Source organism: Rhodanobacter sp. sgz306013, from assembly GCF_057031145.1.
Map to the genome: position 1 here is coordinate 1 of NZ_JBXCIJ010000004.1, position 55,416 is coordinate 55,416.

At 69.6% G+C, this 55,416-nt stretch carries 55 protein-coding genes and 1 rRNA gene (1 of these 56 only partly in view); 46 read left to right on the forward strand and 10 right to left on the reverse strand.

All coding sequences use genetic code 11. From position 1 onward, the window contains the following. Positions 1–179 precede the first annotated feature (179 nt). Positions 180–293: ribosomal RNA gene (rrf, locus tag AC2EWF_RS13070) — 5S ribosomal RNA — on the forward strand. A gap of 311 nt (positions 294–604) precedes the next feature. Here the strand turns inward: rrf and AC2EWF_RS13075 are convergent. The 5 genes from AC2EWF_RS13075 to AC2EWF_RS13095 all read right to left on the reverse strand — a co-directional run bounded on the left by AC2EWF_RS13075 (position 605) and on the right by AC2EWF_RS13095 (position 4,849). Next, positions 605–1,870 (reverse strand): EAL and HDOD domain-containing protein, encoded by a 1,266-nt coding sequence (locus tag AC2EWF_RS13075; RefSeq protein ID WP_483639821.1) that lies wholly within the window; start codon positions 1,868–1,870, stop codon positions 605–607. A 99-nt stretch (positions 1,871–1,969) separates the two neighbouring features. Next, positions 1,970–2,416: a flagella synthesis protein FlgN gene (locus tag AC2EWF_RS13080; RefSeq protein WP_483639822.1), complete on the reverse strand. Its 447-nt coding sequence runs from the start codon at positions 2,414–2,416 to the stop codon at positions 1,970–1,972. Beyond that, on the reverse strand, positions 2,413–2,736 hold the full coding sequence (flgM, locus tag AC2EWF_RS13085; RefSeq protein ID WP_483639823.1) for a flagellar biosynthesis anti-sigma factor FlgM: 324 nt from the start codon (positions 2,734–2,736) through the stop codon (positions 2,413–2,415). The genes AC2EWF_RS13080 and flgM overlap by 4 nt, the downstream gene beginning before the upstream one ends. Before the next feature lie 98 nt (positions 2,737–2,834). Further along, positions 2,835–3,548, reverse strand: a complete 714-nt coding sequence (gene flgA, locus AC2EWF_RS13090) for a flagellar basal body P-ring formation chaperone FlgA (RefSeq protein ID WP_483639824.1) — start codon at positions 3,546–3,548, stop codon at positions 2,835–2,837. Further along, positions 3,545–4,849: a methyl-accepting chemotaxis protein gene (locus tag AC2EWF_RS13095; RefSeq protein ID WP_483639825.1), complete on the reverse strand. Its 1,305-nt coding sequence runs from the start codon at positions 4,847–4,849 to the stop codon at positions 3,545–3,547. The genes flgA and AC2EWF_RS13095 overlap by 4 nt, the downstream gene beginning before the upstream one ends. Before the next feature lie 192 nt (positions 4,850–5,041). Between AC2EWF_RS13095 and AC2EWF_RS13100 the strand changes: the two genes are divergently transcribed. The 13 genes from AC2EWF_RS13100 (at position 5,042) to AC2EWF_RS13160 (ending at position 17,312) form a co-directional block, all read left to right on the forward strand. Continuing rightward, entirely contained in the window at positions 5,042–5,974 is a 933-nt protein-coding gene (locus AC2EWF_RS13100; protein WP_483639826.1) for a chemotaxis protein, read from the forward strand. Positions 5,975–6,130: 156 nt separating this feature from the next. After that, on the forward strand, positions 6,131–6,538 hold the full coding sequence (flgB, locus tag AC2EWF_RS13105; RefSeq protein WP_483639827.1) for a flagellar basal body rod protein FlgB: 408 nt from the start codon (positions 6,131–6,133) through the stop codon (positions 6,536–6,538). Next, positions 6,538–6,966: a flagellar basal body rod protein FlgC gene (gene flgC, locus AC2EWF_RS13110; protein ID WP_483639828.1), complete on the forward strand. Its 429-nt coding sequence runs from the start codon at positions 6,538–6,540 to the stop codon at positions 6,964–6,966. The genes flgB and flgC overlap by 1 nt, the downstream gene beginning before the upstream one ends. An 11-nt stretch (positions 6,967–6,977) precedes the next feature. Next, the gene (locus AC2EWF_RS13115; protein ID WP_483639829.1) at positions 6,978–7,658 is read left to right on the forward strand and encodes a flagellar hook assembly protein FlgD; all 681 of its coding nucleotides are present in this window, start codon (positions 6,978–6,980) and stop codon (positions 7,656–7,658) included. A gap of 36 nt (positions 7,659–7,694) precedes the next feature. Then, positions 7,695–8,915: a flagellar hook protein FlgE gene (gene flgE / locus AC2EWF_RS13120; RefSeq protein WP_483639830.1), complete on the forward strand. Its 1,221-nt coding sequence runs from the start codon at positions 7,695–7,697 to the stop codon at positions 8,913–8,915. 22 nt (positions 8,916–8,937) lie between these two features. Continuing rightward, entirely contained in the window at positions 8,938–9,678 is a 741-nt protein-coding gene (gene flgF / locus AC2EWF_RS13125; protein WP_483639831.1) for a flagellar basal-body rod protein FlgF, read from the forward strand. A 27-nt stretch (positions 9,679–9,705) separates the two neighbouring features. After that, positions 9,706–10,491 carry a flagellar basal-body rod protein FlgG gene (gene flgG, locus AC2EWF_RS13130; RefSeq protein ID WP_483639832.1) on the forward strand — a complete coding sequence of 262 codons (786 nt, stop codon included), beginning with the start codon at positions 9,706–9,708 and terminating at the stop codon, positions 10,489–10,491. Between the two features lie 11 nt (positions 10,492–10,502). Further along, entirely contained in the window at positions 10,503–11,165 is a 663-nt protein-coding gene (gene flgH / locus AC2EWF_RS13135) for a flagellar basal body L-ring protein FlgH (RefSeq protein ID WP_483639833.1), read from the forward strand. Positions 11,166–11,191: 26 nt separating this feature from the next. After that, positions 11,192–12,373: a flagellar basal body P-ring protein FlgI gene (locus tag AC2EWF_RS13140; protein ID WP_483640430.1), complete on the forward strand. Its 1,182-nt coding sequence runs from the start codon at positions 11,192–11,194 to the stop codon at positions 12,371–12,373. Positions 12,374–12,375: 2 nt separating this feature from the next. Continuing rightward, positions 12,376–13,416, forward strand: coding sequence for a flagellar assembly peptidoglycan hydrolase FlgJ (gene flgJ / locus AC2EWF_RS13145; protein ID WP_483639834.1), 1,041 nt, complete (start codon positions 12,376–12,378; stop codon positions 13,414–13,416). A 22-nt stretch (positions 13,417–13,438) separates the two neighbouring features. Further along, entirely contained in the window at positions 13,439–15,331 is a 1,893-nt protein-coding gene (gene flgK / locus AC2EWF_RS13150) for a flagellar hook-associated protein FlgK (protein WP_483639835.1), read from the forward strand. 13 nt (positions 15,332–15,344) lie between these two features. Then, positions 15,345–16,562 carry a flagellar hook-associated protein FlgL gene (flgL, locus tag AC2EWF_RS13155; protein WP_483639836.1) on the forward strand — a complete coding sequence of 406 codons (1,218 nt, stop codon included), beginning with the start codon at positions 15,345–15,347 and terminating at the stop codon, positions 16,560–16,562. A gap of 45 nt (positions 16,563–16,607) precedes the next feature. Further along, the gene (locus AC2EWF_RS13160; RefSeq protein WP_483639837.1) at positions 16,608–17,312 is read left to right on the forward strand and encodes an acetyltransferase; all 705 of its coding nucleotides are present in this window, start codon (positions 16,608–16,610) and stop codon (positions 17,310–17,312) included. 14 nt (positions 17,313–17,326) lie between these two features. Here AC2EWF_RS13160 and AC2EWF_RS13165 read toward each other — a convergent pair whose 3' ends face one another. Together AC2EWF_RS13165 and AC2EWF_RS13170 are read right to left on the reverse strand one after the other, a co-directional pair. Next, positions 17,327–20,824, reverse strand: coding sequence for a glycosyltransferase (locus tag AC2EWF_RS13165; protein ID WP_483639838.1), 3,498 nt, complete (start codon positions 20,822–20,824; stop codon positions 17,327–17,329). A 22-nt stretch (positions 20,825–20,846) separates the two neighbouring features. Further along, complete coding sequence (locus AC2EWF_RS13170; RefSeq protein WP_483639839.1) at positions 20,847–21,998, reverse strand: DegT/DnrJ/EryC1/StrS family aminotransferase; 1,152 nt, start codon at positions 21,996–21,998, stop codon at positions 20,847–20,849. A gap of 332 nt (positions 21,999–22,330) precedes the next feature. Between AC2EWF_RS13170 and AC2EWF_RS13175 the strand changes: the two genes are divergently transcribed. The 32 genes from AC2EWF_RS13175 to AC2EWF_RS13330 all read left to right on the forward strand — a co-directional run bounded on the left by AC2EWF_RS13175 (position 22,331) and on the right by AC2EWF_RS13330 (position 52,801). Further along, on the forward strand, positions 22,331–23,521 hold the full coding sequence (locus AC2EWF_RS13175) for a flagellin N-terminal helical domain-containing protein (protein WP_483639840.1): 1,191 nt from the start codon (positions 22,331–22,333) through the stop codon (positions 23,519–23,521). Positions 23,522–23,706: 185 nt separating this feature from the next. Then, a complete protein-coding gene (gene fliD, locus AC2EWF_RS13180; protein ID WP_483639841.1) occupies positions 23,707–25,149 on the forward strand; it encodes a flagellar filament capping protein FliD in 1,443 nt (480 codons plus the stop codon). Positions 25,150–25,162: 13 nt separating this feature from the next. Continuing rightward, the gene (fliS, locus tag AC2EWF_RS13185) at positions 25,163–25,585 is read left to right on the forward strand and encodes a flagellar export chaperone FliS (RefSeq protein ID WP_483639842.1); all 423 of its coding nucleotides are present in this window, start codon (positions 25,163–25,165) and stop codon (positions 25,583–25,585) included. Continuing rightward, entirely contained in the window at positions 25,582–25,878 is a 297-nt protein-coding gene (locus AC2EWF_RS13190) for a flagellar protein FliT (protein WP_483639843.1), read from the forward strand. Before fliS ends, AC2EWF_RS13190 begins: the two co-directional genes overlap by 4 nt. Before the next feature lie 314 nt (positions 25,879–26,192). Continuing rightward, positions 26,193–26,747: a PilZ domain-containing protein gene (locus tag AC2EWF_RS13195; RefSeq protein WP_483639844.1), complete on the forward strand. Its 555-nt coding sequence runs from the start codon at positions 26,193–26,195 to the stop codon at positions 26,745–26,747. A gap of 348 nt (positions 26,748–27,095) precedes the next feature. Further along, complete coding sequence (locus AC2EWF_RS13200) at positions 27,096–28,526, forward strand: sigma-54 dependent transcriptional regulator (protein ID WP_483639845.1); 1,431 nt, start codon at positions 27,096–27,098, stop codon at positions 28,524–28,526. 178 nt (positions 28,527–28,704) lie between these two features. Next, on the forward strand, positions 28,705–29,031 hold the full coding sequence (gene fliE / locus AC2EWF_RS13205) for a flagellar hook-basal body complex protein FliE (protein WP_483639846.1): 327 nt from the start codon (positions 28,705–28,707) through the stop codon (positions 29,029–29,031). A 46-nt stretch (positions 29,032–29,077) separates the two neighbouring features. Beyond that, positions 29,078–30,790, forward strand: a complete 1,713-nt coding sequence (gene fliF, locus AC2EWF_RS13210; RefSeq protein WP_483639847.1) for a flagellar basal-body MS-ring/collar protein FliF — start codon at positions 29,078–29,080, stop codon at positions 30,788–30,790. Further along, a complete protein-coding gene (gene fliG / locus AC2EWF_RS13215) occupies positions 30,780–31,796 on the forward strand; it encodes a flagellar motor switch protein FliG (RefSeq protein WP_483639848.1) in 1,017 nt (338 codons plus the stop codon). The genes fliF and fliG overlap by 11 nt, the downstream gene beginning before the upstream one ends. Continuing rightward, positions 31,796–32,425: a FliH/SctL family protein gene (locus AC2EWF_RS13220; RefSeq protein ID WP_483639849.1), complete on the forward strand. Its 630-nt coding sequence runs from the start codon at positions 31,796–31,798 to the stop codon at positions 32,423–32,425. The genes fliG and AC2EWF_RS13220 overlap by 1 nt, the downstream gene beginning before the upstream one ends. Next, a complete protein-coding gene (fliI, locus tag AC2EWF_RS13225; RefSeq protein WP_483639850.1) occupies positions 32,422–33,789 on the forward strand; it encodes a flagellar protein export ATPase FliI in 1,368 nt (455 codons plus the stop codon). The genes AC2EWF_RS13220 and fliI overlap by 4 nt, the downstream gene beginning before the upstream one ends. Next, entirely contained in the window at positions 33,786–34,211 is a 426-nt protein-coding gene (fliJ, locus tag AC2EWF_RS13230; protein ID WP_483639851.1) for a flagellar export protein FliJ, read from the forward strand. Before fliI ends, fliJ begins: the two co-directional genes overlap by 4 nt. A 34-nt stretch (positions 34,212–34,245) precedes the next feature. Next, positions 34,246–35,475 (forward strand): flagellar hook-length control protein FliK, encoded by a 1,230-nt coding sequence (locus AC2EWF_RS13235; RefSeq protein WP_483639852.1) that lies wholly within the window; start codon positions 34,246–34,248, stop codon positions 35,473–35,475. 429 nt (positions 35,476–35,904) lie between these two features. Continuing rightward, positions 35,905–36,387, forward strand: coding sequence for a flagellar basal body-associated FliL family protein (locus AC2EWF_RS13240; protein ID WP_483639853.1), 483 nt, complete (start codon positions 35,905–35,907; stop codon positions 36,385–36,387). Positions 36,388–36,400: 13 nt separating this feature from the next. After that, on the forward strand, positions 36,401–37,417 hold the full coding sequence (gene fliM, locus AC2EWF_RS13245; RefSeq protein ID WP_483639854.1) for a flagellar motor switch protein FliM: 1,017 nt from the start codon (positions 36,401–36,403) through the stop codon (positions 37,415–37,417). Then, positions 37,414–37,761 (forward strand): flagellar motor switch protein FliN, encoded by a 348-nt coding sequence (gene fliN, locus AC2EWF_RS13250; RefSeq protein WP_483639855.1) that lies wholly within the window; start codon positions 37,414–37,416, stop codon positions 37,759–37,761. The genes fliM and fliN overlap by 4 nt, the downstream gene beginning before the upstream one ends. Before the next feature lie 8 nt (positions 37,762–37,769). Continuing rightward, on the forward strand, positions 37,770–38,180 hold the full coding sequence (gene fliO, locus AC2EWF_RS13255; protein ID WP_483639856.1) for a flagellar biosynthetic protein FliO: 411 nt from the start codon (positions 37,770–37,772) through the stop codon (positions 38,178–38,180). After that, complete coding sequence (fliP, locus tag AC2EWF_RS13260) at positions 38,177–39,013, forward strand: flagellar type III secretion system pore protein FliP (RefSeq protein ID WP_483639857.1); 837 nt, start codon at positions 38,177–38,179, stop codon at positions 39,011–39,013. Before fliO ends, fliP begins: the two co-directional genes overlap by 4 nt. 742 nt (positions 39,014–39,755) lie before the next feature. After that, positions 39,756–40,025, forward strand: coding sequence for a flagellar biosynthesis protein FliQ (gene fliQ / locus AC2EWF_RS13265; protein ID WP_483639858.1), 270 nt, complete (start codon positions 39,756–39,758; stop codon positions 40,023–40,025). Then, positions 40,025–40,795: a flagellar biosynthetic protein FliR gene (gene fliR / locus AC2EWF_RS13270; protein ID WP_483639859.1), complete on the forward strand. Its 771-nt coding sequence runs from the start codon at positions 40,025–40,027 to the stop codon at positions 40,793–40,795. Before fliQ ends, fliR begins: the two co-directional genes overlap by 1 nt. Positions 40,796–40,798: 3 nt before the next feature. Then, positions 40,799–41,932: a flagellar biosynthesis protein FlhB gene (gene flhB / locus AC2EWF_RS13275; protein WP_483639860.1), complete on the forward strand. Its 1,134-nt coding sequence runs from the start codon at positions 40,799–40,801 to the stop codon at positions 41,930–41,932. A 54-nt stretch (positions 41,933–41,986) separates the two neighbouring features. After that, on the forward strand, positions 41,987–44,077 hold the full coding sequence (flhA, locus tag AC2EWF_RS13280) for a flagellar biosynthesis protein FlhA (RefSeq protein ID WP_483639861.1): 2,091 nt from the start codon (positions 41,987–41,989) through the stop codon (positions 44,075–44,077). Between the two features lie 127 nt (positions 44,078–44,204). Further along, positions 44,205–45,533 (forward strand): flagellar biosynthesis GTPase FlhF, encoded by a 1,329-nt coding sequence (gene flhF, locus AC2EWF_RS13285; protein WP_483639862.1) that lies wholly within the window; start codon positions 44,205–44,207, stop codon positions 45,531–45,533. A gap of 14 nt (positions 45,534–45,547) precedes the next feature. Next, positions 45,548–46,483, forward strand: a complete 936-nt coding sequence (locus AC2EWF_RS13290; protein ID WP_483640431.1) for a MinD/ParA family ATP-binding protein — start codon at positions 45,548–45,550, stop codon at positions 46,481–46,483. After that, positions 46,480–47,208 carry an RNA polymerase sigma factor FliA gene (locus AC2EWF_RS13295; protein ID WP_483639863.1) on the forward strand — a complete coding sequence of 243 codons (729 nt, stop codon included), beginning with the start codon at positions 46,480–46,482 and terminating at the stop codon, positions 47,206–47,208. The genes AC2EWF_RS13290 and AC2EWF_RS13295 overlap by 4 nt, the downstream gene beginning before the upstream one ends. Positions 47,209–47,268: 60 nt before the next feature. After that, positions 47,269–47,676, forward strand: coding sequence for a chemotaxis response regulator CheY (gene cheY / locus AC2EWF_RS13300; RefSeq protein WP_483639864.1), 408 nt, complete (start codon positions 47,269–47,271; stop codon positions 47,674–47,676). Beyond that, positions 47,673–48,314 carry a protein phosphatase CheZ gene (locus tag AC2EWF_RS13305; protein ID WP_483639865.1) on the forward strand — a complete coding sequence of 214 codons (642 nt, stop codon included), beginning with the start codon at positions 47,673–47,675 and terminating at the stop codon, positions 48,312–48,314. The genes cheY and AC2EWF_RS13305 overlap by 4 nt, the downstream gene beginning before the upstream one ends. 13 nt (positions 48,315–48,327) lie before the next feature. Further along, the gene (locus AC2EWF_RS13310) at positions 48,328–50,199 is read left to right on the forward strand and encodes a chemotaxis protein CheA (protein ID WP_483639866.1); all 1,872 of its coding nucleotides are present in this window, start codon (positions 48,328–48,330) and stop codon (positions 50,197–50,199) included. Positions 50,200–50,204: 5 nt separating this feature from the next. After that, entirely contained in the window at positions 50,205–50,945 is a 741-nt protein-coding gene (locus tag AC2EWF_RS13315) for a flagellar motor protein (RefSeq protein ID WP_483639867.1), read from the forward strand. Further along, positions 50,942–51,988: a flagellar motor protein MotD gene (gene motD / locus AC2EWF_RS13320; protein WP_483639868.1), complete on the forward strand. Its 1,047-nt coding sequence runs from the start codon at positions 50,942–50,944 to the stop codon at positions 51,986–51,988. Before AC2EWF_RS13315 ends, motD begins: the two co-directional genes overlap by 4 nt. Beyond that, on the forward strand, positions 51,985–52,461 hold the full coding sequence (locus AC2EWF_RS13325; RefSeq protein ID WP_483639869.1) for a chemotaxis protein CheW: 477 nt from the start codon (positions 51,985–51,987) through the stop codon (positions 52,459–52,461). The genes motD and AC2EWF_RS13325 overlap by 4 nt, the downstream gene beginning before the upstream one ends. Then, positions 52,451–52,801: a DUF2802 domain-containing protein gene (locus AC2EWF_RS13330; protein WP_483639870.1), complete on the forward strand. Its 351-nt coding sequence runs from the start codon at positions 52,451–52,453 to the stop codon at positions 52,799–52,801. The genes AC2EWF_RS13325 and AC2EWF_RS13330 overlap by 11 nt, the downstream gene beginning before the upstream one ends. A 544-nt stretch (positions 52,802–53,345) precedes the next feature. Here AC2EWF_RS13330 and AC2EWF_RS13335 read toward each other — a convergent pair. The 3 genes from AC2EWF_RS13335 to fliK all read right to left on the reverse strand — a co-directional run. Next, entirely contained in the window at positions 53,346–53,891 is a 546-nt protein-coding gene (locus tag AC2EWF_RS13335; RefSeq protein ID WP_483639871.1) for a hypothetical protein, read from the reverse strand. A gap of 823 nt (positions 53,892–54,714) precedes the next feature. Then, positions 54,715–54,972, reverse strand: a complete 258-nt coding sequence (locus AC2EWF_RS13340) for a flagellar biosynthesis protein (RefSeq protein ID WP_483639872.1) — start codon at positions 54,970–54,972, stop codon at positions 54,715–54,717. After that, positions 54,969–55,416, reverse strand: partial view of a flagellar hook-length control protein FliK gene (fliK, locus tag AC2EWF_RS13345; protein ID WP_483639873.1) — the 3' end only. It continues 698 nt past the right edge of the window; 448 of the gene's 1,146 nt are visible here — the last part of the coding sequence; its start codon lies off the right edge, out of view — the gene reads right to left on this strand; its stop codon occupies positions 54,969–54,971. Before fliK ends, AC2EWF_RS13340 begins: the two co-directional genes overlap by 4 nt.

Consider the following 55,416-nt stretch of genomic DNA (forward strand, 5'->3'; position numbering starts at 1 on the left):
ATAACCCCAAGTGGCCTTCGCCACGTGCCGGTCGATAGAACCCGGACGCTTGTCACTCGTTTGCCTTTGTTTGACGCGAAGTCCTTTTCGCGAAGAGCCCAACCCGCCATCCCTGGCGGACTCTTTAAAAAGGCTTCCAACCCTTGAAGCTGGCGCGCTCGCGCTGCTTCAGCCCCTTCCCTGGCGGCCATAGCGCTGTGGTCCCACCCGATCCCATCCCGAACTCGGAAGTGAAACGCAGCCGCGCCGATGGTAGTGTGCATCTCGCATGCAAGAGTAGGTCACCGCCAGGGGCTTTATCCCTCGAACGCCCTCACCGATCCCGGTGAGGGCGTTTGTTTTTGCCCGATATCCCTCCGCTCCACCTCCCTGCACCCTCCCTCCCAGACAGGCGCCCCGCCGTCATGCCGGGGCTGCCGTGCACGGGCGACTGGATCGAATAAGCGGTATTGGCGCGCCAGAGGGCACACCCGGAGATTCGGCAAGTTGACGTGAAGCCGGCGCCGCTCACGTGCCATGCGAGTGCATGGCCATTCGACGCGCCATCGACCGCCGCGGCGATCGGTGGACGCGCGGCCGCCTGTCGTGCGCCTGACGATCGGGCTTACTGCACGCTTTTATCGTTGGCGCTGGCGTAGACCTGATCCGCCCACTGGGTGGCGTTGAGGTAGATCGTGGCCAGCCGCTGGATGCGCTGCGGAGGCACCTGCGCGCTGGTCAGCTCGTTCGCTTCCCAGGCGAGGATCTGCTGCAGGATCGTGCCGAACGGGCCGCCACGGCCGGTCAGCGCATCGCTGATCTCGGGCGCCAGCCGCAGCTGCGGCAACAGGAACTCCATCGGGGCGCACATCAAGGTATCCAGCAGCGAGAACAGGCCGACGGTGAACGCCATCTCGGCGCTCCCGTGGGGCATGCCCTGGGCCAGTTCCTCGCACATGTGGGCGCGGATCAGGGCGGCGCGCAACAGCTCCGGCGGGCGATCGTCCATGCTGCACATCGCCATGGTGTCGACCCAGTTGCGCATGCGGGTGACGCCGAAGAAGATCGCGGCCTGCTGCACGGATTTCAGCTGCCGCGGCAAGGCAAAGTAGGCTGAATTGACGCAGCTCAGCAGCTTGTAGCTGAGCACGGCGTCATCGCGGACGATGTTGCCCAGCTCGACCGGACCCGGGTTGCTCTCGTGCAGCACGCCCAGCAGTCGCAGCATGCTCAGGCGGTTGGCGGTCAGCACGGGGACGGCCATCGGCTGCGGTACCAGCAGGTGGCGTCCCTGCACCGCCTCTATCGGCAGCGCCAGGCAACGCTCGTAGGTGGGATGGTCGTTGACGTGGCCGGCGACCACGTGCAGTCCGCGTGCGTGCAGGTGAGCGGCGCGCTGCGCCAGCACTTCCGGCGCCAGCTGGCTGGCGTCGAGCCGGACCAGTTGCACCATATGCAGCAGCGCTTCGAACGGCAGGCCGTGGTCGAGATCCTGATCCCCCACGTCCAGCATGAACTGGCAGCCGCGCTGCGCCATCAGCTGCAGGCGCTTCATCAGCGCCGCGTCGTCGGCCACGTGCGGCTGCAGCACCACGCCCAGGCGCGGCTGGTGCAGCAGCACGTCGGCGTCTTCCGGCAGCAGCTCGGCCGGCAAGTTGAGGAACGCGCGGTTACCGCGCACCAGGCGGGTCAGCGCGCCATCGGTGATCATCCCCAGCACGCTGTGCAGCAGGGTCGTTTCGTCTCCGTTCTCGCGATGGAACAGGATCTCGTAGGCAAACAGCTCGCGCTCGCGGTTGAGCAGGGGGACGCGCAGCACCGGCAGCGGCAGGGGGATGCCCTCGTAGAGCGAGGACTTGCTGGCGGTGGCGGGAGAAGGCGATGGGCTCATGATCGATCCGGCGTCGCGTTTGTCGATGAAGCGGGCCGCAAGCGGCGGCCCGCTGAAGTTGCCGCCGTGGGTGCGGACGGCAGAATGCTCAACTCGGCCTCAGGCTGCCGCCAGCGGGCGCGAACGTGCGCCGGCGTGCAGTTCGCCGCTGCGGTCGTAAAGCCCGCTGTCGCTGTCCGTCCCGGTCAGCACCGCAAGCGCCTGGCGCACCAGCTGCAAGCGCTGGCCGACGATGCCGCCGTTGCGCTGGTTGAGCCGATGGCAATGCTGCAGCGAGTCCACGATCGCGGCCCAGGCCGGATCCGGCGCCGCCGGGACCTGCGGCTGCTCGCGCGCCAGCAGGCGACGCTCCGCGTCCAGCTGTTCCAGCTGCTGCATCAGCACCTGCTTGTGCGCACCGGCCCGGTCGAGCGTGTCGAGATCGCCGGCGTCCAGCGCCGCACGCTCGACTTCGAGCACCTGCGCGAGCTGCTCCAGCCCCTGTCGCATCTCGCCCTGCACGGCGGCGAGGGCCTCGGCGAACTCCTGCCGCAGCGGCGGGTTCATGCCTTGCCCGTGCCGCCGAGCTGCCGTTCCATGGCGACCATGCGGTCGGCGATGCGGCCGGCGTCAACCTTGTAGCTGCCGTCGGCCAGCGCCTGGCGTATGCGCTCCACCCGCTGCGAGTCGACCGGGGTGGCGTCGGTACGCGCGGCCTGCTGCAGCGCCTTGGCCGAGTCGGTCAGCCTGAGCTGGTCGTCGGCCTTGGCGGCCGGAGCACCGGTTCCCGTGGCGCTGGCCGAAGATTCCGGCGCGGCGCCGCTGCCCGGCTGGCTGGTGGCCTGCGGGAGTTTCGACAAGCCGTTGTTGGAAATGGTCGTGTTCATGCGTCCGTTCTCGCAGAGTGGCCCTGTGGGTGTTGCATCGGCACGATGTGCGGAAACTTTAGGGGCACGGAATGGGGTATGGAAGGCATCGTGTGGTTTCAGGGCAGGGCCAGCACCACGCCGGGGGCACGGACCATCGCATCGACCACCTTGCCCGAGCTTTCGTTGCGCACCCGCAGACGGGCGCCGTTGTCGCCACTGCCCAGCGCGACGCCGTCGGCACGCACCACGATGTCGCCCAGCCGGGCCACCATCTGCACGCGATCGCCCGCACGCACCATGCGCCGGCCGCCCAGTGCGGCGGGAGTGAGCACGCTGCCCTCGGGCAAGGCGCGCGCGAGGGTGCGTCCGGCCACCTGGTCGAGGTTGTCGAGGTAGCCGTAGCCGAGCCGGGTCACGTCGCGTTCCTCGGCCTGCACGTCCCCCGGTCGCAGGCCGTCGCCGCGCAGCAGCGGCCGCCTGGTCACCAGCACCGGGCGGAACAGCTGCAGCTGCACCTGCACCCGCACGGTCCAGCCGCCGTCCTGCGGGCAATGTACGGGCACGCTCAGGCGCGGTGCAGGGCGGATGGCGTCGGCCAGCACGGCGCGCAGTGGCAGCATGCAGGGAGTCAGCCGCAGACGCGGGTCGAGCGACAAGGCCTGGGCCACGACACGGCTGCCCGGCAGGTCGAAACGGGCGTGCACGGCCTGCTCGGCGGCGGCGCGCACGGAGCCGGGCGACGGCGTTGCGGCGAGGCTGATGCCAGGCCACGCCACGCCGAGCCACGCCAAGGCGAGGAAGCGGCCGATGCTGGCGCGGCGAACGCTCACGCGTCCGCCAGCAGGCTGTCGAGCTGCCCCAGCAGGGCGTCGCGGGCGGATTCGAGTCGCTGCGACAGCGCCGCGGCCTGCTCGGCCTCGCCGTCGCACAGCAGCGTGATGAAGCGGCTGCCCTGCTCGCACAGTTGTGCGCCGGCATCGGCGAGGCCGGCGCTGGCCGGGTGCGCCGGTTGCAGCGCGCCCAGCCGCTCGACGCTGCGGCGGATCGCATGGGTATCGAACCAGCGACGGTCCAGGGCCGCGGGTTCGTGCAGGGCCAGTTCGGCCGCCTGGCGCAGGTTGAGGGAGGCCTCGCGCACGGTCAGGCTGAGGCTGCCCGGATCGTTGCCGCTGAGGCCCTCCAGCCAGTCCAGGCCCAGCCGGTGGGCGAGCAGCGCGGCACGCTGCAGCGCATCGGACTGGCGCCGCGCCTCGCCGGCGCGGCGTTGCAAGGCCCCGAGCGCGGCCTGCACGCTGGTGGCGCGCGCATGCTGGGCGTCGTGATTCTGCTGCAGCCGGTGCACGAGCTCGCCCGCCGCTTGCAGCGCCTGGGTGCCCGCCTCAAGGACAACGCCGGCCTGGGCCGCGCCAGCCTGGGCGCGCTCCAGCTGTTGCAGGCTGTGCTGCACGTCGCCGTCCAGTTGCGTGGAGAATTCGCCGATCGAGCCGGTGACGCCCTCGATCTCGGCGGTGGTGAGGGCCGTCTTTTCCGCCAGCTGCTTGACCTCGTCGGCCACCACGGCGAAGCCACGGCCGGCCTCCCCGGCGCGGGCGGCCTCGATCGCGGCGTTCAGCGCCACGAGGTTGGTCTGGTGGGCGATCTCCTGCACGGTAGCAGTCAGCTTGCGGATCTGTTCCACCTGTTCGGCCAGCTTGCTCTGGTTGCGGTTCATCGCCGCCAGCGCGCTGCGCAACAGGCGCAACTGGCCGTCGAGTTCGCTGACGTTGCCGCTGCCGGCCCCGCTGGCCTGGCCGGCCCGCTGCACTTCGGCGCCCACCTGCTGCAGGGCCGTCGAGATACCGGCGCTGCCGTCCGTCAAACGGTCGACGCTGCCGCGGCCGTCGGCGGCAGCCTGGTCCAGCGCCGCCTGCTCGCGCGCGAGCTGTTGCACCGCGGCCAGCACCAGGCCCTCCTGCTCCACCGCCTGCAGCGCCACCGCCGCCGGCGGCCGGCTGGCGGCGCGCGCCAGCAGCGGCGCCAGCACCTGCGTGGTGCGCGGGTGCTGGCGTCGCAGCGCGGCCAGCCGCGTCTCGTCGCCGGCGACGGCGGCTTCCACCAGGAGGGCAAGGTGCCGATTCCAGATCAGGCTCATGGGACGAACATCACCTTTGTCGTGTGTGCGGCGGGGCGCGCAGGGAACTGCATCGTCCAAAACCGTCGGGGCTTGAGGAAGCAATCCGCGTGCCACCAGTCGCACCGGCGCTCGCGCTCAAGCCCGGGCGGGCGCGGTCGATAGCGAGCGCGTACGGCCGCCAAGGCGGCGGGTGATTCGCGAGGAGTCCGCATGGGTGGCACGCTGCTGGAAAAGGTGGAACAACATACCCGGCTGGCCGGCCACAACCGCGTGGCGATGTTGCTGTTCCGGCTCGGCGACGTGCAGCTGTTCGGCATCAACGTCTTCAAAGTGCGCGAGGTGATGCGCCGGCCGCCGCTGGAACGCATGCCGGGGGTGCATGCGCTGCTCGCCGGCAGTTGCGACTACCGCGGGCAGACCATCCCGGTGATCGACCTGGCTGCCGCGCTCGGCTATCCGCCGCTGCGCGACGAGGAATCCGCGCACTTGATGGTCACCGAGTTCAGCCGCTCGGTGCAGGGCTTCCTCGTCGCCGACCTGCAACGCATGGTGCAGTGCGACGGCGACAAGTTGGAGGCGCCGTCCGCCACCCTGGGTTTCGGCGCGCGGGTCAACGCAGTGACCCGCGTCGACGGCGCCCTGCTGGCGGTGGTGGACGTGGAGCAGGTGCTGGCCGGCATCGACGCGGCGCCGGCCGAGCTGTCCCTGCAGATGCAGCGCCTCGCCGGGGCGCACACGCTGGCACCGCGGCGGGTGATGGTGGTGGACGATTCGCTGATCGCCCGCCGCCGCCTGGTCGACCTGTTCAAACAGATGAACATCGAATGCGTGGTGGCGCAGGATGGCGGCGAGGCGCTCGAGCGCCTGCATGAACTGGCGGCCTCCGATCCGGCGGAGGGCGTGAAGCTGGTGATCTCCGACATCGAGATGCCGCGACTGGACGGCTATGCACTGACCCGCGCGATCCGCGAGGCGCCGGCGCTGTGCCGGCTGAAGGTGGTGCTGCACAGCTCGCTCAGCGGCATCTTCAACGAGGCGATGGTGAAGGAAGTCAAGGCCGACCGCTTCGTCGCCAAGTTCCAGCCGGATCTGCTGGCGCAGGCCGTGCTGGAACTCCTGCCGGCGGAAGCGCTGGCCGACTGACGCGCGCAAGACGCGTCAACAAACCGACTCCCGGCCGGCGTCGCTCGCGCGACGCTGCTTCGCGAACCCCGCCAGGCCAACCGTGGCAAGGGTTCCGGCACGGTGGCATGCAACTTGCCTCCAGCTCCCTGCGGCCACCGCACGCGGAGCAAACCGATGAGTCCCATCCCGCAAAACCTGTTCGGCATCCATAGCCAGGCGCTGGATCTGTGGCAGCGCCGTGCCGACGTGCTGGCCAACAACCTGGCCAACGCCGACACGCCCGGCTACCTCGCGCGCGACATCGATTTCCGCAAGGCGCTGTCCGCGGCCGGCGGCGACGGCAACCTACCGCTGCAGGCGCCCACCGCGGGACAGATAGGCGCCGGATCGAGCGCCGCACCGGCCGCGGCGGCACTGGAATACCGCGTGCCGACCCAGCCCAGCATGGACGGCAACACCGTCGATGCCCAGGTCGAGCAGGCCGATTTTGCCGCCAACAGCGTGCACTACCAGGCGAGTCTTTCTTTCATCACCGCGCAGATCCACATGCTGCGCACCGCCATCTCCGGAGGGCAGAGCTGATGTCGCTCTATTCCATCTTCAACGTGGCCGGCTCCGGCATGGCCGCGCAGTCGCTGCGGCTCAACACCGTGGCCAGCAACCTCGCCAACGCCGAGAGTGTGTCGGGCACGCCCGAAGGCGCCTACCGTGCGCGCGAGCCGTTGTTCGCCGCCGTACACGCGCAGCAGCAATCAACGGGCGGCAGCGATGCCGGCGCTGCGCAGGGCGTGCAGGTGCTCGGCATCACCGAGAGCCAGGCGGCGATCCCGCAGCGCTACGAGCCGGGCAACCCGCTGGCCAATGCGGACGGCTACGTCTATGCCAGCAACGTCAACCCGGTGGACGAGCTGGTCAACATGATCTCGGCGTCGCGTTCGTACCAGAACAACGTCGAGGTGATGAACAGCGCCAAGCAACTGATGCTCAAGACCCTGACCCTCGGCCAGTGAGCCCCGCCGCCATGACTACCAGCGTGAACACCACCACCAACGCCGCGGGCAATGCCGCCGGTGCCGCGGGCGCGGCCACCGCCGCGCTCGGCAACTCCATGAACCAGGCGGATTTCCTGAAGCTGCTCACCACGCAAATGCAGTCGCAGGACCCGACCAACCCGATGGACAACTCGCAATTCGTCTCGCAGCTGGCGCAGTTCAGCCAGCTGGCCTCGATGCAGGACCTCAATACCAGCGTCAACAGCCTTTCCGGCCAGATCACCAGTTCGCTGCAGTCCTCGCAGGTGCTCGGCTCGGTCGGCCTGGTGGGGCGCCACGTGCTGGTGCCGTCGGCCAGCCTCAGCTATGCCGGCAGCGCGATGGACGGCGCGGTGGGCGTCACCGGCGCCACCGCCAACGTGCAGGTCGTCATCAAGGACGGTGCTGGCAAGACGGTGCGCACGCTCGACCTCGGCACCCAGGCCGCCGGTCTGGCGCGCTTCAACTGGGACGGCATGAACGACGCCGGCGCGCCCGTACCGCCGGGCGACTACAGCGTGACCGCCGCCGACGTCAGCGGCAATGCGCTCTCCACCTATGTCGACGGCACGGTCAGCGGCGTTGGCTACGGCGGCAGCAGCGTGGGTACCTACGTGCAGGTGAGCGGCGTGGGCGGCGTGCCGCTCAGCGCGATCGCGCAGATCAACTGATCGCCCACAACAACCCTTCCAGCGAGGAACGAACCCATGGCTCTCAACCAGGCCCTCAGCGGCATCAATGCCGCGCAGTCCGATCTCAACGTGATCGCCAACAACATCGCGAACGCCAACACCAGCGGCTTCAAGGGCTCGCGGGCGGAGTTCGCGGACATCTACGCGGTGACCGGCATCAATCTCAGCGCCACCGCTGTGGGCAGCGGCACGCGCCTGACCAGCGTGGCGCAGCAGTTCGCCCAAGGCGACATCAAGACCACCGGCAACAGCCTCGACCTGGCGATCAGCGGCAACGGCTTCTTCGTGGTCAACACCGGCAACGGCTACGCCTACACGCGCGCCGGCGCGTTTCACCAGGACTCGGCCGGCAACGTGGTCACCCAGGACAACAACAAGCTGCAGGTCTACCCCTACAGCACCGCCAGCAACAGCTTCGACACCAGCACGCTTGCCAACCTGAACCTGGTTACCGCGCAGAGCTCGGCCAAGCCGACCACTACCGCGACGGTGTCGTCCAACTTGCCAGCCGACGCCACCGTGCCCACGCTGGCCTTCGACCCCACCAACCCGGCCACCTTCAACCAGTCCACCACCTTCACCGTGTACGACAGCCTAGGTTCCTCGCACCAGGCCACCGCCTACTACGTGAAGACCGGCACCAACGCCTGGAACGTGGATCTGTACGTCGACGGCAACAACGCCGGCACGCAGCCGCTGACCTTCGACAGCAGCGGCGCGCTGACCACGCCGGCCAGCGGCATCACCACCTTCAACCCGGTGAACTACGGCAACGGCGCCAACGCGCAGACGCTGTCGATCAACTTCGGCAAGACCACCCAGTACGGCACCGGCTATGCCGCGGGCACGATAAGCCAGGACGGCTACACGGCCGGCGCCTTGTCGTCGATCGACATCGACAGCGCGGGCATCGTCACCGCCAACTACTCCAACGGCCAGAGCAGCAAGATCGGCCAGCTGGCGATGGCGAACTTCCAGAACCTGCAGGGCCTGCGCCAGCTCGGCAGCGCCAGCTGGATGTCCAGCACCGATTCCGGCACCGCGGTGATGGGCACCGCCGCCAGCGGCCAGTACGGCACCATCCAGTCCGGCGCGCTGGAGGAGTCCAACACCTCCGACACCACCCAGCAGCTGGTCGACATGATCCAGGCGCAGCGCAACTACCAGGCGAACGCCCAGGTGCTGTCCACCGACAACACGCTGGCCAATACGCTGTTCACCGCCGTGTCGCGTTAAGCATCAGCCGGGGTAATACGCCATGGACCGTTCCGTCTATCTCGCCATGACCGGGGCCACGCAGATCATGCGGGCCCAGGACGTGGTCAGCCACAACCTCGCCAACGCCAGCACCACCGGCTTCAAGAGCGAGCTGGACGCCTTCGGCAGCCTGGCGGTGCAGGGGCCGGGCAGCCCCAGCCGGATCAATGCGGTGGCGCAGAGCCTCGGCCGCGACGACAGCCAGGGCGCGCTGCAGCAGACCGGGCGCGCGCTGGACGTGGCGGTGCGCGGCCCGGGCTGGATCGCGGTGCAGGCACCGGACGGCAGCGAGGCCTATACCCGCGCCGGCAACCTGCAGCTCACCGCAGACGGCACGCTTACCGACGCCGCCGGCAATCCGGTGCTCGGCAACGGCGGCCCGATCAGCATCCCCGACAGCGCGCAGATCGTCATCGGCAACGACGGCACGATCTCCAGCGTGCCACTGGGGCAGGGCCCGAACACGGTCACCCAGATCGACCGCATCAAGCTGGTCAACCCCGATCCCGCGCAGCTTTCCAAGGGCGCGGACGGCCTGCTGCACCTGGCCGGCGGCGGCAGCGCCGACGCCGATCCCGGCGTGCAGCTGGCGTCGCAGGCCCTGGAGGCCAGCAACGTCAATCCCTCGACCGAGCTGGTGCGGATGATCGGGCTGTCGCGCCAGTACGAGATGCAGGTGCGCTCGATCAAGACCGCCGAAGACAACGCCGACGCCAGCCTCAAGCTGCTGCAGGCGAACTGAACACCACATCGCTAGCGGAGCCACTCCATGTTCTCCTCCCTCTGGATCGCCAAGACCGGCCTCGACGCGCAGCAGACGCGCCTCGACGCCATCTCCAACAACCTGGCCAATGCCAGCACCACCGGCTTCAAGGCCTCGCGCCCGGCGTTCCAGGACCTGATGTACCAGAACCTGGGCCAGCCCGGCGCGCAGACCACCGAGCAGACGCAGTCGCCCTCGGGCCTGCTGATGGGCACCGGCGTGCGGGTGGTGGCGAACGAGAAGCTGTTCACCCAGGGGGCGATCAGCCAGACCGGCAACTCGCTGGACGTGGCGATCCAGGGCCGCGGTTTCCTGCAGGTGAGCATGCCCGACGGCACCACCGCCTATACCCGCGACGGCTCGCTGCACACCGACGCCAACGGCCAGATTGTCACCGCCGACGGTTATCCGATCGAGCCGGCGGTCACCCTGCCGCAGGGCGTGCAGAGCATCACCATCGGCAACGACGGCACCATCAGCGCCACCGTGCCGGGGCAGGCCGCGCCGGTGCAGGTGGGCTCGCTGCAACTGGCCGATTTCGTCAATCCCGCGGGCCTGCAGTCGATGGGCCAGAACCTGTACCTGGAAACCGCATCCAGCGGCACCCCGCAGACCGGCCAGGCCGGCCTCAACGGCATGGGCACCCTGCTGCAGGGTTCGCTGGAGTCCTCCAACGTCAACGTGGTGGAGGCGATGGTGGACATGATCCAGACCCAGCGCACCTACGAGATGAACTCCAAGGCGATCAGCGCCGCGGACACCATGCTGCAGACCATCACCAACAAGACCTGAGGCCAGCCGTGATGTTCGACCGTCGCCTTCCCATAGCAATCTGCGCCCTGGCGCTGCTGGCGGGCTGCGCCATGCCGCAGCAGCGCGACGACGCGCAGTGGGCCGCCACCGCGCCGGTGGCGCCTGCCGCCGCGCCGGTGGCCGACGGCGCCATCTACCACGACGCACAGGGCATGGAGCTGTTCGCCGACCCGCGCGCGCACCGCACCGGCGACATCCTCACCATCGTGCTGGTGGAGAACACGCAGGCCGTGAAGAAGGCCAACACCAGCACCAGCAAGACCAACAAGGACAGCATCGGCGCACCCTCGCTGCTCGGCCACACATTCAACAAGGCCGCCGTCGGCATCGACAGCGGCCACAGCTTCGACGGCGGCGGCTCCAGCAGCCAGAGCAACCAGCTCACCGGCAACATCACGGTCACCGTGGCGCAGCGGCTGGGCAACGGCAACCTGATGGTGCGCGGCGAGAAGCTGCTCACCATCAACCAGGGCCAGGAACTGATCCGGATCACCGGCATCGTGCGTCCGCAGGACATCGGCCAGGACAACACCGTGCCGTCCACCCGCGTCGCCGACGCCAGGATCGGCTATACCGGCCGCGGCAGCCTCGCCGACGCCAACACCCAGGGCTGGCTGTCGCGCTTCTTCAACTCCAGGTGGATGCCCTTTTGAAAATGAATGTCCAGATGGCCACGAAGATGACGCTTGCGCCGAAGTCCGACATTGCGAACCCGGCCACCGCGTTCGCCCCGTCCGCTGCCCGGCAGGGGAGGGTTGGGGTGGGGTGCTTCGCAGCGTTGCTCGTGCTTTGCCTCGCTTTCGCATTCCCCGTCCACGCCGACAAGATCCGCGACCTCGCCTCGGTCGGCGGCGTGCGTTCCAACCAGCTGATCGGCTATGGCCTGGTGGTGGGCCTGGACGGTTCGGGCGACCAGACCACGCAGGCGCCGTTCACCACGCAGAGCCTGGAGAACATGCTGCAGCAGTTCGGCATCAACGTGCCGGCGAACGTGCGCCCGCAGCTGAAGAACGCCGCCGCGGTGACGATCACCGCCGAGCTGCCGCCGTTCGCCAAGCCGGGCCAGACCATCGACGTCACCGTGGCCTCGATCGGCAACGCCAAGAGCATCCGCGGCGGCGAGCTGCTGATGTCGCCGCTGCGTGGCGCCGACGGCAACGTCTACGCGGTGGCGCAGGGCAGCGTGGTGGTGGGAGGCATCAGCGCGTCGGGCAAGAGCGGCTCCAGCGTGCAGAAGAACATCTCCGCCAGTGGGCGCATCCCAAACGGTGCCACGGTGGAGCGCAGCGTGGCGTCGGCGTTCGCCTCCAGCGACGACCTGCGGCTGAACCTCAATACGCCGGACTTCACCACCGTGTCGCGCATCGTGGGCACGATCAACCGCACCTACGGCGCGGGCACCGCGCGTGCAGTGGACGGTGGCACGGTGGACGTGCGCGTGCCGCAGGATCCCACCCAGAAGGTGGCCTGGCTGGGCACGATCCAGGACCTGGACGTGACGCCCGGCGCACCGCCCGCACGCGTGGTGGTGAATTCGCGCACCGGCACGGTGGTGATCGGCTCGGACGTGCGCGTCTCGGCGGCGGCGGTGGCGCATGGCGCAATCGAGGTGACCATCGGCGAGCAGCCGCTGGTCAGCCAGCCCGCCCCGTTCAGCAACGGCCAGACCACGGTGGTGCCTTCCAGCAACGTGCAGGTCAGCGAGCAGGGCGGGCACATGTTCAAGTTCGGCCCGGGCGTGAGCCTGGACACCATCGTGCGCGCGGTGAACCAGGTCGGCGCGTCACCCAGCGACCTGATCTCGATCCTGCAGGCGCTGAAGCAGGCCGGAGCGCTGCATGCCGACCTCGTCGTGATCTAGCAATGGCCGACGCTCCGCTGTCCGCCAACGCCTCGCTGAGCACCTGGACCGAGCTGTCCGGGTTCGACCAGCTGCGCGCGCAGGCGCAGCGCGATGGCAAGGCGGCGCTGCCCGCGGTGGCGAAGCAGTTCGAGGCGCTGTTCACCCAGATGATGCTGAAGTCCATGCGCGAGGCCAGCGACAGCTTCGGCAACGCACTGGGCGACAGCGACGCCGGCAAGGCCTACCGCGACCTGTTCGACCAGCAGCTGTCGGTGAGCCTGGCGCAGGGCGGCAAGGGACTCGGTATCGCGCAGATGTTGATCCGCCAGTTGGGCGGTACGGCCACGCCGACGCCGGACGGCACGGGTGCCTCGATCGGCACGCTAGCCGGCACCGGCGCGCCGACGGCGACCAGTGCCGCCGGCAGCGCGGACGACTCCGACGGCATCGGCGATCCCACCAAACTACCGGCCACGCCCGACCAGTTCCAGCGCCGCCTCGCCAACGTGGTGGAGGCCGGGCGCGAGATAGGCCGCAGCGCGATGAAGTGGCTGCCGCAGGACGCGCAGGAATTCGTGCGGGCGCTGGCGCCGTACGCCGAGGCCGCGGCGCAGAAGCTTGGCCTGTCGGTGCGCACGGTGCTGGCGCAGGCCGCGCTGGAAACGCAGTGGGGCAAGCACATGCCGCGCAATGCCGACGGCTCCACCAGCTTCAACCTGTTCGGCATCAAGGCCGGCGGCAGCTGGGACGGGCGCAAGGTGAGCGTGCCCACGCTGGAGTACGAAGGTGGCGTGGCGGTGCGCCGGCATGCGCAGTTCCGCGCCTACGATTCGCCGGCGCAGTCGTTCAAGGATTACGCCAACCTGATCGCCTCCAACCCCCGCTATGCCGCCGCGCGCGGGCATGGCGACGACGTGCGCGGCTTCGCCAACGCGCTGGTGCGCGGCGGCTACGCCACCGACCCGACCTATGCCGCGAAGATCAGCGCGGTGGCGAGCAGCCCGCAGATGCGCGCGGCGCTGGCCGCGCTCAAGAATCCGGCCGCCGTGCCGAACGAATAAGCGACACCAGGAATCCCGATCCATGTCCAGCCTGCTCAACATCGGCGTTTCCGGCCTGAATGCCGCCCAGCTCGGCCTGAAAGTCACCGGCAACAACATCGCGAACGCCGGCACCGACGGCTACAGCCGCCAGAACACCGTACAGGTGGACCAGGTGGGCCAGAACAACGGCCGCTACACCATGGGCACCGGCGTGGACGTGATCGCAGTGCAGCGCGCCTACAGCCAGTACCTCACCCAGACGCTGTGGAGCACCAACAGCGCGTTGCAGGGCGCCACCACCACCAACGACCTCGCCACCACACTGAACGGCCTGCTGAAGAACAGCGGCAACCTGCAAGGTGCGCTGGACAGCTTCTACGGCGGTTTCAACGCCGTGGCGAACGCCCCGGGCGATCCTTCCGCGCGCCAGGCGCTGCTGGGCAACGCGTCCGCACTGGCGATGGCCTTCAACACTTTCGGCCAGCAGCTCGACCAGCAGCGCACGCAGATCAACACCCAGGTCGCCGACGCCGTCGGCAGCGTCAACTCGCTGGTCAAGCAGATCGCCGCGCTCAACACCAGCATCAGCCAGGCCGGCAACACCCAGCCGAACGATCTGCTCGACCAGCGCGACGGACTGGTCAAGCAGCTGGCCGGCATCACCGGCGTCTCGGTCGCCGCGCAGCCCGACGGTACGCTGAGCGTCTACAGCACTTCTGGCCAGGCACTGGTCAGCGGCAGCTATGCCTACGGCTTCCAGGTTGGCAGCGACGCCTACGACGCCGGCAGCACCAGCGTGCTCGACGCCAGCGGCCACGACATCAGCTCGCGCCTTTCCGGCGGCACGCTGGGCGCCTTGTTGTCGTATCGGCGCAACACGCTGGACCCGGCGCAGAACCAGCTGGGCCGCGCCGCACTGGCGCTGGCGCAAAGCGTCAACGCGCAGCAGGCCAAGGGCCTGGACCTCAACGGCAACCAGGGCGGCCCCTTGTTCAGCGTGCCCGCCCCGACCGTGGCTGGCGCGAGCAGCAACCAGGGCAGCGCCACGGTGGGCGCCAGCGTCAGCGACCTCGGCGCACTCACCAACGACAACTACGTGCTCACCTACACCGGCAGCGCCAGCGCGCCCTCGGTCAACGGCTGGGCGCTGGCCACCACCAGCGGCCGCCCGGTGGCGATGACCGCAAACGCCAACGGCACGCTGTCGGCCGAAGGCCTCACTTTCAGCGTGTCCGCGGGTGCCCAGGTCGGCGACAGCTTCCAGATCCGGCCTACCCGCGACGCGGCCAGCGGCCTCGCGCTGGCCACCAGCGACCCCTCCGCGATCGCGGCAGCGGCGGCGTTGAAGGGCACGGCCGCCGCCGCCAACAGCGGCGGCGCCACGGTGAGCGCGGTGGCCGTGACCGACAGCGCCAACGCGAACCTGTTCGCCGGCGCCACGGTGACGTTCGGCGCCGGCGGCAGCTACACCGTCACCGACGGCGCGGGCAACAGCACCGCCGGCACCTACACCAGCGGCACGCCCATCCAGTTCGACGGCTGGAGCCTCAGCCTCGCCGGCGCACCCGCCAGCGGCGACAGCTTCAGCGTGGCGAAGAACAGCGGCGGCCTGAACGACAACGGCAACGCGCTGAACCTCGCCGGGCTCGCCGACGCCGGCGTGCTCGACGGCGGCCGCACCTCGGCGGTCGGCGCCTATGCCAACCTGACCAACCAGGTCGGCCTTGCCGGCAGCATGGCGGCCAACGACCTCACCACCCAGACCGGCCTCTACAACCAGGCCGCCAGCGCCCAGCAGAGCTCCGCCGGCGTCAACCTGGACGAGGAAGCGGCCGGCCTGATCAAGTACCAGCAGGCCTACCAGGCCTCCGCGCAGGTGATCGCCACGGCGCAGACTTTGTTCACCAGCCTGATTACAGCCATCCACGGCTAGCGGGAGCCTGTCCATGATCCGCCTCTCCACCAGCTGGATGTACCAGCAGTCGCTGACCACCATGCTCGACCAGCAGGGCTCGCTGGCCGCCACGCAGAACCAGGTGAGCAGCGGCCAGCGCATCAACCTCGCTTCCGACGATCCGGCCGGCGCCACGCAGGTAGTGTCGCTCAACCACATCCTGGCCAGCACCGCGCAGTACTCCGCGAACATCGACGGTGCCAACGCGCGGCTCTCCACCGAGAGCAACACGCTCAGCTCCTTCAACTCGCTGCTCGACCAGGCGCGCTCGATGGCGCTGCAGGGCATCAACGGCACCTTGTCGTCTTCCGATCGCCAGGACATGGCCACCCAGCTCACGCAGATCCGCGCGCAGCTGGTGCAGCTGGCCAATACCACAGACGCCAGCGGCAACGCGCTGTTCGCCGGCACCAGCACCACCACCACGCCGTTCGTGCTCAACAGCGACGGCTCGGTGAGCTACACCGGCAACAGCGACAACCAGCTGACGGCCATCGGCAACGGCCTGCGCATCCCCAACAGCGACGAGGGCGCAAGTCTGTTCATGAACATCCCGGCCGGCAACGGCTCCTTCGTGGCCAGCGCGGCGGCCGGCAACAGCGGCAGCCTGCTGGTGGGCGCCACCAGCGTCACCGACAGCAGCGCCTGGAAGGCGGCTACCGCGTCCGGCCCGGTGGACTACCAGATCAGTTTCGACGCTGCCGGCAACTGGACCGCCACCGACGCCAATCACGGCAATGCGGTGGTCGGTACCGGCAGTTACCAGGACGGCAGCAGCATCAGTTTCAACGGCATGACCGTCGCGTTGAGCGGTACGCCCGCCGCCGGCGACACGATGAGCGTGAAGTCCGGCCAGACCCAGGACGTGTTCGGCACATTGACCAACATGATCAACGCGCTGAACGACGGCAGCCAGAACAACACGCAGCTCAGCAACACGATGAGCCGGCAGATCGAATCGGTCGACCGTGCGCAGGACCGGGTCTCCAGCACCCAGACCGACGTGGGCGGCCGCCTCAACCGCCTCACCCAGCAGAAGAGCACCTACAGCGACCTCACCCTGACCTACCAGACCACCCTGTCCGGTGTGCAGGACACCGACATGGCCAGCGCCATCAGCAAGCTGATGCTGCAGTCCACCGCGCTGCAGGCCTCGCAACAGACGTTCGCGAAGGTTCAGGGAATGAGCCTGTTCGATTACCTGAAGTGATGCGCTGGCCGCGGCAGTCCGCGCCACCACAGCCTTCCGCGGCCCATGTACATCCACGGCGGAGCCATGAATCCTCCCAATCCCTTTCATCATTCGCCGCCGGAGTTCCGGCGGCTGCGCATCTTCGGTGCCGGCGGCTCGGGCCGGGAGATCGCGTGGCTGGCCGAGCAGGCGTGGGGGGAGCGGGTGGAAGTGCAATTCGTGGTGGATCACCCGCGCTATCTGGCCGGCCCGGTCAACGGCATCCCGGTCGTGCTGCTGGCGGAGCTCGAGCCCGGTGACGACGCGCGTTTCGTCGTTGCGCTTGGCGACCCGGAACAGCGCCAGCGCGCGGTCGCAGCATGCCTAGCCGCCGGGCACCGGCCGGCTACCCTGATTCATCCGCGCGCAGAGATGTCGCGCTTCGTCGACCTCGGCGCGGGCACAGTCGTGTGCGCGAAGTGCTCGATTACCTGCAACGTTTCGGTCGGCACGCACGTGCAGGTCAATCTGGCCTGCTCAGTGGCGCACGACGTGGTGCTCGGCGACTACACGACCCTGTTGCCGGGAGCCAGGGTATCCGGCCATGTGCACGTCGGGCGCGGCGTGTTCATCGGCACGAACGCCTGCATCATCAATGGCCAGCCCGGCAAGCCGCTGCGCATCGGCGACGGCGCGGTGATCGCGGCTGGCGCCTGCGTCACCAAGGATGTTCCGGCGCACGCGTTGGTCGCCGGCGTGCCTGCCGTGGTGAAGGGCAGGCGGCGCTGACGAGGACTGCCCGCTCAGCCGGGCAGCCAGGCGTCGCGCCAGGAAACCAGGTTGTCCCCGCTGAGCATCCAGCCGCGGTGCACCGCTTCGCGCAGCGCATCGCCCATGCGTGCCGCCGCATCGAGGTCGCTGGTGTGCATGCGGATTGCGTCCACCCATTCCTTGTAGCGGTTGCGCACGCGCGTCACCGGCAGGTCGCCGCGATAACAGACGATGTCGCTGCACACCACCGGGAAGCCGCACGCGCCGTATTCCAGCAGGCGCAGGTTGCTCTTGCAGGCGTTGAACAGGTTGTCCTCCAGCGGCGCCAGCGCGAGGTCGAGGTCCAACGCGGCCAGGGCCGCAGGGTACTTGTCGATCGCCACGCCGTCGTGGAACTCGTGCACGCAGGGGCGCAGCTTTTCCGGGCACATGCCGAAGAACACCCACTCGACCTCGCCGGCCAGCTCGCGCACCACGTCGGCGATCAGTTCCAGGTCGCCGCGATGGCTGCTGCCGCCGGCCCAGCCCACACGTGGCTTGGCGCCTTTGCGGCGCCGGCCGGCCAGCCCGCCCCACCAGTCCGTGGGCAGGCGGTTGGGCACGATACGGATGTCCTCGTGCATGTCGGCGAACTGTTCGGCCAGCGGTGCGGTGGACACCACGAAGCGGTCGGTGAGCGCCACCGCCTTGCGCAGCGATTTCAGGACATCCCTGGGCACGCCGTCGCGGTGCACGCTCTTCAGCGGCAGGTTGGGCAGATAGTCGTCCAGTTCGTAGACTTTGAAGGCCCGGCTGAAGTCGCGGTAGTTCCGCATGGTCTCGATCTGGGCGTCGGTGAGCTGTCGCTGCAGCACGATGGCGGCAGGTGCGAAGCGCTCCATCGCGACCGGCTGCAGGTGCATCGGCGTGACCATGCCTTCGGCCAGCCCCTCCCGTTGCATGGCGTGGAACGGCTGCCGGATGCGGTAGTGGCCGCAGCCATTGCCGTCGGCGGCGACGCAGAACAGGCGCGGCAGCAGCGGCTGCTCGAAGGGTTGCCAGGCCAGCGGCCGGGACTGGTCCAGCTCGAAGCCGTTGCCGGCCAGGCTGAGGTTGCGGTTGTAGGCCGGGTCGCGCGCCAGCAACGGCAACCACTTGCGGTACATCGCCTGCTGTTCGCCCTTGAAGCGCGCGGCTTTGGCCTCCTGCGCGGTGGTGTCCACCTTGTTCTGGCTGACGCTGCCTTCGTGCATCAGGCGTGCGTAGGGCGTCCACACTGCGAGGTAGCCGGCCTGGCGCACCTTCAGGCACAGGTCGACGTCGTTGTAGGAGACCTTGAAGTCTTGCTCGTCCAGGCCGCCGACGTCCCGGTACACCGAGGTGCGGATCATCAGGCAGGCCGCGGTGACCGCAGTATAGTTCTGGTCCACCTGCAGGCGGTGCATGTAGCCGGGCGCGTCCATCGGCTCGCCGATGAAGGGGTGGTCGGCCGGCCCGCGCAGGCCTAGCACCACACCGGCGTGCTGGATGCGTCCGTCAGGGTAGTGCAGCTTGGCGCCGACGATGGCCACTTCGGGCCGCTGCGCGTGGTTGAGCAGGGCCTCGATCCAGTCCTCGTGCAGCACCGCGGTGTCGTTGTTGAGCAGGACCAGGTATTCGCCGCGCGCCTGCGCCGCGGCGAAATTGTTGATCGCGGAGTAGTTGAACGGGTGCGGCCAGCGCAGCACGCGCAGCTGCGGGTTGTTCAGCCGCTCGATGCCGTCCAGGTAGGCGCAGGCGGCGGGGTCCTTGCTGTCGTTGTCCACGATCAGCAGCTCGTAGTTCGTGTAGCGGGTCTTGGCGAGCAGGCTGTCGATCAGGCCGTTGAGCATCGGCAGCTGGTCGCGGGTGGGCACGATGATCGAGACCGGCGGCCGGCGCTCGCACAGATAGCGCACGCGGGTGACGCCGGCGAAGGCGCCGGGAAGCAGCTCGTGCGCAATACCCAGCCGGTCGAGATGGGCGCCGACGATCGCGGCCGCCTGCTCGCGTACCGCAGGTGAAGCCAGCCATTGCGCGAAGGGCAGGCGCGCGTGGTACAGCACTTCGGCCAGGTGCCCCACGGATTGCAGGCCGCGCCGCTCGATGCTGCGGAACACGAAGTCGTAGTGGGCGAGCGGCCCGTGACGCGCATCCAGTCCGCCCAGGTCGAGCAGCGCCGCCTTCCGCAGGGCCAGGGTACGGCCCAGGTAGGGGTAGCTGCGCAACATGTCGAGGTTCAGGTCGGGCTTGAAGATCGGTTGCTCATAGCCGCCGTCGCCGCGTGCGTCCTCGTCGACATAGCAGCAGGTCTGCTCGGGGTGGGCGACGGCGTTCTCGCCCAGCAGCAACAAGGCGTGCGGCGCCAGTTCGTCGCCGGCGAAAAGCGGGAGGATCCAGTCCGCGTCGCTGGCGCGGGCCAGCGCGTTGAGCTGCGCCAAGCCGTTGCCGCCGGCATCGCCCGAAAGCACGGTGACCTGCAGGTCGCGATGCTGCTGGGCGGCCAGGCTGTCCAGGCTGGCTTGCACGTCGGCGGGGCTGCCGTCCGTGTCGATCACGAATGCCTGCACGCGGCAGCCTGCCGCGCGGTCCCGTGCCAGGGCCGCCTGCCCGGAGGACAGCTGTTGCGAATCCAGCCAGTGGCGGTACTGCTGTTCCGGGCTGGCCGGGCGGAAGTGGATTGTCGGCTGCTGCTGGTCGAGCACCGACGCCCGGAAATAGTCGCCGTGGTGGATCGCGGTGATATCGCCGCTATGGGCGTGGCGCACGCCCATGTCGAGCAGGCGCTCCCACAGGTCCCAGTCGCCCGGGTGGAAATACTTCCAGCATCCGGGGTTGTAGCGGAACGTCTTCAGTCCCGCGTGGTAGAGGCTGCCTATGCGCGCGATGTCGCCGAAGCGCGGCGTGGCGCTGCCGACCACGCCCTGCTCCCGGCCATGGTCGTCCAGGAAGCGCACGCGGCCGTGCGTCCACTCGGCCCGGTGCTCCTGCGCCGTGCGCAACAGGCTGGAAAGATGGTCGGGAAGGAATTCGTCGTCGTCGTCCAGGTGGGCGATCCAGGCGCCACGGGCGAGGCGCAGGCCGAAGTTCATCGGCTTGATGCCGGCCACATACCACTTCGGCCCCTTCAGCGTCGGATACGTGCCGCGCCGACGCAGGTTGTGGAAGCGCACGCGCGGATCCGCCTGTGCCGCCTCGTGCAGGAGTGCCGCTTGCGAGGTCTCCATGCAGTCGCCGACGATCAGCACTTCCCAGTGCGGGTAGTCCTGGCGCAGTACGCTGGGAAGCGTGCGCTCCGCGATCAGCTCGGCGCGGTTGTACGTGGGGATGATGACCGAGATCAACGGCTGTTCGCCGTAGGCATCTTCGTAGTCCGGGCGGCTGCGGATGCGGTCGAGCCGCGTCGCATCGTTGGCGCGAAGCCGGGTCTTTTCGCGCCGGCCGTGCTCGTCGAAGAACTGGCCCATCAGGGCGATGCGCGCCTGCAGCTGTTCGCAGCGCTGCTGCAGCTGCGCGGTGTCCGTGTCGCTCATGGATGGCTGTCCGTCCATGGGCTTACGCCGACCTTTCGGCAAGCAGGCGAGCCAGCGACTCGCAGACACGGTGGATCTGCGCCGTGGTGATGTCGAGATAGAACGGCAGGCCGAGCAGGCGCTCCGAAAGCGCATGCGCAACCTCCAACGGCTCCGCGCGGTAGCCGGCGAAGGCCGGGTGACGGTCGATGGTAGGGCAGTACCACTGCCACGTCTGGATGTCCTGCGCCGCCAGCGCCTGCTGGATGTCTGTGGCGCGTACCCCGGGAGGCAGCGCCACGACGAGGATCGGATACACGCCGCCCACCGCCTGCTCCTGCAGCACGACGTCCGGACAGGAGCGCAGCAGCTGCCGCAGGTAGCGCGCCCGCAGCGTGCGGCGCGCGCGCGCGATGTCAGGCCATTGCTCCAGCGAGGCCAGCGCGACGGCGGCGTGGTATTCGCTGAGCTTGCCGTTGCCGCCGGGGGCGAACACCTGGCTGCCGTGATCGAGGTCGATGCCGAAATTGCTCAGCGTGCGTATCCGCCGGGCCAGCGCGTGGTCGCGCGTGGCGACGAAACCGCCTTCGCCGGCGGCGAGGGCTTTGGTGGCGTGCAGGCTGAAGGCCACATGGCAGCGCAGCGCGGCCCGTTGGTTGCCGAAGGCGCCCGCCGCGTCGATGAGCACGGGGATGCCGGTGTCCTCGACGAAGCGGTCCCATGCGGCGGTGTCCTGCGCGAGTCCGAAGGTGGCGACGGGGATGACGGCGTCGATCCGCTGGTCAGCCGCCATCCGGTAGGCGATGTCCGGCGTGAGCAGCCAGTTCCCGGCATCGACGTCGCCGACCAGCGGCGTGTACCCGGCGCGGACCACCGCGGTGGCCGTGGCGACGAAGGTCAGCGCCGGCAGCAGCACGCACGCCCCCGGCGGCAGCTGCATGGCGGACAAGGCCAGTTCGAGCGCAGCGGTGCCGCTGGACAGGCTGACGACGCAAGGCGCGTCGTCGGCGTCGAGCTGTGCCGCCAGGCGCTGTTCGAGCTCGACCACCAGCGGCCCGAAATTCGTGTACCAGCGTGCGGCGTCGATGCGCTGGAGGTAGGGAAGCAAGGCGTCCGCGTCCGGCAGCTGCGCACGCATCAGGGGAATCGTCCAGGCGTGTTCTGCCGCGTGGTCCTGCAGGGTGGCTGCTTGCATGTGCCTTGCGCCTCGTGTGGTGGGTCCCGGCGCTCGTGGCATCGACGGTTTTCCGTCGTCGAGCAGCCCTGGGACGATGTCAGCAAGGTTGGTGCCAACCGTTGCAGCGACCTCGCAGCAGCGGTGCACGCCGGATCGAAGGGCAGGGCGGCGCGTGGCGCGCGATCGGTGTCCGCGCATAACTCATGCCAAGCCAAAGAATTTTCTGAAAATGACTCAAGAACCCCGCGCGGTCGCCGAAACATCCCCTGAGGCGGTTGGCACTCCGGTCTAGGAGCACCGCCGGAGAAGGTATCCGACAGCTTCAAGACCGCTTAAATAGGAGACATCCCATGTCACTGGTCATCAACACCAACGTTTCCTCGCTGAACGCGCAGAACAACCTGTCCAAGTCGCAGAGCGCCCTGGCGCAGGCCACCATGCGCCTGTCCTCGGGCCTGCAGATCAACAGCGCCGCCGACAATGCAGCGGGCTTCGCGATCGCGCAGCGCTACACCACCCAGATCGGCGGCCTGTCCCAGGCCAGCGCCAACGCCTCGGACGCCATCAACCTGGCGCAGACCGCCGGCAGCGCGCTGGACCAGGTCACCGCCAACCTGCAGGCGATCCGCGACCTGGCCGTGCAGTCCGCCAACGGCACCTACACCGCCTCGGACCGTTCCTCGATCGACCAGGAAGTGCAGCAGCGCCTGGCGGAAATCACCCGCATCGCCAACCAGACCACGTTCAACGGCTCCAAGGTGCTGGACGGCTCGCTGGGCACCAAGAGCTTCCAGGTCGGCGCCGACGTGGGCCAGACCATCAGCGTGAACCTGCAGACCAGCGTGAAGGCCTCCGCGCTGGGCTCGATCGCCCAGCTGGAAACCGGCAACCTGAGCGGCGCCTTCGTCGACGCCAGCGGCAATGCCCAGACGATGGACCTGAGCAAGATCTCCATCAAGGGCACCGACGGCAAGTCGGTCACGCTCTCCGGTACAGCCGGGACCGTGCAGGACCTGGCCGATGCCATCAACGCCGCCGGCGTCACCGGTGTCAGCGCGGCAGTCGACGGCAACGGCGGCGTCAGCCTGTTCGCCAACGGCAGCTTCCAGGTGACCGACAGCGGCGCCGCCGCGAGCGGTGCGGTGTCTTCCGGCGCAATCACCAGCGGCGCCTACGTGGACGGTTCGACCACGGCCACCAACGCCACGGGTTCCATCGCCGTGTCGGGTTCGCTGTCCGGCAGCAACGTGAAGACCGTCAACAGCGCCAACGCCCTGATCTCCCAGGTCGATGTGGCCCTGAAGTCGGTGGCCGACTTCGCCGCCCAGCTGGGCGCGGTGCAGAACCGCTTCCAGTCCACCATCGCCACGGTGGCGGCGCAGTCCACCAACCTGCAGGCGGCGCGATCCACCATCCAGGACGCGAACTTCGCGGCCGAGACGGCGGCGCTGAGCAAGGCGAACGTGCTGCAACAGGCAGGCATCTCGGTGCTGGCCCAGGCCAACTCCAACCCGCAGATGGCGCTGAAGCTGCTGCAGTGACGGCGGCAGGGGAACCGTTCACGGGCCGGTCGGGCCGCGAACGGTTGCCCAGTGCGGCGGCGGCTCCAGCAGCGGAGCCGCCGTCCCCACGAGGGTTTCAGGCAAAGCCCATGCGGCTGGCGTGAGTTTTGCCTGTGGTCCTTGCATCCCCATCGAACGGGATCGGATCGCGAAAGGAATAACCCATGACTTCCATCTCCGGTGTCGGCACCACCACGACCTCCGCCAGCGCCACGAGCGGCAGCTCGGGCAGCAACAGCAACACCGGGGCTGGCCTGCTCAGCTCGGCGGGCATCGGCTCGGGGCTGGACGTCAACGCCATCATCACCGCGTTGGTCAACGCCAAGCAGGCCGGCCCGGCGCAGCAGATCAGCAGCCAGACCACGCAACTGCAGGCGCAGGAAGCCGGACTGACCGGCCTCGGCAGCGCGCTGAGCTCGCTGCAGTCCACGCTGAGCACGCTGGCCAGCAGCATCACCTTCAATACCTATACGGCTACGCTGGGGAATACCGCGCTGGGCACCGCCAGCACCCTCCCCAACGCGCAGCCGGGCAACTACAACCTGGTGGTGAACCACCTGGCCACCGCGCAGCAGCGGGCCAGCGGCGCCTATGCGTCGGGCAGCGCGGTAGGCGCCGGAACTTTGACGGTGAGCGTCGGCAGTCAGTCGATGAACATCACCGTCGGGGCGACCGACTCGATCAGCACCATCGCCACGGCGATCAACCAGTCCAGCAGCAATCCCGGCGTGCAGGCCACCATCGTCAATGGCGCGAACGGCGCGCAACTGCTGCTGACGTCCACCAAGACCGGCGTGGCCAACGGCTTCTCCGTGAGCGCGGGCGCCGGCAGCAGCGCGGGACTGTCATCGCTGGCCACGACGCTGAACACGGCGGGATCGAACGAGGCCAGCGACGCCAGCCTGAGCATCGACGGCATCGCGGTCACCAGCGCCAGCAATTCGGTGAGCGGCGCGCTGAACGGCGTCACCCTGAACCTGGCCGCCACCGGCTCGTCCACGCTGGCCGTGAGCCAGGACACCGGCGCGGTGACTGACGCGGTGAACAACTTCGTCACCGCCTACAACAGCTACATCTCCACCGTGGGCACGCTGAGCAGCTACGACCCCAGCACCAAGCAGGGCGGAGTGCTGCTGGGCGACACCACGCTGATGTCGGTGCAGCGCCAGGTCAACAGCGTGCTCAGCGGCAGCGTGGCCGGCAACAGCATCGGCTCGCTGGCGGCCCTGGGCATCACGCGCAATGCCGACGGCACGCTGTCATCCAACAGCAGCACGCTGAGCAGCGCGCTGCAGGGCAACCCGGGCGCGGTGCAGGACCTGTTCGCCGGCGCCAACGGCTACGCCACCCGCCTCAATAGCATGCTGGATGGCTTCACCTCCAGCAGCGGCATCATCGCCACGCGCACCGCCAGCATCCAGGACCAGCTCACCAACCTGAGCCAGGAATCGACGGCGCTCACCGCGCGCATGAATGTCTACGCGACCCAGCTGCGCCAGCAGTACACCGCGCTGGACACCTTGATGTCCTCGCTCAACAACACCAGCAGCTACCTCACCAGCTCGATGAACGCGCTGCTGGGCAATTCATCTTCATCGGGCAAGTGACGAGGAAGCGGTCATGACGAACGCCTATATGCGCCAGGCCAGCGCGATGTACCAGCAGACCCGCGCGGAGGGGCGCGTGGAGGGCGCCGACCCGCACCAGTTGATCGCCATGCTGCTGGACGGCGCGATCGAGCGCATCGCGCAGGCGCGCGCGCACCTGCGCCGCGGCGACGTACCCGCCAAGGGTGCCATGGTCACCAAGGCGGTGGCGATCGTGGGCGAACTGCGCGCCAGCCTGGACCACGCGGCCGGCGGCAGTGTGGCCCAGCGACTGGATTCGCTCTACGACTACATCAATCGTCGCCTGCTGCTCGCGCAGCTCAACAATGACGACGACGCGCTGGCCGAATGCGCACGCCTGCTCGAACCGGTGCGCGACGGCTGGAACGGCATCCGCGACGCCTACCTCGCCGGCAGGGCCGGCAGCGCCGCGTGACCGCGGGACACGCCCCGCTGGAGCGCGCGCTGGCGGTCAGCGCCGCGATGCTGGCGGCAGCGCGAGAAGGCCGCTGGGACAGCCTGCCCGGCCTGGACGCCGAGCGCCAGCCGCTGCTGCACGCCAGCCATCCGCACGACGCGCACAGCCGCGAACTGCTGCAGCGGCTGCTGGCCTGCAACGGGGAGATGCTGGACCTGGCGGCGCATGCGCGCAGCGAAGTCGCCGATGCGCTGGCCCGCCACGGTTACGCGCACCAGGCCCTGCGCACCTATGTCGACCTCGCAGGCTGAACGGCGGCGACGGCCATCGGGCCGCGGCGCCGTCCGGGCGCGCTTGATCCGCAGGCGCCTGGCGCGCATCGTGCAGCGGCAAGGGATGCCCTGGCCCGTTCCGCACGGACATCGCCGGTTCTGTCCGTCCGCAGGCCGAAGGATCTTCGACGAAGGCAGGCCGGCCGTCTGCCGGGGCGATCGGCCCACGCCTGGGGGCGACCATGGGTGGCCCCGGCTTTGAGGAGCGGGGAACGTGCGGATGGACAGAAGCGGCCCTGCATATTGAAATCCGCCATGACGGGGTGATGCCCGGATAGCCACATGGAGCCGACATGACCGCCAGCAGCTGGGACGAATTCGATCAGCGCCTGAGCAGCGAGGAACACCTGCACGCCGACAGCGAGCCGCTGGCATGGCCGCCGTCGCCGGAACTGCTGCAGCGGCTGGCCGAGCGCAACGCGAACACCCTGGCGACGCTGGCCGCCCTGGAGGAGCGCCGTGCCGATCCCGGCGACGACGACAATCCGCTGATGCAGGAAATACTGCGCATGGACGCCAAGCTCACCGCGCTGGTGGAGATCGTGAACCAGTTGCTGGCGCCCGCCGCCGCGCTGCCGCCCCGCCAGACGCTGCGTTTCAACGCCGTGGGCGCCGAGTTGCCGGCCGCGCTGCTGCCGGCGGGAGAGGGCCTGCTGCTGCGCCTGCGCTTCGATGCCTGTCGCAGCCTGCCGCTCGAATTGGCCGGCCGCATGGTGCGCGCCATCGATGAAAGCCGGGGCTTCGTCGAGTTCGCCACGCAGGGTGACGCGACAAGTGACGCGATTGAGCGCCTCGTGTTCCGCCATCACCGACGCAAAGTGGCAGAGGCACGCCAGCAGCTCGGTTGAGACTCCGACGGAGTCGTCATTTCGCATGTGATACCGATCACATTTACGTGATCCGGGCAAAGGCTTTTTCGACGGCCGTCACGTGCTTCCGGATGTCTTCGTCACGACGCCGGTTTTTCTCAAAGACCTTTCGTGTCATGCGCTTGCGGCAAACTCTTGCGCATGCCGATCCGCTGCGGTCGTCGTTTTTCTGCGTCCAGGCGACGCTTTGTCGTCGCCACCGCCGTCAAAGTTGGCCTCCTTGTTGCTCACCGTTCATCGAGCCGGCGACGGAAAGCCGGCACTGACGATCAGCGCACCCCGATGGAAGCCGAAGGGTTGCGACGAGTGCGGTAAGGAGAAGGGGCTGTGCAGAAATTCGATTTTCTCGTCATCGAGTCCGATGCGGCGCGTGCGGAAGCGCTGCTGTCGGCGCTTCACTTCCTGGGCCACCGGCCGCAGCTCGCGGCCGAATGCCGGTCCGTCGACGAGTCCACCCACGCCTGGCAGGCCGTCTATGTCGGCAAGGTCGAGAGCGAGGCCGCGGCCGAACGCCAGCTGGCCCTGCTCGGTGAGGCGGCGAACCACGTACCGGTGCTGGTGGCCGCCGATGCGCCGCTGGCCGAGCGTTGCGCGCGGATGGCTTCGCCGTCCGGCACGCGCGTGGCCGCGCTGGAGTTTCCGCTGCGCTACGAGCAGGTGGCCGAGGCGCTGCGCGGCGTCCACACACGCCTCACGGGCGGCCAGTCCGGCGCGCTGCGCTTCGTCGGCCACTCGGCGCCGATGGTGCGCGTCAACGCGCTGATCCGCCAGGTGGCGCCGTTCGATTCGACCGTGCTGGTGCTGGGCGAGTCGGGTACTGGCAAGGAGATGGTGGCGCGCGCCATCCACGAGCATTCCGCCCGGCGCGACAAGCCGTTCGTGGCGATCAACTGCGGCGCGATCCCGGCCGAGCTGCTGGAAAGCGAGCTGTTCGGCCACGAGAAGGGCGCCTTCACCGGCGCAATCAGCGCACGCAAGGGCCGCTTCGAGCTGGCCGAGGGCGGCACGCTGTTCCTCGACGAGATCGGCGACATGAGCCTGCCGATGCAGGTGAAGCTGCTGCGCGTGCTGCAGGAGCGCGTGTACGAGCGCGTCGGCGGCAGCAAGACCCAGCGTTGCGACGTACGCATCATCGCCGCCACCCACCGCGACCTGGAGCAGGCCATAGGCGAGGGCAAGTTCCGCGAGGATCTGTACTACCGCCTCTCCGTGTTCCCGCTGGAACTGCCGGCGCTGCGCGAGCGGCTGGAGGACCTGCCGGTGCTGATCGACGAGTTCAACCAGCGCCTGGCCCGCCGCGGCCTCGACGTGGCGCGCTTCAGCGCCGGTGCGATGCACACGCTGCGCGAGCATGCGTGGCCGGGCAACGTGCGCGAACTGGCGAACCTGGTCGAGCGCATGGCGATCCTCTGCCCGCACGGCGAGGTGCGTGCCAGCGAACTGCCGGCGAAATACCGCCACGGCCTGGCAGGCGAGGAAGTGCACGGCGCGGCCCTGCTGGCGCTGATGGAGGACGTCCATGCGGTGGCAGGCGCGATCGGCGTGCATCCGGTGGACGAATCGCAGCGCCTGCTGCCGGAAGACGGCATCGACCTGAAGGATCACCTCGCCGACATCGAGGTGGGGTTGATCCGCCAGGCGCTCGACGCCACCGGCGGCGTGGTGGCCCACGCCGCACGCCTGCTGCGCATGCAGCGCACCACGCTGGTGGAGAAGCTGCGCAAGTACGGGCTGCAGGCGAACGGCCTGGCGGCGTGAAGCCTCGATACGGAATCCGGGATGCGGCGAGAGCCAGCGCGCCGCAAGCCCGTTTCGCCACCGGCTCCGCCGAATCCCGAATCCTCGAAAACCACTGGCACGGCTCCTGCATTCATCCCCTGCAAACCCGTCACGCGACGGGATTCCGTCTTCCACCCATCGGCACGGACACCGCGGCATGAGCACGATCGACGTCAACAACCTGCTTGCCCAGATGCGCCAGATGACGGCGCAGGTGCGCATGCCGGAAACCGCGGTGCAGGCGCCGGCGAGCGGCGGCCCGGCGAATTTCTCCACGCTGCTCCGGCAATCGATCGCCGCAGTCGGCAACAGCCAGGTCGAGGCGGGCAACATGGCCGCGAGCTTCGAGCGCGGCGATCCCGGCGCCGACCTCGGCCGCACGATGATTGCGGTGCAGAAGGCGGACCTTTCGCTGCGCACCGCGGTGGCGGTGCAGAACAAGCTGGTCGACGCCTACAAGGACGTCATGAGCATGTCGGTCTGACGCCGACGCCCCCATCACCGAACCGCCCTGACCGACGAGCAGCAGCATGGCCGAGAATGCCATCGCGACGACCGCCAGCAACAGCGGCGCGCGCCTGGACTCCCTCAAGCAGATCACCCGCAACCCGGCGGCGCGCCAGCTCGCGCTGCTGGTGGCGGTGGCCGCGGCGGTGGCGCTGGGCGTGGCGGTGGTGTTGTGGTCGCGCGGTCCGAACTACGGCCTGCTGTATGCGGGGCTGGACCAGAAGGACGCCGCCGCGATCGCCCAGGAGCTGCAGGCTTCCAACACCGTGTACAAGCTGGGTGGCGACGGCACCTCGATCATGGTGCCGGCCGCCGACCTCGCCGCGCTGCGGCTTCGGCTGGCGGCGAAGGGCCTGCCGCAGGGCAGTGCCGCGATCAACACGCCTCCGGCCGGCGACTCGCCGTTCGGCATGAGCGACCTCGCCGAGCGCACGCGCTACCAGCAGATGCTGGAGAGCGACCTCGGCGCCACCATCGCGTCGCTGCAGTCCGTGCGCGCCGCGCGCGTGCACCTGGCGATGCCCAAGCCTTCGGCCTTCATCCGCGACAACCACGGCGCCAGCGCCTCGGTGCTGCTCACGCTGTACCAGGGCCGCCAGCTCGACGCGGGCCAGGTGGCGGCGATCGTGCACCTGGTGGCGTCCAGCGTGCCTGGGCTGGATCCCAACCAGGTCTCGGTGGTCGACCAGCAGGGCCGGCTGCTGACCAGCAGCAACGCGGATGCGCCCGATGCGGCGGGCGACGACCGCCTGCGCCTGGCCACGCGCATCGAGAACACCTACGCCCAGCGCATCGAGGAGCTGCTGACGCCGCTGGTCGGCCCCGGCCGGGTGCGCGCGCAGGTCAACGCAGACCTGGACTTCAGCCAGACCGAGAAGGCCAGCGAAACCTACGGCCACGACCACCCGGCGCTGCGCAGCGAACAGGTCAGCAGCGAGCAGCGCAGCGACGGCGGCGCCGGTGGCGGCGTGCCTGGCGCGCTGAGCAACCAGCCGCCGGCGACGGTGGCGCAACCCACCGCCGCCAAGCCGAACGCCGGTACGGCCGCCGCACCGGGCGGCACCGCGTCGGCCACCACCAACAGTCGCGACGGCGAGAGCTCCAGCAGCGCCACGCGCAACTACGAGCTCGACCGCACCATCAGCCACAGCAGCGATCCGGCCGGCCGGTTGGCCCGCCTTACCGTGGCGGTGGTGGTGGACGACAAGCTCACCGCTACCGGTACCGCCGGCGCCGCCAAGGAGGTGCCGTTCACCCCGCAGGAGCTGCAGCACCTCACCGATCTGGTGAAGAACGCCGTGGGCTTCGATTCCTCGCGCGGCGACAGCGTCAGCGTGATCAACCAGGCCTTCCACCGCACCGCCGCGCCGGAGGCGGAGCCCGCGACGCCGCTGTGGGAGCGCCCCGGCGCGCTGGACCTGATCAAGCAGGGCCTCGGCGTGCTGATCGCCCTGCTGGTCGCATTCGGACTGCTGCGCCCGCTGCTGAAGGGCTTGCTGCGCGCCGCGCCGGCGAGGGAAGTCCTGGCAACGCCGCTGCCTACCGTATCCGTGCGCGTGGGCGACGACCAGCCGAACGCCGCCGGCCAGCTGGCCGGCGGCCAGCCGGCCCGCCTCGACGCGGCGCCGGCGCTGGCCTACGAGCAGCGCATCGGCCTGGCCCGGCGCATGGTGGGCGAGAACTCCCGGCAGGTGGCCCAAGTGGTGAGGAACTGGGTGAACGAAGATGGCAATTAACCGCTCCGAGGCCCCCGTCACCGGCGCCCAGCGCGCGGCGATCCTGCTGCTCACGCTGGGCGAGCAGGACGCGGCCGAAGTGCTCAAGCACCTCAGCGCGCGCGACGTGCAGGCGGTCGGCAGCGCGATGGCCGCGCTGTCCAGCGTCTCGCGCGAACAGGTGGGGGAAGCGCTGGACAAGCTCGACGAGGACATGGGCCGGCAGACATCGCTGGGCGTCGGCACCGAGGAATACATCCGCAAGATCCTCACCAACGCGCTCGGCGAGACCAAGGCCGGCGGCCTGATCGACCGCATCCTGCTCGGCCGCAGCAGCAAGGGTCTGGAATCGCTGAAGTGGATGGAGAGCCGCGCGATCGCCGAGATGATCAACCAGGAGCACCCGCAGATCATCGCGCTGGTGCTGGCGCACCTGGAGCCGGACCAGGCGGCCGAGGTGATCGGCTACCTGCCGCCGCGCGTGCGCTCCGACGCGGTGATGCGCATCGCCACGCTCGACGGCGTGCAGCCGCATGCGCTGAACGAGCTGGACGAGATCATGGAGCGCCAGTTCAACGGCAACACCAAGAAGCTGAAGTCCGCCAACGTGGGCGGCCTGAAGGCGGCCGCGAACATCCTCAACGCGATGGACAGCAGCCGCGAGGCCGAGCTGATGACCGCGATCCGCAGCCAGGACGAGGCGCTGGGCGGTCGCATCGAGGACCTGATGTTCGTGTTCGAGGATCTCGCCGAGCTGGACGACCGCGGCATGCAGACCCTGCTGCGCGAAGTGCCGTCGGGCATCCTGATCACCGCGCTGAAGGGTGCCGAGCCGGCGATCCGCGAGAAGATCTTCGCGAACATGTCCAAGCGCGCCGCCGACATGATGCGCGACGACCTCGAGGTGAAGGGGCCGGTGCGCCTCAGCGAGGTCGACGCGGCGCAGAAGGAAGTGCTGGCCGCGGCCAGGAAGCTGGCCGACGCCGGCCAGCTCAGCCTGGGCGGCGGCGGGGATGACTACGTCTGATGGCCGCGATCCACGACGCCGCGATGGACTTCCGGCGCTGGGAGCTGCCGCAGGTCGGCGCCGCGCCGGAACCATCGGCGGCTGCCGACGCGCCGCCGCCGCAGCCGACCGTGCGCGAGCTGGAGGCGCTGGAACAGCAGGCGCGTGACGAGGGCCGCGCCGCCGGCCTCGCCGAAGGGCGCGCCGCGGCGGAGCAGGCGCTGCGCGAGCGCCTGGCGCAGCTCGATGCCGTGTGCGAGGCGGCGGCGCGTCCGCTGCAGGCATTCGACGAACAAGTGGCGCAGGAGCTCGCGCGCCTGGCGATGGTGGTGGCCGGCCGGGTGATCGGGCGCGAACTGCAGCTGTCGCCCGAACTCATCGCGCGCGCCGTGCACGAGGCGGCCAGCGCGCTGCCCGCGGCGACCCGCGAACTTCGCGTGCACCTGCATCCGCAGGATCTCGTCCTGCTGCGGGAGCTGGACGCCGTCGAGCGCCACTGGCAGCTGCTTGCCGATCCGTCGCTGGCGCGCGGCGACTGCCTGCTGGAAAGCGAGCACTCGCGGCTCGACGCGCGGGTGGAAAGCCGCCTCACGGCGATCGTCGACGCCGTGCTCGGCGACGCCGCCGCGCCGGAGGGGGGCGACGCATGAGCGCCGGTACCGATCCCGCTGCGCGCGGCGAGCGCTGGCGGCGCCAGTTCGCGCGGCAGGCCGCGCGCGCGGCCGCTGCACGCACGCTGGCGGTGGAGGGCAGTCTGCGCCGCGTGGTGGGCCTCACCCTGGAGGCGGAGGGCTGCGAGGCCGCGCTGGGTGCGCGTTGCCTGGTCGACACCGCCGACGGCGCCAGGCTGGAAACCGAGGTCGTGGGTTTCGCCGACGAACGGCTGCTGCTGATGCCGGTGGGCGACATGCACGGCGTGCTGCCGAATGCGCGGGTGCGTCCCTGCGCGCGCAGCGGCGGCCTGCCGGTGGGGCGGCAGCTGCTGGGCCGGGTGGTCGGCGCGGACGGCCTGCCGCTGGACGGCCAGGGCGCGCTCGACGCCGACGAGCACGCCGCGCTGAAGAACGAGCCGATCAACCCGATGGCGCGCAAGCCCATCGACGCGCCGCTGGACGTCGGCGTGCGCGCAATCAACGCCTTGCTCACCGTGGGCCGCGGCCAGCGCCTCGGCCTGTTCGCGGGTTCCGGCGTGGGCAAGTCCACCCTGCTCGGCATGATGACCCGCTACACCAACGCCGATGTGGTGGTGGTGGGCCTGATCGGCGAGCGCGGCCGCGAGGTGAAGGAATTCGTCGAACACACGCTGGGCGTGGAAGGGCGCCGCCGCGCAGTGATCGTCGCCGCGCCCGCCGACGCGCCGCCGCTCAAGCGGCTGCGGGGCGCGCAGTACGCCACCGCGATCGCCGAGTGGTTCCGCGACCAGGGTCTGCGCGTGCTGCTGCTGATGGATTCGCTGACCCGCTACGCCCAGGCCCAGCGCGAGATCGCGCTCGCGATCGGCGAGCCGCCAGCGACCAAGGGCTATCCGCCGTCCGTGTTCGCGCTGCTGCCCGCGCTGGTCGAGCGCGCCGGCAACGACGCCGAGGGGCGCGGCTCGATCACCGCGTTCTACACCGTGCTCACCGAGGGCGACGACTATCGCCACGATCCGATCGCCGACGCCGCGCGCGCGATCCTCGACGGCCATGTCGTGCTTTCGCGCGACCTTGCCGAGGCCGGTCACTACCCGGCGATCGACATCGAGGCCTCGATCAGCCGCGTGATGCCGCAGGTGGCGGCGCGCGAGCACCTGCAGGCGGCGCAGCGCTTCCGCCGCGTCTACTCGGCCTACCGACAGCAGCGCGACCTGATCGCGGTGGGCGCCTACCAGAAGGGTTCGGACCCGCAGGTGGACCTAGCCATCGAGCTGTGGCCGCAATTGCGCGACTTCCTGCAGCAGGAAGTCGATGAACCGATGACGCTCGAAGCCGCCGTCGCGCGGCTCGACCAGCTTGCCGAACAGGTGACTGCATGAATTCGCGCTCAAAACGCCTGCAGCCGGCGGTGGACCAGGCCCACCAGCAGACCGAGGACGCGCTGGCGAAGCTGGCCACGCAGCAGCAGCAACTGGCGAAGGCCGAGCACCAGCTCGGCGAACTCGAGCGCTACCGCAACGAATACGCCGCGGCAGGCGAGGGCGCAGTCAGCGTCAGCGCGCTGCTCAACCGCCAGCAGTTCGTCGCGCGCATCGACCAGGCGATCGCCCAGCAGAGCGCCGAGGTACACCGCCAGCACCGCCGGCTCGACCAGGTGCGCGACCACTGGCAGCAGGCGCACGCGCGCGAGAGTGCGCTGGGCAGCGTGGTCGTGCAGCACCAGGAACACGAACGCCGCGCCGAGGAGCGGCGCGAACAGGCCGAGGCCGACGAACGCATGCAGCAGCGGCGACCGCGATGACGCGCCTGCCTGCCAGCACGGGAATCCCTGCACCATGACGCCAGCCGCCATCCTCCCCCCGGCAACCGCCGCGGGCAGCGTGCGCAGCGCGCCCGCCGCGCCGTCGCGCGCCGCCGCGCCGCCGAATCCATTCGACCGGCATCTGCAGGCCGCGCGCGGCACGCAGCCCACGGACGCGCCGGCGGACACGCCCCCGGCATCGACGCCGGCTGCACGCGGGCCGGATCATGCCGCCACCCCGGATGCCGCGGCGAAACCCGCGCAGGAGCCGAACGTGGCCACGCTTGTTGCGACTTCCGCAATGCCCCCGACGCCCGTCGTCCCGGCCGCGGGCACACCGTCCGGTGCGGCGCGCGGATCGGCCGACACCAACCCGATCGACACCGCCCTGCTCGCATCGCTGGCTCCGCCGGTCGCGGCCGTGGCGGCCGATGCCGTGGCCACCGCGACGGCGAAGACGGCGGACCCGGCGAAAACCTCGACCTCCGGTGAGCAAGGCGCCGCCACGCTGGCCGGTGCCCTGCTCGCCATGCTCGGCCAGGTCGCCAACGGGATGCCGGTGGCAACGTCCGGCGCGGACAATGCCACGGTATCGGCGAATGGCTCGGGCCAGGCCAAGGCCGGCCTGCTGCCACTGGGCTCGGGGCTGGACGACAAGGCCGGCGTGGCCGCGGCGCTTGCCACCGCCATGCCGGCCGCGAACCTCGCCGCCGCCCTGGGCGACGCGGAGCATGCGCTGGCCGCCGGCGCCACCGGCACGCACAAGGACCACGGCCTCGAGGCGCTGGCGCTGGCCACGACGCCCGCGCCGGCAGCGGCAACCGCCGCGCCGGCGTTGCCCCAGTTGCAGCTGGCGACGCCGCCTGGCAGCCCCGGCTTCGCCGGCGAGCTCGGCCAGCAGGTACTGTGGCTGGGCCAGCAGGACATCAAGGAGGCGAAGATCCGCCTGCATCCCGAGGATCTCGGCTCGATCGACGTGCATCTCAGCGTGAGCCACGACCGCGTGGACGTGGTGTTCAGCGCACAGCACCCGGCGGCCGTCACGGCCGTGCAGCAGAGCCTGCCGCAACTCGACCAGTTGCTGGCCCGGCACGGCCTCTCGCTAGGCCATGCCGAAGTGGGGCAGCAGCAGGCCCGCGGCGACCAGCGCGCGCGGGGCGAGGGACAGGCTGCGCCGACGGACGCGGACGAGGTCGGCGAAGTGCAGGGCGCGGGCCTGCCCGCCGCGAACAGCCGGATCGGCCTGCTCGACGCGTTCGCCTGAGCGGCGGTTCACGATCCCCGCGCGGCGGCCGCGCCAACCCAAGCCCAGGGCCGGTCCTGTCTGCGCGCGTTCCTGCAGCGTCGCCCGGTCGTGGGCGGATCGCCCCGCCTTCGCCCGTCGCCGGCTTGCGCGCAAGTGGCGGCCGGCGCGGCTCTTGCGGGGAGCCTGGGCAGGCCGGAATCCGCAGGGCCGCGGCCGCGTCGGCGGCGGTTGCACGCCTGGGGCCGGGTGCTCCGCGGGCGCGCGTCGCGATCGCGTCGCGGCGGCCTTCCGGCACGCGTCAAGAAAGCGCCGCGCGCCGCCCCGGTTTTCGCGCAGGCCGCCGCGAAAGCGCTTGCCGCAAGGCTTTCCGCGCGTGGCACATGGATTGCATTGGACGGGTGGGCGCGCTGCGGCGCGCGATTCCCAACCGGACGGATCGAGGATTTCATGGCCAACGAGGAACAGACCGTGGCGGCACCGGCGACGCGCAAGCGACGCGGCCCGCTGCTGATCGGCGTGGTGGTGTTGCTGGCGCTGGCCGGCGGCGGCTACGCCTGGCAGGCGCAGAAGGCCGCGCACGCGGCCGCTTCCAGGCACGCGACGGACACCAAGCCCGATCTGTACCTGCCGATGGACCCGCCTTTCGTGGTGAATTTCCGCGACGAGCAATCGCTGCGCTACCTGCAGGTGGCGGTGACCCTGATGTCGCACGACCCGAAGGCGATCGAGGTGGCGAAGTCCGCCGATCCGGTGATCCGCGACGCGCTGGTGTCGCTGTTCAGCAACCAGGAGTACTCGATCATCAGCAACGCCGCCGGCCGCGAAAAGCTGCAGGCGCAGGCACTGGAGGCAGTGCGCAGGATCGTCCAGGCGCGGCTGGGCCGACCCGGCATCGACGCGCTGTACTTCACCAGCTTCGTGATGCAGTGACGGGACGCCGGCGATGAGCGACCTGCTTTCCCAGGACGAGATCGACGCGCTGCTCGACGGCGTGACCGACGGCGCGGTGGAGACCGGCGGTGACCAGCCGCTGCCTGCCGGCGCGGTGATCTCCTACGATTTCACCCAGCAGGATCGCATCGTGCGCGGCCGGCTGCCCACGCTGGAAATGGTCAACGACCGCTTCGCGCGCTACTTCCGCAGCGGCGTGTTCAGCGTGCTGCGCAAGACCTGCGAGGTCTCGGTGCTGGGCGTGAAGATGCAGAAGTTCGCCGAGTACGTGCATGGCCTCGTGGTGCCCACCAACCTGAACCTGGTGCGTATCAAGCCGCTGCGCGGCACCGCCCTGGTGGTGTTCGAGCCGCGCCTGGTGTTCAGCGTGATCGACAATTTCTTCGGCGGCGACGGCCGCTTCCACGCGCGCATCGAGGGCCGCGACTTCACCGCCACCGAAAACCGCGTGATCCAGATCATGCTGGCCGAGCTGTTCACCGCGATGGTGGAGGCCTGGGCGCCGGTGCTGGCACTGTCGTTCGAGTACCAGGGCTCGGAGATCAACCCGCAATTCGCCAACATCGTCAGCCCTACCGAGACGGTGGTGGTGTCGCGCTTCCACGTCGAGCTCGACGGCGGCGGCGGCGAGATCCACCTGACCCTGCCGTACGCGATGGTCGAACCGATCCGCACCCTGCTCGATGCCGGCGTGCAGAGCGACCGCGTCGACCGCGACGACCGCTGGGCCGAATTGCTGCGCGACGAAGTGCTCGACGCCGAGGTGCCGCTGAGCTCGCAGCTGCTCGACATCGAGCTCAGCCTGGGCGAGTTTCTGCACCTGCGTCCCGGTGACGTGCTGCCCATCCAGCTGCCCGAACTGGCCACCGTCTACGCCGAGGACGTGCCGCTGTTCCGCGGCCGCTACGGCCAGGCCAACGGCCGCAACGCCATCCGTTTCCACACCCAGGTCGGCCGGCGCGAAGTGCGCACCGGCGGCGACCTGCCCAGCCGGGAAGAAATCGCATGAACCACTCCACCGAAGCCCTTGCCGGCGACGCCGGCGAACGCCTCCAGTTCGATTCGCTGCGCGGGGGCGGCACGGGCACCGGCGAAGTCAACCTCGACATGATCCTCGACGTGCCGGTGACCCTGGCGATGGAGGTCGGCCGCACCCGCATCAGCATCCGCAACCTGCTGCAGCTCAACCAGGGCTCGGTGGTGGAACTGGACCGCGCCGCCGGCGAACCGCTGGACGTGTTCGTCAACGGCACCCTGGTCGCGCACGGCGAGGTGGTGGTGATCAACGAGAAGTTCGGCATCCGCCTGACCGACGTGATCAGCCCCGCCGAACGCGTGCGCAAGCTGCGCTGATGAAGGCCGTGAGCCGGGAATCGGCCATCGCAGACCGCATCGTCGCGGCCCTGGCGCCGGCGGCGCTGCCCGCGGCGGACGTCAATGTGGGCGGCGAGCTGTTGCGGGTGCTGCTCAGTCTCGCCGCGGTGGTGGCGCTGATCTTCGTGGCGGGCTGGCTGAGCCGGCGCATGCAGGCGCGCAACCGGCCGGGCGGGCGGCGCATCCGCTGCGTGGAGGCGATGGCGGTGGGCGCGCGCGACCGCGTGCTGCTGCTCGATGCCGACGGCAAGCGCCTGCTGGTGGGCGTGGGCCCGGGCGGCATGCGCACGCTGCACGTCTACGAGGGTGCGGCGCCGGCCGAGCCCGCAACGGCGGCGCCGCTGCCGGCCGTCCCCAGCATCGCGCAGCTGCTGTCGCGCTGGAAGCCGCAGCCGTGAGCAGGCATTTCCGGTTTGCCGCGCGCTGCTGGCTCGCGCTCGCCCTGCTGCTGTTGCCGCTGCTCGCGTCGGCCGCGCCGCAATCCGCGCACAACGCAGCCGCGTCGGCCATGCCGACCGTGTCGATGCCGGCCAGCCCGGCCGGCATCGGCGGCGCAGGCATCCCCGTGCTGACCGTGCACGATGCGCCGGGCGGTGCGAAGAACTGGACGCTGTCGCTGCAGATGCTGGCGCTGCTCACGGTGCTGACGCTGCTGCCGGCGATCCTGCTGATGATGACCGCGTTCACCCGCATCATCATCGTGCTGGGCTTCCTGCGCCAGGCGCTGGGCACGCAATCCACGCCACCGAACCAGGTGCTGCTGGGACTGGCGCTGTTCCTCACCTTGTTCGTGATGTCGCCGGTGCTCAACCGCGCCTATGCCGATGGCGTGAAGCCCTACATGGACGGCCAGATGAGCGCCGAGCAGGCGCTGCCGGCGGCCACCGCGCCGTTCAAGCGCTTCATGCTCGACCAGACCCGCGAAGCGGATCTCGCGCTGTTCACCCGACTGGCCGGCGAGCGGCCCTACGCCAGCAAGGCCGACGTGCCGTTCAAGGTGGCGATGCCGGCCTTCCTCACCTCGGAACTGAAGACCGCGTTCCAGATGGGCTTCCTGCTGTTCATCCCGTTCCTGATCATCGACCTGGTGGTGGCCAGCGTGCTGATGTCGATGGGCATGATGATGGTCTCGCCGATGATCATCTCGCTGCCGTTCAAGATCATGTTGTTCGTGCTGGTGGACGGGTGGACGCTGCTGCTGGGCACCCTGGCGGGGAGCTTCTACACATGAGCGCTGTGCTGGTGGCTACTCCCTCTCCTCTCAGGGGAGAGGGCCGGGTTGAGGGGCGGGTGCTCGCGGGAGCGTTTGCCGCTGGCGGGTTTGTCCGCGAAGAGCTTTCGAGCGCCTGCGGCGCCCGAGTTACTTTCTCTTTGCGTGGCCAAAGAGAAAGTAACCAAAGAGAAAGGCCACCCCGGTTGGCGCTTGCCGGGCGTCCTGCCCGGCAAGTGCGTGAGGCGGGGCCGGGCTTTTCGAGCGGGCTCCTGCCCGCGCGAAAAGGCGAGGCCATCCCTGGCCTCGCCCGCTGCGCGGCTTTCTCGCCCCCGCCTCACCGCCGCCCAGGGGCCCCGGGAAAAGCAGGCGCGCTTCCTGCGCGCCAGAAGCAACAGCAAATGCGAAAAGCCGAGAGCCGCGCGACGCACGGCGCTCTGGCTGCGGCTCTTCTGAAAAGTGCGCGCTGGGAGCGCGCCGCTCTACCCGGGGCCCCTATGGCGCGGCGGGTGGGCGACGGAAAGCCCGCAGGGTGGCTGGCATGGATGCCGGCCAGTTTTTCGCCAGCACAGGAGGTGCTGTCGAAAAACCCCACAGCCCGCCCGCGCACCCGGAAGGCAGGATGCCTGGAGGGCGCGCCATCGGGGTGGCCTCTCTTTTGGTTACTTTTCTCTGGCCACGCAGAGAAAAGTGACTCGCCCTCCGAAGGAGGACGAACGCTCTTTGTTGCTGCATCGGCGAGCCGCGCCGAAGGTGCGCGCCCATGACCCCCGAATCCATCATGGAAATCGGCCAGCACGCGCTCTACGTGGCGATGCTGGTGGCTGCGCCGCTGCTGCTCACCGCGCTGGCGGTGGGTCTCCTGGTCGGCGTGATCCAGGCGGCCACGCAGATCAACGAGATGACGCTGAGCTTCATCCCCAAGCTGATCGCGATGGCGCTGGTGGCGCTGATCGCGGGGCCGTGGATGCTGCGCCTGCTGGTGCACTACACCACGCAGCTGATCGAGAGCCTGCCGGGGGTGATCCGGTGATGACGCTGGACGTGGCCTGGCTGCTGCCGTGGCTGGACCGCTTCCTGTGGGCGCTGGCGCGGGTGGGCGGGCTGTGCTTGCTGGCGCCGGTGTTCGGCGCCTCGGTGGTTCCGATGCGGGTGCGGCTGGGCGTGGTGGTGGTGCTCAGCCTGGTGCTGGCGCCGCTGGCGTCCACGGCGGCACCGGACGTGCTCGGCGCGGCGGGCATGCTGGCCCTGGTGGGGCAGGTCGCGATCGGCGCGGCGACGGGTTTCGTATTGAAGCTGGTGTTCGACGCGGTGCAGTTCGGCGGCGGCCTGGTGGGGCAGAGCATGAGCCTGGGCTTTGCCGAGGTGGTCGATCCGCAGGCCGGCGGCAGTGCGAACGTGCTGGGCCAGTTCTACTTGGTGCTGGTGACCCTGGTGTTCCTGGCGATGGACGGCCATCTGCGCCTGATCGCGCTGCTCGCCGACAGCTTCACCAGCCTGCCGCCAGGCGGCCCCGCGCTCGACGCGAACGGGCTGCACGCGGTGCTGGCCTTTGGCGTGCAGTTGTTCGGCGGCGCGGTACGCGTGGCGTTGCCGGCGATGACCTCGCTGCTGGTGGTGAACATCGGCTTCGCGGCGATCAGCCGCGCGGCGCCGTCGATGAACCTGTTCGCGGTGGGCTTCCCGATCACCGTCTCGCTGGGCTTTATCGCCCTGTGGCTCTCCCTGCGCAGCCTGCCGGGCGCGTTCGCCGCCCTGCAGGGCGATGCCTGGGGCCTGATGCGCCATCTGCTCGGTGGATGAGCGATGAGCGACGACAGCGACCAGGAAAAAACCGAACAGCCGACAGAGAAACGGCTGAAGGAATCGCGCGAGAAGGGCGAAGTCCCGCGATCGCGCGACCTCGCCGGCGCGGCGGTGGTGCTGGCGGGCGTGGCGGCGCTGATGGCCGGCGGCCCGGCTTCGTTCGCACACGCGCAGCGGATCTTCGGGCTGGGCCTGGGCTATTCGCGCGAGGCGCTGTTCTCCGACGCGCTGCCGGGACGCGTGTTGCACGCGGCGCTGCACGAGGCGCTGGCGTTGTTCGCGCCGGTGGCGCTGGCCACGCTGCTGGCCGCGCTCGCGGCGCCGCTGCTGCTGGGCGGCCTGAACTTCAGCGGCAAGGCGCTGGAGCCGAAGTTCGAGCGGCTGGACCCGATCAAGGGCCTGGGCCGCATCTTCGCGCTGCGCGGCCTGGTCGAGCTGGGCAAGGCGCTGTTGAAGCTGCTGTTCATCGGCGCCGTGCTGGCGCTGCTGCTGCGCCACTGGCAGGGCCAACTGCAGGCCACCGGGCGCGGCGCGGTAACTGCGGACATCGCGCAGGCGCTGGGCCTGCTGGGCCAGGCCGCGTTGTGGTTCGGCAGCATCCTCGCGCTGATCGGCGGGCTCGACGCGCTGTACCAGAAGTACGACCACACGAAGAAGCTGCGGATGAGCCGGCAGGAGATCAAGGACGAGATGAAGGAGAGCGAGGGCAGCCCCGAGATGAAGGGCCGCATTCGCCAGGTGCAGATGGCGCAGGCGCGCCGCCGCATGATGGAAGAACTGCCCAAGGCCGACGTGGTGGTGGTCAACCCCACCCATTTCGCGGTGGCGCTGCGCTACGACGACGGCCGCATGGGCGCGCCGCGGGTGATCGCCAAGGGCGTGGACGTGCTGGCCCAGCAGATCCGCCTGGTGGCGGGCAGCCACCGCATTCCGCTGGTCGAGGCGCCGCCGCTGGCACGCGCCTTGTATGCAAGCACGAAGCTTGGCCAGGAAATCCCCGCCGCACTCTACGTGGCGGTGGCCCAGGTGCTCGTCTACGTCTACCAGCTCAAGCAGGCTGCGGCGCAAGGCGAGGCGCCACCGGCCGTGCCGAACCCCGAGGTCGATCCCGACTTGATGGGTCCTTATCGCTGACAGGCTGTTGAAAACAGCCTGTCTCACGTCAACAAGCGGACACGAGTCAAATCCATGACGGGCACGCAGGTACTGGGCAGTTTCAGGCAGCTGGCGCGACGGGGCGCCGGCGCGCCGGTGATGATGCTGGTGATGCTGGCGATGATGATGTTGCCGCTGCCGCCGTTCCTGCTCGACATGCTGTTCAGCTTCAACATCGCGTTGTCGCTGGTGATCCTGCTGGCGGTGGTCTACGTGATGCGGCCGCTGGAGTTCGCGGCGTTCCCCACCGTGGTGCTGATGGCGACCCTGCTGCGGCTCGCGCTCAACATCGCCTCCACCCGCGTGGTGCTGCTGCACGGCCACGACGGTCCCGGCGCCGCCGGCAAGGTGATCGAGGCGTTCGGCGAGTTCGTGATCGGCGGCAACTTCGCGGTGGGCCTGGTGGTGTTCGCGATCATCACCATCATCAACTTCGTGGTGGTCACCAAGGGCGCCACCCGCGTGTCCGAGGTGACCGCGCGCTTCACTCTGGACGCGATGCCCGGCAAGCAGATGGCGATCGACGCCGACCTCAACGCCGGCCTACTGACCCAGGAGCAGGCGCGCGAGCGCCGCCAGGAAGTGCGCGAGGAGGCGGACTTCTACGGTTCCATGGACGGCGCCTCGAAGTTCGTGCGCGGCGACGCCACCGCCGGCATCCTGATCCTGATCATCAACATCGTCGGCGGCTTCTTCGTCGGCGTGATGCAGCACGGCCTGTCCGCCGGCGAAGCGGCGCAGACCTACACCTTGCTCACCATCGGCGACGGGCTGGTGGCGCAGGTGCCGGCACTGATGCTGTCGGTGGCCACCGCGATCATCGTCACCCGCGTCTCCCGCGCGCAGGACATGGGCCGCCAGCTCGCCGGGCAGGTGTTCGGCCAACCGCGCGCGCTGGCGGTGGCGGCGGTGGTGCTGGGCGTGATGGGGGTGATCCCCGGCATGCCGAACCTCGCCTTCCTGCTGCTGGGCGGCGTGTGCGGCGGCGCGGCCTGGCTGCTGTTCAAGCGCCAGCGCGAGACCCGCGAGCAACTGGCCTCCGACACCGCGGCGACGCCGGCGCCGGCAGCGCCCGTCGAGCGCGTGGAACTGGGCTGGGAGGACGTCACCACGGTCGATCCGCTGGGCCTGGAAGTGGGCTACCGGCTGATCCCGCTGGTGGACCAGCACCAGGGCGGCGAGCTGATGGGACGGATCAAGTCGGTGCGTCGCAAGCTGTCGCAGGAGCTGGGCTTCCTGGTCCCCGCGGTGCACATCCGCGACAACCTCGACCTCGGCCCCAACACCTACCGCATCATGCTGATGGGCGTGCCGATGGGCGAGGCCGAGGTGCATACCGAGCGCCTGCTGGCGATCAACCCCGGCCAGGTGCACGGCACGGTGTCCGGCATCGCCACGCAGGACCCGGCCTTCGGCCTGGAGGCGGTGTGGATCGAGCCGGGCCAGCGGGAGCTGGCGCAGAGCTACGGCTACACCGTGGTCGACCCCGCCACGGTGATCGCCACCCACCTGTCGCACATCCTGCAGGGCCATGCGCACGAGCTGCTCAGCCACCAGGACGTGCAGCAGCTGCTGGACCGCCTCGCGCAAGGCGCGCCGAAGCTGGTCGAGGACCTGGTGCCCAAGCGCCTGACTCTGGGCGTGGTGGTGAAGGTGCTGCAGAACCTGCTGGCCGAGCGGGTGCCGATCCGCAACATGCGCGGCATCGTCGAATCCTTGGCGGAGCACGCGGGGCAGAGTCAGGATCCCGGCGTCCTCACCTCCGCCGTGCGCGTGGCGCTGGGGCGGCAGATCGTGCAGGAGATCGCCGGGCTGGGCACCGAGGTGCCCGTCATCACGCTGGCGCCGGAGCTGGAGCAGATCCTGCTCGGCTCGGTCTCCGGCGGCGGCGTGGCCGGCGCCGCGGTGGAGCCGGGCCTCGCCGACCGCCTGCAGCAGAGCGTGGCCGAGGCCGCGCGCCGCCAGGAAATGAGCGGCGAACCCGCGGTGCTGCTGGTCGCGCCGCTGCTGCGACCGTGGCTCGCACGCTTCACCCGGCACGTGGCACAAAACCTGCACGTGCTCGCCTACAACGAGGTGCCCGACAACCGTCGGGTGCGACTGGTGCAGGCCTTGGGGCGTTGAGGAGCAGGGACTTGGATATCGGGATGCGGCATTCGGAAAGGCGGTCGGCGCGGCGGGCTCGCGGCGTCACGACAACTGACGGATCACCGGTCGCGGTTTCCGGAACCCGCTCGCGGAGCAAGCACGCATGAAGATCAAACGTTTCGTGGCGCCCGACATGCGCCAGGCGATGCGCGAAGTGCGCGAGGAGCAGGGGCCGGATGCGGTGATCCTGTCCACGCGCCGGATGGACGACGGCATCGAGGTGATCGCCGCGATCGACTACGACGAAGCGCTGGTGCGCGAGGCCGCCCGGCACGGCGCGCCCGCCGCGCCGCCGACCGCGCCGGAGCCGAGGGAAGCGAAAGAACCGAAGGCCGGGCCGATGCCGGTCGCCGCTGCGGCGCAGGCATCGACGCCGGTTGCCACGGCGAAGCCGTCGCCTTCGGTGCCGCCGCCGCCCGCGCCGCGCCGCCTGCATACCGTCGTCGCGCCGGCGGCCGCCGGCGCGACGGAGCCGCCCGCGGCGCACCCGCTGATGGAGCGGGCCGCGCGCGACACCGCGCAGCTGCGCAGCGAGCTCGGCGACCTGCGCGCGATGCTGGAGCTGCAGCTGTCCAGCCTCGCGTGGAACGACATGGAGCGGCGCCAGCCGCTGCGCGCGCGCATCCTGCGCGAGCTGACCCGGCTCGGCATCGAGGCCGATGTCGCCCGCACGCTGGTGGCCGAACTTCCGGAGCAGCTCAACGCCGACCAGGCGCGCTACCTGCCGCTGGGCATGCTCAGCCGCAGCCTCGCGGTGAGCGGCCGCCAACTGTGCGACGACGGCCGCGGCGTCATCGCCCTGGTCGGCCCCACCGGCGTGGGCAAGACCACCACCATCGCGAAACTCGCGGCGAAAGCGGTGATGCGCCACGGCGCGGGGCGCGTGGCGCTGGTCAGCACCGACCATTACCGCATCGGCGCCGCCGCGCAGCTGGAACACTACGGGCGCCTGCTCGGCGTGCAGGTCTACCCCGCCTACGACGCGCGCAGCCTGGCCAAGGTGCTGGAGATGCTGGCCGGCCGCCACACCGTGCTGATCGACACCGCCGGCATGGCCGGCAGCGATCCGCGGCTGGCGCAGCAGCTGGAGATCCTCGCCGACGCAGGCGAGCTGCATTCCTGCCTGGTGCTGGCGGCCAACGCGCAGACCGCCTCGCTGGAGGATGCAGTGCGCGCCTACCGCGCGCTGAAGCCGCACGCCTGCATCCTGACCAAGCTGGACGAAGCGCCGAAGCTGGGCGGCGCGCTGTCGGTGCTGATCCGCAACCGCCTGCCGCTGGACTACGTCACCGACGGCCAGCGCGTGCCCGAGGACATCGCCACCGCCGACGCGCGCGTGCTGGTGTGCCGCGCCGCGCAGTCGCTCAAGAGCGAGCTTCCCGACGACAACCTGATGGCCGAGCGCTTCGGCCTCGCCGTGGCGCAGGCATGAGCGGGGTGCTCGCGATGAACCAGGCGGCAGGGCTGCGGCAGATGCTGGCGGCGATGGTGGGCCGGACCGCCACGGGGGCGGGCGCCGGCCATCAGGCCGACGGCCTGCTGTCCGCGGTGGCGGGTGCGCGACGGCACTGCCAGACGATCGCCGTGGCCGGCGGCAAGGGCGGCGTGGGCAAGAGCACGCTGGCGGTGAACCTGGGCGTGGCGCTGGCCGGCGCCGGCCACGAGGTGATGCTGCTGGACGCCGACACCGGCCTGGCGAACGTCGACGTGATGCTCGGCCTCACGCCCCTGCGCCACATCGGCCACCTGCTCGACGGCGAGTGCACGCTGCAGGAGCTGCTGCTGCCGGCGCCGTGCGGCCTGCAGGTGGTGCCCGCCGGCTCCGGCGCGCGGCGTCTGGCGCAACTCGACAGCGGCGAGCTGGCCGCGATCATCCGCGCCTTCGACGAACTGACGCAGCCGCCCGAGTACCTGCTGGTGGATACCGCCGCGGGGCTCTCCGACAGCGTGACGATGTTCGCCGCCGCCGCCGCCGAGGTGATCCTGGTGGTGTGCGACGAACCCGCCTCGCTGACCGATGCCTACGGCCTGGCCAAGGTGCTCAGCCGCGACTTCGGCGTGCGCCGCCTGCGCATGGTCGCCAGCATGGCGCGCAACGAGGGCGAGGCGCGGCAGCTGCACCAGAAGCTGGCGCGGGTCAGCGACCGCTTCCTCGACGTGGCGATCGAATTCAGCGGCTGGGTGCCGCACGACGAGCGCCTGCGCCAGGCGATCCGGCGCCAGGCCGCGGTGGTCGAACTGTGGCCGTCCAGCCCTTCGGCGCGGGCATTCAAGAAACTGGCCGGTGCGGTCGATAAATGGATCGAGCCCGAACATGCGGGTCTCGACCGTATCTCCTTCTTCGGTGGCCGGACGGCTCCGGCCGGGGGTATGCCGGGATGAACGCGGCTTCGGAATATCTGCAACTCTCCCGCGAGAGTGCCGACGAACTGGTACGTCGGCACGCGCCGCTGGTCCGGCGGATCGCCTATCACCTGATGGGGCGGTTGCCGGCCAGCGTCGACGTGGGCGACCTGATCCAGGCGGGAATGATCGGTTTGCTGGAGGCGGCACGCCACTTTGCCCACGACAAGGGCGCCAGCTTCGAGACGTTTGCGGGCATCCGCATCCGTGGCGCGATGCTGGACGAGCTGCGCCGTGCCGACTGGACGCCGCGCTCGGTGCACCGCAAGACCCGCGAGGTGGCCGAGACGATCCGCCAGATCGAGGCGGAGACCGGCGCCGAGGCGGATGACGCCGAGGTGATGCGCCGGCTCGGCATGAGCGCGGAGGAGTACCACCAAGTGCTCGCCGACGCGACTTCCTCGCGCCTGCTCAGCCTCACCTGCTCGGACGACGGCGAAGACAACGGCGTACTCGACGTGGCCGACGAGAACAGCCTCGGCCCCGACCAGGGCATCGAGCACCACGGCATGCGCGAGGCGCTGGTCGAGGCGATCACCGCGCTGCCCGAGCGCGAGCAGCTGGTGATGTCGCTGTACTACGAACAGGAATTGAACCTCAAGGAAATCGGCGCCGTGCTCGGCGTCAGCGAGTCGCGTGTGTGCCAGATCCACGGCCAGGCCGTGATCCGGCTGCGCGCACAGCTGGCCGGCTGGCGCGACTGAGGAAACGCTACCCACCATCCCAAAGGGCCGGCCGCCGGCCCGATGCAGCGGAGCAGACGTTTGGACAAGAACATGAAAATCCTGGTGGTGGACGATTTCTCCACCATGCGGCGCATCGTCAGGAACCTGCTGGTGGAACTGGGTTTCACCAATACCCTGATCCAGGAGGCGGACGACGGCGAGAACGCCATGACCATGCTGCGCAGCCAGCCGTTCGACCTGGTGGTGACCGACTGGAACATGCCGAACATGACCGGCATCGACCTGCTGCGCGCGATCCGCGCCGAGGCCGCGCTGAAGGGCTTGCCGGTGCTGATGGTCACCGCCGAGAACAACCGCGACCAGATCATCGCCGCCGCCCAGGCCGGCGTGAACGGCTACGTGGTCAAGCCGTTCACCGCGGTCACGCTCAGGGAGAAGCTCACCAAGATCTTCGAACGGATCGCCGCCAGCGGAGCCAGCGCATGAATGCCGTCCTTCCCTTCGCCGTCGACGACAGCCTGCCGCCCGAGCTGCGCGATCTGCTGAACAGCCCGGAAGGCCCCGCCTTCGAGCATGCGCTGGACACCATGGTGCGCCAGCGCGAGCAGCACCTGTTCCGCGCGCTGGGCCAGCTGGCCCGCGAACTGCACGACGCCGTGCGCCGCCTCGGCGGCGAGCTGGCGCAGGAAGGCGTACCCGGCATCGTGGCCGACGCGCGCCAGCACCTGCAGGACGTGCTGGAAATGAGCGCGAGCGCCGCCAACCGCAGCATCGACTTCGCCGAACGCCTGCGCCCGCAGGCCGAATCGCTGGCGCGCAACGCCTGGGACGTGCTGCAGCAGGCCGAGGGCGACGAACCCGCCGCCGCGCTGGCGCGCGAAGCCGCCGCGTTCGCCGACAGCTGCCGCGACGGCCTCGGCGACATGGTGGTGGCGCAGTCCTGGCAAGACCTCACCGGCCAGCGCATCAAGAAGGTCGCCAGCTTCATTGGCACGGTCGAATCCTCGCTGCTGGAACTGGTGCGCCTCACCGGTGCGCTGGCTGGCGTCGAGGCGCCGGTCGACGTGGCGAAGGTGACCAGCCAGGAAGATGCCGACCGCCTGCTCAGCGAATTCGGTTTCTGAGCACAGGGTCGCGATGAGCGCGGATTTCGACAACGAGCTCAGGCAGGACTTCCTGGTCGAGGCCGGCGAGCTGGTCGAGCGCCTCTCCGAGCAGTTGGTGGAGCTGGAGCAGGCGCCGCAGGACAGCGAGCTGCTGAATGCCGTGTTCCGTGCCTTCCACACGGTGAAGGGCGGCGCCGGCTTCCTCGCGCTGGAACCGATGGTGCAGCTGTGCCACCACGCCGAGGACTTGCTCAACCTGGCCCGCAACGGCGCGGTGCGGCTGGACGCCGCCTACATGGACGCGCTGCTGCAGACGCTGGACCGGCTGGTCGAGATGATGGCCGCGCTGGGCGCCGGCGCGCCGCTGGCGATGCCGACGCCGGCGCTGCTGCAGGCGCTGCTGCCCCGTGGCGGCAAGCCTGCCGCCGCCGTCGTGCCGGCACCCGCGCCGGTACCCCAGCCAGCGGACGGCGCCATCGACGACAGCGAGTTCGAGGCGTTGCTCGACAGCTTGTACGGCACCGCCGCGCCGGGGACGGTGGCGCCGGCCGACCTGCCGCCCGCGCCGGTGCCGCCCGCGACCATCGACGACGACGAATTCGAGGCACTGCTGGACAGCCTGCACGGCAAGAGCGGGCAGCCGGGCGTGGCCGCCGCGCCGGCTGCGGCGCCCGCGCCATCGCCGGCTCCCGCGGCCCAGCCGGCCGCGCGCCCTGCCGCGCCGGCCGCCGAAACCACGGTGCGGGTGGACACCGCGCGGCTGGACCTGCTGGTCAATCACGCCGGCGAACTGGTGCTGGCGCGCAACCGCCTGCTCAGCCTCGCCGCGCGTCACGGCAGCGAGGCGTTGGCCGCCGCGGCCGGCGAGCTGGACCGCATCACCGACGAACTGCAGGGCGCGGTGATGGGCATGCGCATGCAGCCGGTGGGCCGGCTGTTCCAGCGCTTCCCACGCATCGTGCGTGACCTCGCCCGCCAGCTCGGCAAGGAAGTGGAACTGGTGCTGGAAGGCGAGGGCACCGACCTCGACCGCAGCCTGGTCGAGGCGCTGGCCGACCCGCTGATCCACCTGCTGCGCAACGCGCTCGACCACGGCGTGGAAGCGCCCGACCTGCGCGAGCAGGGCGGCAAGCCGCGCAAGGGCCGGGTGTGCCTGTCGGCCAGCCAGCGCGGCGAGCGCATCGTGATCACGGTGAGCGACGACGGCCGCGGCATGGACCCGGAAATCCTGCGCCGCAAGGCGGTGGAGAAGGGCGTGATCGACGCGGCGCAGGCCGCGCGCCTGTCCGAGGCCGAGTGCTACGAGCTGATCTTCCGTCCCGGCTTCTCCACCGCCGCCACGGTGTCGGACGTCTCCGGCCGCGGCGTGGGCATGGACGTGGTGAAGACCCGCATCACCGAGCTGGGCGGCACCCTGGCCGTGCATTCGCGCCCCGGCCGCGGCAGCGAGCTGGAACTCGCCGTTCCGCTCACGCTCGCCGTGCTGCGCGTGCTGATGGTGCGCACCGGCAGCCGCCTGCTCGCCCTGCCGCTGGGCAACGTGGAGGAGGTGTTCGAACTGGCCGCGGGCCAGGACTGCCTGCTCGACGGCCGCCTGGTCGCGCGCCACCGCGGACGTGCGTTGCCGCTGGTCGACCTGGTCGACTGGGCCGGCGTGGCGGCCGAGCCGGTGCGCCACGTGGCGGTACTGCACATCGGCCACCAGCGGCTGGGCTGCCTGGTGCACGAGGTGCTCGGCCGCGAGGACGTCATCGTCAAGCCGCTCGGCCACCTGTTCGCCGACGTGCCCGGCGTCGCCGGCGCCACCGTCACCGGCGACGGCCGCCTGGCGCTGGTGATGGAGCTGGCCGGTCTCGCCGACGGCGCCGCGCCATCCCCGCTCCCCCTCGCGCAAACCGGCTGAACGTCATGGATCCGATCAGCATCATCGGCACGATCCTGGCCTTCGTGGTCATCATCGTCGGCACCATCCTCAAGGGCTCCACGGTCGACGCGCTGTGGAACCCCGCCGCGTTCGTGATCGTGTTCCTGGGTACGCTGGCCGCCCTGCTGGTGCAGAACCACGGCAAGGTGCTCAGGCATGCGCTCAAGATGATGGCGATGGTCTACCGCCCGCCGCAGCACCGGCCGGCCGACCTGATCAGCCGCATCGTCGGCTGGAGCGAGATCTCGCGCCGGCAGGGCCTGCTGGGCCTGGAGCCGCAGATCGAGGCCGAACCCGACCCGTTCGTCAGCAAGGGCCTGCAGCTGCTGGTCGACGGCGGCGAGCCGGAGGCGATCCGCGGCGTGCTGGAAGTGGACCTGGAGACGCGCGAGGCGATCGACCTCGCCGGTGCCAAGGTGTTCGAGATGGCCGGCATCTATTCGCCCACGCTGGGCATCATCGGCGCGGTGATGGGCTTGATGGCGGTGATGCAGAACCTCGCCGATCCGTCCAAGCTCGGCCACGGCATCGCGGCGGCCTTCGTCGCCACCATCTACGGCGTGGCGCTGGCCAACCTGTTCATGCTGCCGATGGCGGCGCGGCTGAAGAGCCTGATCAACAAGCAGACGCGGATGCGCGAGATCCTGATCGAGGGCCTGGTGTCGATCGCCCAGGGCGACAATCCGCGCCAGATCGAATCGCGCCTGCAGGGTTACGTGGCATGAGACGGCACAAGCACGAGGAGCACACCAACCACGAGGCCTGGGCGATCCCCTACGCCGACCTGATGACCCTGCTGCTGGCCTTCTTCGTGGTGATGTACGCCGTCTCGGTGGTCAACGAAGGCAAGTTCCGCGTGATGTCCGAGTCGCTGATCGAGGCGTTCAACGGCTCCAGCCATGCCATCGCGCCGCTGCCGCCGACGCGGGTGCGGCCGCACAACGTCAATCCCGCGATCGCCACGCCGTCGGGGCAGGCCGGTTCGTCGGCGGTGCCGATCGCCGTGCCGATCCCTCCGCACCCGGTGGCCTTGCAGGGCGGCAACGGCCGCGACATCGCCCACCAGGCCGCGCCGCAGGCGAACCTCAAGCGCATCGAAGCCGAGGTGCGCAAGGCGCTGCAGGCGCTGATCGACCGCAAGCAGGTGAGCGTGCGCAACAACGGGCGCTGGCTGGAGATCGAGATCCGCACCGACATCCTGTTTCCCAGCGGCGTGGCCCAGCTTTCCGTGCCGGCGCAGGGAGTGCTGCACAACCTCGCCGCGGTGCTGGCGGCCTTCGGCAACCCGCTGCGGATCGAAGGCTTCACCGACGACGTGCCGATCAACACCGCGTTGTACCCATCGAACTGGGAGCTCTCCGCTGCGCGCGCGGGCAGCGTGGCGCGCCTGTTCGTGGGCAGCGGCATCGCACCGGACCGGCTCGGCATCATCGGCTGGGGCGAGATGCACCCGGTGGCCGACAACGACACCGCGGCGGGCCGCAACGCCAACCGCCGCGTGCTGGTGGTGGTGATGGGCGATGGCTCGGCGCCGCAGCGCGAGCACAGCAACGTCAGCGAACTCGACCGGCAACCCGGCATCGCCGCGGCGCCGGGCGTGCTGCCCACCGTGCAGGTGGTCGAGCCGCTGCGATCGGCCGTGCCGGTCGCGGCGAAGGCCGCGCCCGCGGAAACGCCTGCCGCCACCGCGCACGCGGAAGAGCCCGCCGCGGCCAGTCCATCGAGCGATGCCTCCGCCAGCGTGCGCCAGGCCGGGGCCGAGCCATGAACATGCCCGTCAGCAACTCGTCCGGCGCGGATCGCCACTGGCTCTCGTTCCGGATCGGTGCGCAGCTCTACGCCGCGCGGCTGGCCGAGGTCAGCGAGGTGATCCGCGACGAGGAGCCGACCCCGGTGCCCGGTGCCGCCGCCGACCTGCTCGGCGTGCGCCACCTGCGCGGACGCATCGTGCCGGTGATGGACGGGCGCCGCCGGCTGGGCCTGCCGGCGCTGCCGGCGGCCGACCCGCTCGCGGTGCGCATCGTGATGCTGGCGCACGCCGGCCAGTCGCTCGGCCTCAAGGTCGATGCGGTCGGCGAGCTGATCGACAGCGCGGGCCTGGAAATCGCGCCGCCGCCGCCCGGGCGGGCCAGCCGCGACGACGATCCGGTCAGCGGCGTGCTGCCCTGGCGGGACGGTTTCGTGGCCTTGCTCGACACGCGCCGGCTGTACCGGCTGGAAGGGGGCGACGATGTGGCTTGAACTGGGCGTACTCGCGCTGCTCCTGCTGGCCACCGGCCAGACCGTCCTGCTGCTGCGCCTGTGGCGGCAGTCCGGCCGCCTGCGGCAGCGCGTCGACGCGCTGTGGCAGAACGCCGCCGGCGCCGGCACTGACGTGCCGACCTCGATGCTGGTGACGGCGCTGGGTCGCCTCGAACGGCAGCTCGGCCAGGTGGAGCGGCCGTCGCCGCCCGGACGCTCGTGGGAGCTGGCCAAGCAGCTGGCGCGCGAGGGCGCGGATGTCGAGCAGCTGGTGGCGTGTTGCGGGTTGTCGCGGGACGAGGCGGCGCTGATTCTCGCGATGCGCGTGCCGGTCATGTAACAACCGGTTGAGGATTTACCGGTGCGCGTGGTCGTCTTTGGTGGTGACGAAGGGGCGGCGTCCGCGATGTGCTTCCTCCTCTCTCTCACTTGGGGGGGCCTTTTGCTCTTCGCGTTATCGCGAGTTTCAAAGCAGTTTCGTGCGCCTGCCGGCGCCCGAGTCACTTTTCTCTTGCGTGGCCAAGAGAAAAGTAACCCAAAGAGAAGGCCACCCCGATGCGGCGCTCTCCGGGCATCCTGCCCTCCGAGTCCGTGAGGCGTGGTCGGGCTTTTCGAGCGGACTCCTGTCCGCGCGAAAAGGCGTTGCCCTCCATGGCAACGCCCGCTGTGCGGCCTGGTCGTCCACGCCTCACCGCCGCATAGGGGCCCCGAAGAGCAGCGCGCTCCTGCGCGCAGAAGCAGGAGCAAAGGCAACAAAGCCTGGCAGCGAGAGAGCGGCTCCCAGGAGCAAGCGACGGTCTGAGTGCTTTACCTTGGTCATTGCGGCGTAACGCAGAAGTAACCGGTGTTGGGTGGCTTTTAGTGCAGGCTGGTTAACTGCCGGGTTAGGCGCCAGTGCCGCACCTATTTGCCAAGCGATCCACAATTGCCGCCGCTTTGTGAAACGCACTTACGGCATTCTGGAAGTCACCGGCGGCGCCGGCCTCAAGTAACCAGCCAAATACGCCGCCGGGTTGGGTGGTGGGCGACGCTGAAACGAATGTGCCTTGGCTATGAACAATAGCTTGTTCGACTTTCGCGTATATTCCATTGGTATCCATTCCAGACAGATCAATCCGACGCACGCCGGGAGATTGAGGTTCCGCGCCAAGGTCGGTGAGTCGTTCTCGGGCGGCGCCGAAATTGCAGTGGAGTATCTTATTCCGCAATTTGCGGCATAGAGCGAGAGTATCCTTCTCTGCCGGGGATAGCGCGTGACCGAAGTACTTTGCAATTTCGTCCTCGATGTCTTCGAGCTTCTGGGCATGGGCAAATCGCTGCAACGCGGGAATCTTGTCCGCAAGAAGGCGTAGCTTCAATTCGACGACTGCACCTTCGCCCGACGCGAGCTTGAATTGCTCAAGAAAGGCGGCGTGAGGAGGCGATAGCATTTCTGGTACCTGACGCTGGAATTAATCGGCGGCGGAGCCGTCCACTTGGATGATTGGTTAAGGCTCGAACAACGCCCCTTGGCAATACGGACACAAGCCGCTTGCCGTTGCCCTGCGCCAATTAAGCAAACGTACGGGCCTATGGCAAGCAGAGCAACACGGCGCATAACGCGCAAATGTTGTGCTCATTGGAATGGCCAACAGCGCTAAGGCAGCGACGCAAACAGGTCCAGCGATCGCAAAATAAGTTAGCGACCATTGCGGATACCACTGAAAAATCACGAACCCCGCGATGATGATGGATAAGTTGACCGGGGCGAGTGGGATACCGTACGTCATCATCTTGCGACGAGTTTGTGCCACCGCGACTCTGAGTTGCTGGTAGTACGCAGATCTATCCATAGAGCCCTAACGCTTAGTAGGCCCCGGATCGGGGCATATGCATGCCATGCTCCACGCTCGCCGAGGCACCGTCAAGCTGGGAAATCCTTTAAATCATCAAGGACTTGTCTGGCTGTCTCGGCTCGCCACGCAGGCGGATGCTGGCATGCATATTTCGCGAAATGAGGTGTGTGGGTCTTCTCGCCCCGGAAACGCGGATATGCAGGCCGACGCAGGCATGTCGCCGGCGGCGGCTGGGCGGGGTACGGCGGGTGTTTAGGGTCGGGTGCTGCAGCCTGGGTTCTGGCGTGGTTCCAGGTTTACTTGCTGGCAAGAGAGCTCGCGTGCGACGGCACGGGTGCCGGGCCACGGGTCGCGTGCTTTGGACTGCCGCGCGACGAAGCGATGCTGATCCTCGCGATGCGTACGCCGGCGGCGTGAATCAGCCTTGTTCTTCCGCTGCGTCGTAGACCGCGGCGAGCACCGAAGCCGCCGCCGCGTAGAGCAGCACCGGCACGTCGTCGCGCAGGCGCAGGCCGGCGAGCAGGGCGGCGATCTGCGGGTCGGGGTGCAATGGCAGGCCCAGCGCCTGTGCACGGGCGCGCAGGCTTTCCAGTGATTCGGGGGGCAGCGCGCGGTTCTCGCCGCTGCCGGGGGCGGACAGGCGCAGGCTGACCCGGCGGGTGGGCGGGGTGTTCATGCGGTGGCCTGCAGTAGCACGGCGCTGTAGCGGTTCGGCGGTTCGGGCAGGCCGTGCTGGCAGGTCAGCTGGTCGAGCAGCAGGCCGCAGGCGGCGAGGCGTTGGCGCAGCGCGCCGAACTGGCGCTCCAGCCGTTGCACGGTATCGGCCTGGGCGGCCCACAGGCGCACCGACAGGCGCGGCTCGCGCAGCTGCAGCTCGCCATGCACCGGGCCCAGCGCGGGCAGGGCCAGCGCGAAGCCCAGGTTCCAGCCGTGGCTGCCGTCGCCGGTGTCGACGGTGTATTCCAGCTGCAGCTGCAGCACGTCGTGGCCGTCGACGCCGTGCAGCGGTATCTCGATCATCCATGCCGGCAGGGGGCCGCTGGCGGACTCCAGCTGGGCCACCTCGATCCGCGCCAGTGCGGCTTTCACGTCGCCTTGCAGGCGATCGAGCAGGGGGGCG

Excerpts from the sequence above, each read along its gene's own strand:
- flgK (WP_483639835.1), top strand. The coding sequence starts at position 13,439 with ATGTCCAGCCTGCTCAACATCGGCGTTTCCGGCCTGAATGCCGCCCAG.
- flgH (WP_483639833.1), top strand. The coding sequence starts at position 10,503 with ATGTTCGACCGTCGCCTTCCCATAGCAATCTGCGCCCTGGCGCTGCTG.
- fliR (WP_483639859.1), top strand. The coding sequence starts at position 40,025 with ATGACGCTGGACGTGGCCTGGCTGCTGCCGTGGCTGGACCGCTTCCTG.
- flgG (WP_483639832.1), top strand. The coding sequence starts at position 9,706 with ATGTTCTCCTCCCTCTGGATCGCCAAGACCGGCCTCGACGCGCAGCAG.
- flgL (WP_483639836.1), top strand. The coding sequence starts at position 15,345 with ATGATCCGCCTCTCCACCAGCTGGATGTACCAGCAGTCGCTGACCACC.
- AC2EWF_RS13160 (WP_483639837.1), top strand. The coding sequence starts at position 16,608 with ATGTACATCCACGGCGGAGCCATGAATCCTCCCAATCCCTTTCATCAT.
- AC2EWF_RS13295 (WP_483639863.1), top strand. The coding sequence starts at position 46,480 with ATGAACGCGGCTTCGGAATATCTGCAACTCTCCCGCGAGAGTGCCGAC.
- AC2EWF_RS13195 (WP_483639844.1), top strand. The coding sequence starts at position 26,193 with ATGACCGCCAGCAGCTGGGACGAATTCGATCAGCGCCTGAGCAGCGAG.
- AC2EWF_RS13335 (WP_483639871.1), bottom strand. The coding sequence starts at position 53,891 with ATGCTATCGCCTCCTCACGCCGCCTTTCTTGAGCAATTCAAGCTCGCG.
- AC2EWF_RS13170 (WP_483639839.1), bottom strand. The coding sequence starts at position 21,998 with ATGCAAGCAGCCACCCTGCAGGACCACGCGGCAGAACACGCCTGGACG.
- flhF (WP_483639862.1), top strand. The coding sequence starts at position 44,205 with ATGAAGATCAAACGTTTCGTGGCGCCCGACATGCGCCAGGCGATGCGC.
- flgF (WP_483639831.1), top strand. The coding sequence starts at position 8,938 with ATGGACCGTTCCGTCTATCTCGCCATGACCGGGGCCACGCAGATCATG.
- motD (WP_483639868.1), top strand. The coding sequence starts at position 50,942 with ATGAGACGGCACAAGCACGAGGAGCACACCAACCACGAGGCCTGGGCG.
- AC2EWF_RS13115 (WP_483639829.1), top strand. The coding sequence starts at position 6,978 with ATGACTACCAGCGTGAACACCACCACCAACGCCGCGGGCAATGCCGCC.
- fliN (WP_483639855.1), top strand. The coding sequence starts at position 37,414 with ATGAACCACTCCACCGAAGCCCTTGCCGGCGACGCCGGCGAACGCCTC.
- AC2EWF_RS13095 (WP_483639825.1), bottom strand. The coding sequence starts at position 4,849 with ATGAGCCTGATCTGGAATCGGCACCTTGCCCTCCTGGTGGAAGCCGCC.
- fliG (WP_483639848.1), top strand. The coding sequence starts at position 30,780 with ATGGCAATTAACCGCTCCGAGGCCCCCGTCACCGGCGCCCAGCGCGCG.
- fliE (WP_483639846.1), top strand. The coding sequence starts at position 28,705 with ATGAGCACGATCGACGTCAACAACCTGCTTGCCCAGATGCGCCAGATG.
- AC2EWF_RS13075 (WP_483639821.1), bottom strand. The coding sequence starts at position 1,870 with ATGAGCCCATCGCCTTCTCCCGCCACCGCCAGCAAGTCCTCGCTCTAC.
- flgE (WP_483639830.1), top strand. The coding sequence starts at position 7,695 with ATGGCTCTCAACCAGGCCCTCAGCGGCATCAATGCCGCGCAGTCCGAT.
- flgB (WP_483639827.1), top strand. The coding sequence starts at position 6,131 with ATGAGTCCCATCCCGCAAAACCTGTTCGGCATCCATAGCCAGGCGCTG.
- AC2EWF_RS13315 (WP_483639867.1), top strand. The coding sequence starts at position 50,205 with ATGGATCCGATCAGCATCATCGGCACGATCCTGGCCTTCGTGGTCATC.
- AC2EWF_RS13165 (WP_483639838.1), bottom strand. The coding sequence starts at position 20,824 with ATGAGCGACACGGACACCGCGCAGCTGCAGCAGCGCTGCGAACAGCTG.
- AC2EWF_RS13305 (WP_483639865.1), top strand. The coding sequence starts at position 47,673 with ATGAATGCCGTCCTTCCCTTCGCCGTCGACGACAGCCTGCCGCCCGAG.
- flgC (WP_483639828.1), top strand. The coding sequence starts at position 6,538 with ATGTCGCTCTATTCCATCTTCAACGTGGCCGGCTCCGGCATGGCCGCG.
- AC2EWF_RS13330 (WP_483639870.1), top strand. The coding sequence starts at position 52,451 with ATGTGGCTTGAACTGGGCGTACTCGCGCTGCTCCTGCTGGCCACCGGC.
- fliI (WP_483639850.1), top strand. The coding sequence starts at position 32,422 with ATGAGCGCCGGTACCGATCCCGCTGCGCGCGGCGAGCGCTGGCGGCGC.
- AC2EWF_RS13310 (WP_483639866.1), top strand. The coding sequence starts at position 48,328 with ATGAGCGCGGATTTCGACAACGAGCTCAGGCAGGACTTCCTGGTCGAG.
- AC2EWF_RS13080 (WP_483639822.1), bottom strand. The coding sequence starts at position 2,416 with ATGAACCCGCCGCTGCGGCAGGAGTTCGCCGAGGCCCTCGCCGCCGTG.
- flgJ (WP_483639834.1), top strand. The coding sequence starts at position 12,376 with ATGGCCGACGCTCCGCTGTCCGCCAACGCCTCGCTGAGCACCTGGACC.
- fliQ (WP_483639858.1), top strand. The coding sequence starts at position 39,756 with ATGACCCCCGAATCCATCATGGAAATCGGCCAGCACGCGCTCTACGTG.
- AC2EWF_RS13220 (WP_483639849.1), top strand. The coding sequence starts at position 31,796 with ATGGCCGCGATCCACGACGCCGCGATGGACTTCCGGCGCTGGGAGCTG.
- flhA (WP_483639861.1), top strand. The coding sequence starts at position 41,987 with ATGACGGGCACGCAGGTACTGGGCAGTTTCAGGCAGCTGGCGCGACGG.
- AC2EWF_RS13290 (WP_483640431.1), top strand. The coding sequence starts at position 45,548 with ATGAACCAGGCGGCAGGGCTGCGGCAGATGCTGGCGGCGATGGTGGGC.
- AC2EWF_RS13175 (WP_483639840.1), top strand. The coding sequence starts at position 22,331 with ATGTCACTGGTCATCAACACCAACGTTTCCTCGCTGAACGCGCAGAAC.
- AC2EWF_RS13140 (WP_483640430.1), top strand. The coding sequence starts at position 11,192 with ATGACGCTTGCGCCGAAGTCCGACATTGCGAACCCGGCCACCGCGTTC.
- AC2EWF_RS13325 (WP_483639869.1), top strand. The coding sequence starts at position 51,985 with ATGAACATGCCCGTCAGCAACTCGTCCGGCGCGGATCGCCACTGGCTC.
- flgM (WP_483639823.1), bottom strand. The coding sequence starts at position 2,736 with ATGAACACGACCATTTCCAACAACGGCTTGTCGAAACTCCCGCAGGCC.
- fliS (WP_483639842.1), top strand. The coding sequence starts at position 25,163 with ATGACGAACGCCTATATGCGCCAGGCCAGCGCGATGTACCAGCAGACC.
- fliM (WP_483639854.1), top strand. The coding sequence starts at position 36,401 with ATGAGCGACCTGCTTTCCCAGGACGAGATCGACGCGCTGCTCGACGGC.
- AC2EWF_RS13340 (WP_483639872.1), bottom strand. The coding sequence starts at position 54,972 with ATGAACACCCCGCCCACCCGCCGGGTCAGCCTGCGCCTGTCCGCCCCC.
- fliF (WP_483639847.1), top strand. The coding sequence starts at position 29,078 with ATGGCCGAGAATGCCATCGCGACGACCGCCAGCAACAGCGGCGCGCGC.
- fliJ (WP_483639851.1), top strand. The coding sequence starts at position 33,786 with ATGAATTCGCGCTCAAAACGCCTGCAGCCGGCGGTGGACCAGGCCCAC.
- fliD (WP_483639841.1), top strand. The coding sequence starts at position 23,707 with ATGACTTCCATCTCCGGTGTCGGCACCACCACGACCTCCGCCAGCGCC.
- AC2EWF_RS13100 (WP_483639826.1), top strand. The coding sequence starts at position 5,042 with ATGGGTGGCACGCTGCTGGAAAAGGTGGAACAACATACCCGGCTGGCC.
- flhB (WP_483639860.1), top strand. The coding sequence starts at position 40,799 with ATGAGCGACGACAGCGACCAGGAAAAAACCGAACAGCCGACAGAGAAA.
- AC2EWF_RS13240 (WP_483639853.1), top strand. The coding sequence starts at position 35,905 with ATGGCCAACGAGGAACAGACCGTGGCGGCACCGGCGACGCGCAAGCGA.
- AC2EWF_RS13235 (WP_483639852.1), top strand. The coding sequence starts at position 34,246 with ATGACGCCAGCCGCCATCCTCCCCCCGGCAACCGCCGCGGGCAGCGTG.